This window comes from Streptomyces sp. NPDC048197 (assembly GCF_043202395.1).
Lineage (GTDB): Bacteria > Actinomycetota > Actinomycetes > Streptomycetales > Streptomycetaceae > Streptomyces > Streptomyces siderophoricus.
In genome coordinates, this window is the sequence record NZ_JBIDAJ010000021.1 from 1 (window position 1) to 55,792 (window position 55,792).

Annotated in this window: 51 protein-coding genes (1 of these 51 cut by a window edge); 25 read left to right on the top strand and 26 right to left on the bottom strand. The window is 69.4% G+C overall.

Annotation, left to right across the window (positions count from 1 at the left end):
- Nucleotides 1-91 precede the first annotated feature (91 nt).
- The 3 genes from ACGF4C_RS25200 to ACGF4C_RS25210 form a co-directional block, all read right to left on the bottom strand.
- Nucleotides 92-2,170, bottom strand: a complete 2,079-nt coding sequence (locus ACGF4C_RS25200; RefSeq protein ID WP_393569080.1) for a hypothetical protein — start codon at nt 2,168-2,170, stop codon at nt 92-94.
- Nucleotides 2,167-2,931, bottom strand: a complete 765-nt coding sequence (locus ACGF4C_RS25205) for a hypothetical protein (protein ID WP_393569081.1) — start codon at nt 2,929-2,931, stop codon at nt 2,167-2,169. Before ACGF4C_RS25205 ends, ACGF4C_RS25200 begins: the two co-directional genes overlap by 4 nt.
- Nucleotides 2,932-3,231: 300 nt before the next feature.
- Nucleotides 3,232-3,498 (bottom strand): DUF3761 domain-containing protein, encoded by a 267-nt coding sequence (locus tag ACGF4C_RS25210; RefSeq protein WP_234442022.1) that lies wholly within the window; start codon nt 3,496-3,498, stop codon nt 3,232-3,234.
- Nucleotides 3,499-3,559: 61 nt separating this feature from the next.
- Here ACGF4C_RS25210 and ACGF4C_RS25215 point away from each other — a divergent pair, with 61 nt between their 5' ends.
- A complete protein-coding gene (locus ACGF4C_RS25215; protein ID WP_393569082.1) occupies nt 3,560-3,715 on the top strand; it encodes a hypothetical protein in 156 nt (51 codons plus the stop codon).
- Here ACGF4C_RS25215 and ACGF4C_RS25220 read toward each other — a convergent pair.
- Nucleotides 3,712-4,023 (bottom strand): alpha/beta fold hydrolase, encoded by a 312-nt coding sequence (locus ACGF4C_RS25220; RefSeq protein WP_393569083.1) that lies wholly within the window; start codon nt 4,021-4,023, stop codon nt 3,712-3,714. The two genes, ACGF4C_RS25215 and ACGF4C_RS25220, sit on opposite strands and share 4 nt — an antisense overlap.
- A gap of 48 nt (nt 4,024-4,071) precedes the next feature.
- Here ACGF4C_RS25220 and ACGF4C_RS25225 point away from each other — a divergent pair, with 48 nt between their 5' ends.
- Nucleotides 4,072-4,509: an ArsR family transcriptional regulator gene (locus ACGF4C_RS25225; protein ID WP_393569084.1), complete on the top strand. Its 438-nt coding sequence runs from the start codon at nt 4,072-4,074 to the stop codon at nt 4,507-4,509.
- Between the two features lie 66 nt (nt 4,510-4,575).
- On the opposite strand, the gene ACGF4C_RS25230 is transcribed toward ACGF4C_RS25225, so the two are convergent.
- From ACGF4C_RS25230 to ACGF4C_RS25240, 3 genes are all read right to left on the bottom strand, one after another.
- Nucleotides 4,576-4,974, bottom strand: a complete 399-nt coding sequence (locus ACGF4C_RS25230; protein ID WP_393569085.1) for a nuclear transport factor 2 family protein — start codon at nt 4,972-4,974, stop codon at nt 4,576-4,578.
- A 206-nt stretch (nt 4,975-5,180) separates the two neighbouring features.
- Nucleotides 5,181-6,104 (bottom strand): RNA polymerase sigma-70 factor, encoded by a 924-nt coding sequence (locus ACGF4C_RS25235; RefSeq protein ID WP_393569193.1) that lies wholly within the window; start codon nt 6,102-6,104, stop codon nt 5,181-5,183.
- An 89-nt stretch (nt 6,105-6,193) separates the two neighbouring features.
- Nucleotides 6,194-7,438, bottom strand: a complete 1,245-nt coding sequence (locus tag ACGF4C_RS25240; protein WP_393569086.1) for an NAD(P)/FAD-dependent oxidoreductase — start codon at nt 7,436-7,438, stop codon at nt 6,194-6,196.
- Nucleotides 7,439-7,660: 222 nt separating this feature from the next.
- Between ACGF4C_RS25240 and ACGF4C_RS25245 the strand changes: the two genes are divergently transcribed.
- The 4 genes from ACGF4C_RS25245 (at nt 7,661) to ACGF4C_RS25260 (ending at nt 12,110) form a co-directional block, all read left to right on the top strand.
- Nucleotides 7,661-8,521, top strand: coding sequence for a DUF6333 family protein (locus ACGF4C_RS25245; RefSeq protein ID WP_393569087.1), 861 nt, complete (start codon nt 7,661-7,663; stop codon nt 8,519-8,521).
- Between the two features lie 147 nt (nt 8,522-8,668).
- Nucleotides 8,669-9,367 (top strand): hypothetical protein, encoded by a 699-nt coding sequence (locus ACGF4C_RS25250; RefSeq protein WP_393569088.1) that lies wholly within the window; start codon nt 8,669-8,671, stop codon nt 9,365-9,367.
- A gap of 357 nt (nt 9,368-9,724) precedes the next feature.
- Nucleotides 9,725-11,209 (top strand): alpha/beta hydrolase, encoded by a 1,485-nt coding sequence (locus ACGF4C_RS25255; protein ID WP_393569089.1) that lies wholly within the window; start codon nt 9,725-9,727, stop codon nt 11,207-11,209.
- Between the two features lie 58 nt (nt 11,210-11,267).
- A complete protein-coding gene (locus tag ACGF4C_RS25260; RefSeq protein ID WP_393569090.1) occupies nt 11,268-12,110 on the top strand; it encodes a PaaX family transcriptional regulator C-terminal domain-containing protein in 843 nt (280 codons plus the stop codon).
- Here the strand turns inward: ACGF4C_RS25260 and ACGF4C_RS25265 are convergent.
- From ACGF4C_RS25265 to ACGF4C_RS25280, 4 genes are read right to left on the bottom strand one after another with little or no spacing between them, the layout of a single operon-like run.
- The gene (locus ACGF4C_RS25265) at nt 12,101-12,556 is read right to left on the bottom strand and encodes a MaoC family dehydratase (RefSeq protein WP_393569091.1); all 456 of its coding nucleotides are present in this window, start codon (nt 12,554-12,556) and stop codon (nt 12,101-12,103) included. The two genes, ACGF4C_RS25260 and ACGF4C_RS25265, sit on opposite strands and share 10 nt — an antisense overlap.
- A gap of 27 nt (nt 12,557-12,583) precedes the next feature.
- Nucleotides 12,584-14,089, bottom strand: a complete 1,506-nt coding sequence (locus tag ACGF4C_RS25270) for a long-chain fatty acid--CoA ligase (protein ID WP_393569092.1) — start codon at nt 14,087-14,089, stop codon at nt 12,584-12,586.
- Nucleotides 14,090-14,099: 10 nt separating this feature from the next.
- Nucleotides 14,100-14,975: an amidohydrolase family protein gene (locus ACGF4C_RS25275; RefSeq protein ID WP_393569194.1), complete on the bottom strand. Its 876-nt coding sequence runs from the start codon at nt 14,973-14,975 to the stop codon at nt 14,100-14,102.
- A gap of 11 nt (nt 14,976-14,986) precedes the next feature.
- Complete coding sequence (locus ACGF4C_RS25280) at nt 14,987-15,904, bottom strand: SDR family oxidoreductase (protein WP_393569093.1); 918 nt, start codon at nt 15,902-15,904, stop codon at nt 14,987-14,989.
- Nucleotides 15,905-16,134: 230 nt separating this feature from the next.
- On the opposite strand from ACGF4C_RS25280, the gene ACGF4C_RS25285 reads away from it, so the two are divergent.
- Nucleotides 16,135-16,560: a MarR family winged helix-turn-helix transcriptional regulator gene (locus ACGF4C_RS25285; protein WP_393569195.1), complete on the top strand. Its 426-nt coding sequence runs from the start codon at nt 16,135-16,137 to the stop codon at nt 16,558-16,560.
- 401 nt (nt 16,561-16,961) lie between these two features.
- Here the strand turns inward: ACGF4C_RS25285 and ACGF4C_RS25290 are convergent, their stop codons facing one another.
- Complete coding sequence (locus ACGF4C_RS25290) at nt 16,962-18,227, bottom strand: hypothetical protein (protein WP_393569094.1); 1,266 nt, start codon at nt 18,225-18,227, stop codon at nt 16,962-16,964.
- Between the two features lie 762 nt (nt 18,228-18,989).
- Here ACGF4C_RS25290 and ACGF4C_RS25295 point away from each other — a divergent pair.
- Both ACGF4C_RS25295 and ACGF4C_RS25300 read left to right on the top strand, forming a co-directional pair.
- Nucleotides 18,990-21,935: a hypothetical protein gene (locus ACGF4C_RS25295; protein WP_393569095.1), complete on the top strand. Its 2,946-nt coding sequence runs from the start codon at nt 18,990-18,992 to the stop codon at nt 21,933-21,935.
- 21 nt (nt 21,936-21,956) lie between these two features.
- Complete coding sequence (locus tag ACGF4C_RS25300; RefSeq protein WP_393569096.1) at nt 21,957-26,792, top strand: peptidoglycan-binding domain-containing protein; 4,836 nt, start codon at nt 21,957-21,959, stop codon at nt 26,790-26,792.
- A 236-nt stretch (nt 26,793-27,028) separates the two neighbouring features.
- On the opposite strand, the gene ACGF4C_RS25305 is transcribed toward ACGF4C_RS25300, so the two are convergent.
- A complete protein-coding gene (locus ACGF4C_RS25305) occupies nt 27,029-27,613 on the bottom strand; it encodes a DinB family protein (protein ID WP_393569097.1) in 585 nt (194 codons plus the stop codon).
- 308 nt (nt 27,614-27,921) lie between these two features.
- Between ACGF4C_RS25305 and ACGF4C_RS25310 the strand changes: the two genes are divergently transcribed.
- The 3 genes from ACGF4C_RS25310 (at nt 27,922) to fabV (ending at nt 30,347) form a co-directional block, all read left to right on the top strand.
- On the top strand, nt 27,922-28,344 hold the full coding sequence (locus tag ACGF4C_RS25310) for a nuclear transport factor 2 family protein (protein WP_393569098.1): 423 nt from the start codon (nt 27,922-27,924) through the stop codon (nt 28,342-28,344).
- Nucleotides 28,345-28,421: 77 nt separating this feature from the next.
- Nucleotides 28,422-28,868 carry a hypothetical protein gene (locus ACGF4C_RS25315; protein WP_393569099.1) on the top strand — a complete coding sequence of 149 codons (447 nt, stop codon included), beginning with the start codon at nt 28,422-28,424 and terminating at the stop codon, nt 28,866-28,868.
- Nucleotides 28,869-29,129: 261 nt separating this feature from the next.
- Complete coding sequence (fabV, locus tag ACGF4C_RS25320; RefSeq protein WP_393569100.1) at nt 29,130-30,347, top strand: enoyl-[acyl-carrier-protein] reductase FabV; 1,218 nt, start codon at nt 29,130-29,132, stop codon at nt 30,345-30,347.
- Nucleotides 30,348-30,381: 34 nt separating this feature from the next.
- On the opposite strand, the gene ACGF4C_RS25325 is transcribed toward fabV, so the two are convergent.
- On the bottom strand, nt 30,382-31,479 hold the full coding sequence (locus ACGF4C_RS25325) for a glutamate--cysteine ligase (RefSeq protein WP_393569101.1): 1,098 nt from the start codon (nt 31,477-31,479) through the stop codon (nt 30,382-30,384).
- Nucleotides 31,480-32,016: 537 nt separating this feature from the next.
- Between ACGF4C_RS25325 and ACGF4C_RS25330 the strand changes: the two genes are divergently transcribed.
- Nucleotides 32,017-32,838: a PIG-L deacetylase family protein gene (locus ACGF4C_RS25330; RefSeq protein WP_393569196.1), complete on the top strand. Its 822-nt coding sequence runs from the start codon at nt 32,017-32,019 to the stop codon at nt 32,836-32,838.
- Between the two features lie 173 nt (nt 32,839-33,011).
- Nucleotides 33,012-33,368, top strand: a complete 357-nt coding sequence (locus ACGF4C_RS25335) for a hypothetical protein (RefSeq protein ID WP_393569102.1) — start codon at nt 33,012-33,014, stop codon at nt 33,366-33,368.
- A gap of 125 nt (nt 33,369-33,493) precedes the next feature.
- Here ACGF4C_RS25335 and ACGF4C_RS25340 read toward each other — a convergent pair whose 3' ends face one another.
- On the bottom strand, nt 33,494-33,928 hold the full coding sequence (locus ACGF4C_RS25340) for a hypothetical protein (RefSeq protein ID WP_393569103.1): 435 nt from the start codon (nt 33,926-33,928) through the stop codon (nt 33,494-33,496).
- A gap of 557 nt (nt 33,929-34,485) precedes the next feature.
- Entirely contained in the window at nt 34,486-35,454 is a 969-nt protein-coding gene (locus ACGF4C_RS25345; protein WP_393569197.1) for a GlxA family transcriptional regulator, read from the bottom strand.
- A gap of 298 nt (nt 35,455-35,752) precedes the next feature.
- Between ACGF4C_RS25345 and ACGF4C_RS25350 the strand changes: the two genes are divergently transcribed.
- Complete coding sequence (locus ACGF4C_RS25350) at nt 35,753-36,343, top strand: cysteine hydrolase family protein (RefSeq protein ID WP_393569104.1); 591 nt, start codon at nt 35,753-35,755, stop codon at nt 36,341-36,343.
- A 100-nt stretch (nt 36,344-36,443) separates the two neighbouring features.
- Here the strand turns inward: ACGF4C_RS25350 and ACGF4C_RS25355 are convergent, their stop codons facing one another.
- Entirely contained in the window at nt 36,444-37,073 is a 630-nt protein-coding gene (locus ACGF4C_RS25355) for a GNAT family N-acetyltransferase (protein WP_393569105.1), read from the bottom strand.
- Between the two features lie 181 nt (nt 37,074-37,254).
- Between ACGF4C_RS25355 and ACGF4C_RS25360 the strand changes: the two genes are divergently transcribed.
- A complete protein-coding gene (locus tag ACGF4C_RS25360; RefSeq protein ID WP_393569106.1) occupies nt 37,255-37,866 on the top strand; it encodes a TetR/AcrR family transcriptional regulator in 612 nt (203 codons plus the stop codon).
- A gap of 33 nt (nt 37,867-37,899) precedes the next feature.
- Here ACGF4C_RS25360 and ACGF4C_RS25365 read toward each other — a convergent pair whose 3' ends face one another.
- Nucleotides 37,900-38,427, bottom strand: a complete 528-nt coding sequence (locus ACGF4C_RS25365; protein WP_393569198.1) for a TetR/AcrR family transcriptional regulator — start codon at nt 38,425-38,427, stop codon at nt 37,900-37,902.
- Between the two features lie 167 nt (nt 38,428-38,594).
- Between ACGF4C_RS25365 and ACGF4C_RS25370 the strand changes: the two genes are divergently transcribed.
- Nucleotides 38,595-39,416: an SDR family oxidoreductase gene (locus ACGF4C_RS25370; protein ID WP_393569107.1), complete on the top strand. Its 822-nt coding sequence runs from the start codon at nt 38,595-38,597 to the stop codon at nt 39,414-39,416.
- A gap of 115 nt (nt 39,417-39,531) precedes the next feature.
- Here the strand turns inward: ACGF4C_RS25370 and ACGF4C_RS25375 are convergent, their stop codons facing one another.
- Nucleotides 39,532-39,933 (bottom strand): VOC family protein, encoded by a 402-nt coding sequence (locus tag ACGF4C_RS25375; protein ID WP_393569108.1) that lies wholly within the window; start codon nt 39,931-39,933, stop codon nt 39,532-39,534.
- Between the two features lie 211 nt (nt 39,934-40,144).
- Here ACGF4C_RS25375 and ACGF4C_RS25380 point away from each other — a divergent pair, with 211 nt between their 5' ends.
- Nucleotides 40,145-40,855, top strand: coding sequence for a hypothetical protein (locus tag ACGF4C_RS25380; RefSeq protein ID WP_393569109.1), 711 nt, complete (start codon nt 40,145-40,147; stop codon nt 40,853-40,855).
- Nucleotides 40,856-41,019: 164 nt separating this feature from the next.
- Here ACGF4C_RS25380 and ACGF4C_RS25385 read toward each other — a convergent pair whose 3' ends face one another.
- Nucleotides 41,020-41,682, bottom strand: a complete 663-nt coding sequence (locus ACGF4C_RS25385) for an AAA family ATPase (protein ID WP_393569110.1) — start codon at nt 41,680-41,682, stop codon at nt 41,020-41,022.
- Between the two features lie 247 nt (nt 41,683-41,929).
- Between ACGF4C_RS25385 and ACGF4C_RS25390 the strand changes: the two genes are divergently transcribed.
- On the top strand, nt 41,930-42,232 hold the full coding sequence (locus ACGF4C_RS25390) for a hypothetical protein (RefSeq protein ID WP_393569111.1): 303 nt from the start codon (nt 41,930-41,932) through the stop codon (nt 42,230-42,232).
- Between the two features lie 163 nt (nt 42,233-42,395).
- On the opposite strand, the gene ACGF4C_RS25395 is transcribed toward ACGF4C_RS25390, so the two are convergent.
- From ACGF4C_RS25395 to ACGF4C_RS25405, 3 genes are all read right to left on the bottom strand, one after another.
- Complete coding sequence (locus tag ACGF4C_RS25395; RefSeq protein ID WP_393569112.1) at nt 42,396-43,229, bottom strand: barstar family protein; 834 nt, start codon at nt 43,227-43,229, stop codon at nt 42,396-42,398.
- Nucleotides 43,230-43,330: 101 nt separating this feature from the next.
- Entirely contained in the window at nt 43,331-44,452 is a 1,122-nt protein-coding gene (locus ACGF4C_RS25400) for a hypothetical protein (RefSeq protein ID WP_393569113.1), read from the bottom strand.
- 350 nt (nt 44,453-44,802) lie between these two features.
- Nucleotides 44,803-45,273: a DUF5959 family protein gene (locus ACGF4C_RS25405; protein ID WP_393569114.1), complete on the bottom strand. Its 471-nt coding sequence runs from the start codon at nt 45,271-45,273 to the stop codon at nt 44,803-44,805.
- Nucleotides 45,274-45,545: 272 nt separating this feature from the next.
- Between ACGF4C_RS25405 and ACGF4C_RS25410 the strand changes: the two genes are divergently transcribed.
- On the top strand, nt 45,546-46,637 hold the full coding sequence (locus ACGF4C_RS25410; RefSeq protein WP_393569199.1) for an alcohol dehydrogenase catalytic domain-containing protein: 1,092 nt from the start codon (nt 45,546-45,548) through the stop codon (nt 46,635-46,637).
- A 77-nt stretch (nt 46,638-46,714) separates the two neighbouring features.
- Here the strand turns inward: ACGF4C_RS25410 and ACGF4C_RS25415 are convergent, their stop codons facing one another.
- Entirely contained in the window at nt 46,715-47,584 is an 870-nt protein-coding gene (locus ACGF4C_RS25415) for an MBL fold metallo-hydrolase (RefSeq protein ID WP_393569115.1), read from the bottom strand.
- A 799-nt stretch (nt 47,585-48,383) separates the two neighbouring features.
- Here ACGF4C_RS25415 and ACGF4C_RS25420 point away from each other — a divergent pair.
- Nucleotides 48,384-49,145: a hypothetical protein gene (locus tag ACGF4C_RS25420; RefSeq protein WP_393569116.1), complete on the top strand. Its 762-nt coding sequence runs from the start codon at nt 48,384-48,386 to the stop codon at nt 49,143-49,145.
- A 74-nt stretch (nt 49,146-49,219) separates the two neighbouring features.
- On the opposite strand, the gene ACGF4C_RS25425 is transcribed toward ACGF4C_RS25420, so the two are convergent.
- Nucleotides 49,220-50,029: an alpha/beta fold hydrolase gene (locus ACGF4C_RS25425; protein WP_393569117.1), complete on the bottom strand. Its 810-nt coding sequence runs from the start codon at nt 50,027-50,029 to the stop codon at nt 49,220-49,222.
- Nucleotides 50,030-50,506: 477 nt separating this feature from the next.
- Between ACGF4C_RS25425 and ACGF4C_RS25430 the strand changes: the two genes are divergently transcribed.
- The 4 genes from ACGF4C_RS25430 (at nt 50,507) to ACGF4C_RS25445 (ending at nt 54,706) form a co-directional block, all read left to right on the top strand.
- Nucleotides 50,507-50,764 (top strand): hypothetical protein, encoded by a 258-nt coding sequence (locus tag ACGF4C_RS25430; protein ID WP_393569118.1) that lies wholly within the window; start codon nt 50,507-50,509, stop codon nt 50,762-50,764.
- A 413-nt stretch (nt 50,765-51,177) separates the two neighbouring features.
- Nucleotides 51,178-52,710: a phytoene desaturase family protein gene (crtI, locus tag ACGF4C_RS25435; protein WP_393569119.1), complete on the top strand. Its 1,533-nt coding sequence runs from the start codon at nt 51,178-51,180 to the stop codon at nt 52,708-52,710.
- Nucleotides 52,707-53,696, top strand: a complete 990-nt coding sequence (locus tag ACGF4C_RS25440; RefSeq protein WP_393569120.1) for a phytoene/squalene synthase family protein — start codon at nt 52,707-52,709, stop codon at nt 53,694-53,696. The genes crtI and ACGF4C_RS25440 overlap by 4 nt, the downstream gene beginning before the upstream one ends.
- On the top strand, nt 53,693-54,706 hold the full coding sequence (locus tag ACGF4C_RS25445; RefSeq protein ID WP_393569121.1) for a DUF5914 domain-containing protein: 1,014 nt from the start codon (nt 53,693-53,695) through the stop codon (nt 54,704-54,706). Before ACGF4C_RS25440 ends, ACGF4C_RS25445 begins: the two co-directional genes overlap by 4 nt.
- 48 nt (nt 54,707-54,754) lie before the next feature.
- On the opposite strand, the gene ACGF4C_RS25450 is transcribed toward ACGF4C_RS25445, so the two are convergent.
- Nucleotides 54,755-55,792 carry the 3' portion of an FAD-dependent oxidoreductase gene (locus ACGF4C_RS25450; protein ID WP_393569122.1) on the bottom strand. Its footprint extends 531 nt past the window's final position, so only the last 1,038 of its 1,569 coding nucleotides appear in the window; its start codon lies off the right edge, out of view; it ends in the stop codon at nt 54,755-54,757.

Genomic DNA, 55,792 nt, shown 5'->3' on the forward strand with positions numbered 1-55,792 from the left:
GCAGCCTGCATCTGGCACAACTGGGCCACTGGCGCCAAGATCAAACGATCCCTGATCGCCTTCGACCACTGAGAACATCGGACTCATTCATCTAGTCGTCGTTCCCGTCTTCCCTGTCTTCCTCGTCGTCCTGGTCGTCCCCGTCGTCATCCTCATCGCCGTAGGAGTCCTCACGTTCGGCGAGGTGGTCGTAGAGCTCGTCGACGAGTGGGGAGTCGTAGGCCCACCAAGGGGTACGGGCGGACTCGTCGGAGCCGCCGGTGACCAGGGAGGGATCGACGGCGTCCATCCACGGATACGCCTCTTCCTCGTCGAGTTCCTCGGCCTCGCCCTCGTCGATCCGACGGATCATGGGGACGGGCACGGTCGACTGCTGGTGCCGCACCATCCAGGTGTTGCGGAAGAAGTCGAACTGAAGGCGGTAGCAGTCGTCCGACTCGCTGAAGAGGATCGGCGGGACGAGGAAGTGCGCCGCGCCTACCGTGGCCGCGACGTCGATGTAGTTGTCCGGCGTCCCACCGGAATTCCAGCAGGCCGCGAAGTTCACGGGCGTCAGCGGCTCTTTGCCGAGGATGTGTATCTGATTGCCCCGGATCACGAACTTTTCCGGATCGAGGACCACGTCTTCCCCGAGCATCAGGATCGGCGCCGGCATGATGTGCGCCTTGGCAAAGGTCTGAGCGCGCTCGTAGAGATCGACGATCTCATCGAAGCGCGTGGCGTCGAACCTGCCGAAGTCGTGGAAGGGGCAGCACACGTTGTCCGTTTCTTCCCCGTCCGGGAAGAAGGCCGACTTGTCGAACGACGAGACGGCCGAGTGTGACGGTATCTGCGACTGTGCCGGATTCGGAGAGTCCGACGAAGCCGCTGACTCTGTTGACTTCGCCAACTTCGCCGACTCGGCGCGCTGGGCCTTGAGGAAGGCGGGAATCCATCTCCCGTCCGCGCCTTCGTCCTTGATCACGGCCGTGTCGCACAGCTCGCGGAACGCCGTGTCGCCGATCTTGCAATTGAAGTAGTCGAGCAGCGTGATCGCGGCGCATTCGGCCAGCGAGAGGGTGTCGCTCTTCGGGAACCAGAAGTCGTAGCCGTTCGCGAGGAAATGCACGCCGCGGAACTGTTTGTGGACGAAGGGCTCACCGGTCTCACCGGGGGTGAGGCCGTTCCAATGCGCTGCGGCGACCTGGTTGTAGTAAGCGTCGGCATGGCGGGCGAGCTCCGGAGCGAAGACGCTCTCGCCGGTCCAATAGCAGGCCTTGCTGAACTGGGCGCCGATCTCGGGATCGTGCGTGACGTCCGGCTCGCTGAAGACGAGTTCGGTACGCAGGAAGACTTTGCGGCCGTCACGGTAGGGCGCGCCCTCGTGTTCGTACCGCTGATCGAAGACCACGCAGGTCAGGGGCTCGATCTCGGAGACCGCCGGTCCACCGACGAGGTCCAGGGCGGGGTCGGCGGAGCCGCCGGTGAGATAGAGCAGCACCGTGTGGCGGGAGACGTGCCCGCGGGCGGCGTCGTAGTAGGGCGTATCACGGTGGTGGTGGAAGTTGCTGTCACCGGGCTCGAAGCGATTGCAGCGGAACACCGGATTCACATGCGAGAAGCCGTCGAGCACCGCCTCCGGCATCGCGGCCGACACTGCCTTGGTGAGCGCCTCGGCGAGCAGCGCCGAGTGGAAGATGAAGCGTTCGCCGCCGCGCGAGGAGGCATTGAGCGGCGGGACGTAGAGGTTGAGCGAGTCGAGCCGTTCCAGGCCGGCGCGGGCGGCATCCGGCAGCCGCAACGACAGCGCGTACGCCTCCGGCCCCAGCTCGACGGGCTCGGCGAGCTCCAGGTCAAGGGGGATGTCCGCAAACAGGTGGTCCAGCGGAACGATGTTCTCGAACGTACGGAACGACAACTCGCGGGGATCGACGAAGACGGCGGCCAGGTGTGGCGCGCCCTCGCTGGGCCGGGCGAACAGCTCGCGCAGGTCGGTGTCGATGCGCTCGGCGTCGACGAAGCGCACCGACTTGTGGCGCGCGGTGGGGTGCCAGGAGATCGACAGCCCCTCGAGCGTCGCGGTGGGCTCGGTGTCGGTCGCGTCGACCTCGGAGCGGTAGCGGGCGACCTCTTCGTCGGTGGCCTCACCGGTCGACAGGGCGAAGAAACGGTCGCGGAGCTCGGTGCTCACACGCTCCTCCAGTAGCTGCGCAGGGTGGTCGGGAGCTGAGGGGCGGAGGCGAGCTTCCGCACGCCCGCCTCGGAGACGTCGTCGCGGTACAGCAGCAGACGCTGGAGCGAGCCGATGAACGGTGCCGCCAGGAGGGCGTCAACGCCGTCCTCGCCGATGTGGTTGTACCGGAGGTCAAGCTCGGTGAGGTTCGGGAAACTGCTCAGCGAGCGCACGCCCTCCGCGGTGACCGCGTTGCACTGGAGGTGCAGGCGACGGACCGCCGCGAAGTGCGGCGATGCGGTGAGGGCCGCCAGACCGGAATCGCCGATGGCGCAGTACCGCAGGTCCAACGTCTCGATCCGGCCGCTCCCGGTCGCGGCTGCGAGGGCCTCGGCACCGGGGTCACCGATGCGGAAGTACGACAGGTCGAGTGCGACGAGCCGGCCGAGGTCGAGGCCGGCGAGACCGCCCGCCTCGATGGGCGGCGGCATGAGTGGCCCGTGCTCGTCCCAATGCTCCTCTTCCTGCCCCCACTCCTCGCCCTCCGGGTCATCACCTGCCTTGATCCGCAATGCGGTCACGAAGCGGGCGCGCAGGGCCGCTGCTATCAACTCCGGGGCCTCATCGGACCATTCGACGGCGACCTTCGTGGCGAACCCGTGCCGACGCGCCTCGACGGTCACTTCCGACGGCAGCTCCGCGTCCCAGCTGTCCTGGTGTTCCTCGGACAACTTCCGTATGTCGGACGTCAGTTGCTCGTTCTCGGCCTTGCCCGCCATGCATGCGCGTTGTTCCCACTCGATCAACTTCCCCCGGCAATCGCCCAGTTCGTGTAGCACGTCGGCGTAAGCACGCCATGCGGCGACATCGTCGGGATGCTCTCGCAGTCTCTCTTCCAGAGCCGTGGCTTCCATGTGGATCACCCTAGAGCCGGCCACTGACAATCGAGTTCGCGCGGTCGGCCCACGGCTCTGGGCCGTTCCAACACGTCGCCGCCCCCGTCCGCGTGGCAGACGGGGGCGGCGCATCACCACGTGACTGTGGCTACGTAACTGTGGAGCCACGTACCTGTGGCTACCTCACTTCCACCAGTACTTCACACCGCGGTGGTGCGAGCAGGTGCCGCTGGAGTGGCGCGAGTAGGAATGGCTGTTGTCCTTGCAGCGCGCGGTCTCGTAGCGGTCCACCGGCTTCTTGCCGGCCTTCCACCCGCAGACGCCGGTGGTGTGGTGCACGCACCTGTGCGCGGTGTTCGTCCGCGGCAGCGTCGTCGACGCTTCCGCCGTGCCGGCGACCCCGAGGGCCAGGACAACGGCAACCGCAGCGGCGGCTATACGACTCTTCAAGAATTCCCCCCACAGGAATGGAGCCAAATGGCGTTCTTTTTCGGCCGTATCGTACATAGGCGTGGAAGTCCGCCACCCGCGATACGAAAAAAATCATGGCCGGATCGTCGGCTTCGACTTCGACGTCGACTCCGAGTTCGTCTCCGAGTTCGATTTCGAGGGGATACGGCAGTGCCGGCGGGGCGGCGCGGAGTTGTCAGGTTTCGACGACCGCTAGCGGGCGGGCCGGTCCGGTTCCCGATCGAGAAGGTGGCCGACCTCGTCGGCGACGATCCCTGGCTGCTCGGCCTGGATGAAGTGACCCGAGTCGACTTCCTCGAACCGGCCGTCCGGCAGCGCGTCAACCCAACGTCGCTGGTGTTCGGCGATGACGGTCTGCTGTTGTTGGCGGCCCTTCGCGGCACGGGAGGCGGAGAGCAGGACCGTCGGACATGCGGGGAGGCCGGGTGGCGCGGCGCGGAACTGGGGAATGGCGGTGGCTACGGCCTTGAACTCCTTCCTGGTCTGCGCGGGCCCGTGGTTCACGCCCTGTCAGGCGGATGCGAGCTCGCCACGGGTGAGCTGTGCGCCCGGATGCCCGAGGTGTCGAAGGTGACCGTCTACCGGCACGTTTCCTTGCCGGCGGAGGCGGGCTTCCTCGAAGTCGCCGGGGAACACCGGGTGCGCGGCGCGGTCGAGCGCCGGTACCGGTTGCGCCAGGACCGCCCCTCGATGGACAGTGACGCCGCCGAGGCCATGTCCTTGGACGATCACCGTCGCGGCTTCGCCGCCGCCCTGGTCGTCCTCATCGCCGAGTTCAACGCCCATCTCGACCGCGAGGGCGCGAACCCGACCGCCGACTCGGTCTCCTACCGGCAGGGCACGCTCTGGCTCACTCCGGACGAACTCAGCGCTCTCCTGGGAAAATTGACCGAGGCCCTGCTGCCCTGCCTCGGCAACGACCCCACCCCGGGCCGCGCGCCCTACCTCCTCAGCCCGGTCCTCTTCCCTGTGGAACCGCCGGCTTCCTGACGGTGGCCGCGGCGGAACGCACCCTCTCAGGCGGGATCAAGGCCGGGTCAGATTGCGGTGAACAGGTCAGGCCGGTGCGGTGAAGAAGGTGCTCATGCCGTCGATGTCCGAGAGGTAGCTGTCGATGGCGGTGATACGTCCGGACCGGATGGTGAGCACGGTCGCAAGGTGTTCGTCGAGCTCGCGGCCGTCGGGGGCGGTCGCGGTGTTGCGGAGCGAGAGTGCCGCACCGTGTGCGCCGATGAGCACGTGCAGCAACTCGGTACGCACTCCCTGATCCGCGATCTGCCGGGCCCGCTCCACGGCCAGGTCCGCGCCGTGAAGGGTGCCGGAGATGGTGCCGGTCCCCGGCATGGACCAGGTGATGTCGTCGGCGAGCAGATCACGCAATGCCGGCCAGTCGCGCTCCTTGAAAGCGACGAGGAACCGTTCGGCGATCGTGGGATCGGCGGTGTTCGTGGACATGGTTCGGCATCTCCTGTTTCTTCACCGAGGGCTACCGGAGGCAGGTCGAAGCAACGGCAGACTCGCTGGGGGTTGAGCAATGTCGCGTCGTCGAGCCTAGGTCGCCGCGCCCGGTGGCACGGGACGGCAGAGTGGTGCTCTTGACAACCGGCAAATGCGTGCAATCGATGGACTGTGTGAGGGGCGGTGGCCGGCGGGCTCCTGACTTACCGGGTGGTGACGTCGTGCGTGGTGCCGTCCGTGATGGCCTGGAGTTTGTCCGGGTTGGCGACATTGTGGAGGGCGGTGATACGGCCTTCGGCGTCGAAATCGAAGGTGACCGTGGCGATCACGCGGTCCGGTCCGCTGAACACCAGACCCGGGCCGCCGTTGATCTCGACCAATTCGGCGTGCATATCGGCAGGCTCGATGCCCTGGTAAGCAACGGTGCCGATAGCGGCGAACCAGGAGGCCACCGTTTGCGCGCCCACCACCGGGCGCAGGGCCTGGCGGACCTTGCCGCCGCCGTCGGTCCACAGCGTGACGTCCGGAGACAGCAACTCCATCAGGGTGTTGATGTCCCCGCCCGTCGCGGCCGCGAAGAACTTCTCGGTGACCTCCCGCTGCCGGGACCGGTCCGCGGCGAAGCGCGGCCGCCGGGCCTGTACGTGCTCGCGTGCACGATGGGCGGTCTGCCGCACCGCCGCCTCGGACCGCTCCACCGCCTCCGCGATCTCGGCATGACTGAAGCCGAAGACCTCCTTCAGTACGAACACCGCGCGCTCCAAGGGGCTCAGCGTCTCCAGCACCACCAGCATCGCCATCGACACCGACTCGGCGTCCGTGACGGAATCGGCGGTGTCGCCGACAGTGAGGATGGGTTCCGGAAGCCACGGCCCCACATACGTCTCCCGTTTGTGCCGGGTGGAGCGCAGCCGTTCCAGTGCCAGATTCGACACGATCCGCGTGAGATACGCCTTGGGGTCGGCCACCTGCGAGCGGTCGGCCGCCGACCATTTGATCCAGGCGTCCTGCACCGCGTCCTCGGCGTCCGCCGCCGTGCCGAGGAGGCGGTAGGCCACCGAGAACAGCAGGTTGCGATGCTGGTGGTACACCTGCTGGTCCAGGCCCGAGCCCAGGTTCAGGTCCAGTTCCGAGCCCAGGCCTTGGGCCGGCCGCCGGCGCACCTCTTGGTCCTGGTCCCGGTTCGGTGCAGGGCGCGGGGACGGGGGCGGGTAGGTCACCGTGCCTCCCGTATGCGGGTGAAGCGGCCGCCGCGCGGCCAGAACGCGCCCGAGGCGGGCATCTTCTTCATGCGGCCGTAGGTCGGCCAGGGGGAAGCACTCACCGTCTCCTTATACCGGGCCGCCAGACGTCCGGTCAGATAGAGCCGTCGGGGGCTGTCATCGGGGTGCGTGAACTGCACGACCGCCTCGTGCCGGCCCAGGCTCACCGGCGTGTGGTAATAGCCGAAGCGAAACGGCTTCGGCTGCTTGCCCTTCAGCGCGCGGGCAATGGACACCGCCGCGTGCACGCCCGTCGGCATGCCGCCCTGGCAGGTGCCGTGCATGACCCCGTACCCCTGGCGGATCGCCGCCGCGTCGCCGACGGCGTAGACATCCGGGTGCGACACCGACCGCAGCGCGACGTCGGTGACGATACGGCCGTGCGCGTCGACCGTCAGGCCGGCGGCGGCCGCCAGCGGCGGCACCCGGGTCCCGCTGGTCCACAGGACCGCGTCGGCGCGGATGCGCTCCCCACCCGCCAGCTCGACCGCGTCCGGCGAGACCTCCACCACCTCGACCCCGCTCCGCACCCGGACGCCGAGGCGGTCGAGTACGGCCCGCAGATACGCCCCGGCCTTCGGGTTCATGGCCGCCCCGGGTTCCTGCCGGCCCAGCAGCACGACGTTCAGCTCCGGGTGCCGCTCGGCGATCTCCGCGGCCGCCTCGACGCCGGTCGGTCCGCTGCCGGCGACCACCACCGTGCCGCTGCCGTTGGGCCGCGCCAGCCGGTCGGCCAGGACCTCGGCGTCCTGGGCGCTGCTGAGGGTGTACGCGTGCTCCTCGACGCCCGGCACCGCCGCGGTGTCGGCAACGCTCCCCAACCCGTACACCAGCGTGTCATAGGGCAGCACCTGTTCGTCATCGACCCGTACGGTCCGGGTGTCCGCGTCCACCGCCGTCACCCAGCCGCGCACGAAGCGCACGCCGGTACCCTCCAGCAGCTCCTGGATGCTCAGCTCGGCGAGCTGCTGCCCGGTCGCCGTCATGTGCAGCCGCAGCCGTTCGGTGAACCGCTCTTGCGCATTCACCAGTGTCACCTGCATGTCCTCGCGCCCCGCGACCCGAGCCCCGAGCTGGATGGCGGCAGCCATGCCTGCGTAACCCGCTCCCAGGATGAGGACGCGGTGAACGGCGGCCTGATGGGTGGCCGACTGATGGTTGACCGCCTGATGGCTGGCTGCTTCGTGCTGTGTGCTCATCTTTCGCCTTCGTTCACTTGCCTTCGTCTGCCTGCTGACGACCACCAGATGCAAGCTCCCCGTCCATTCGTGACACGGGGTCGGTGTGATGCGCGGCACAGCCGCAAGGCCGCGGGCGGCGAGGGGCGGGGGTGGGGGAGGGGGGTGGAGCGGGGAGTGGGGCAGAGGCGGTGGCTCAGGCGTGCGAAGTGCGTTGTCAGTGCCGGGAGTTAGTCTCCGATCATGATGAGTGAGGCGAGCCATATGCAGGATGAACGGCCAGGAGGAGGCCCTGAGATGGGGAGCAGGAACGGGACCGAGAACGGGACCGAGAACGGGACCGAGAACGGGACCGAGAACGCGCCCGAGAACGGGACCGAGAACGCGTCCCAGGAGGTGAGGCCGAAGCTGGGCAGCCATGCCGTGCTGTCCCTGCGATTCCCACCGTTCCCGGTGCCGGGTGAGGCCGACGAGTCGGTCACGGCGCCGCATGACCCGGTGCGTGCCCGCCAGGTCGTTGAGGAGTTGGGCACCGTGGAGGAGGTTCTGGAGCAGCTGCCGGACCGCCTCATCGCAGACCTTCCCGATCCCAGGGTGCGCGCCGACCTCGAACTGGTCGCGGTCGGATGCTGGGGCAACGCCGTCCACATCACCGATCCGGCCCTCGGCGGTGACTTCCTTACGTATGCCATGACGGAGGAGGTCCGCGGGCAGCGTGCCCGGCACCCGGAGGCCCGGATCGTAGGGTCGATCGAAATGGACTACGGAAACAGCTTCCTCGAAGACGTGGTGGACCTGCCCGGCGGCGTGGAGGCGTACGCCGCGGGGTGGGACTGCGACGACGAATGGGATTTCGCCGGCGACCCGGAAGCGGTGTTGCGCGCGATAGGCGTCGACCGCGAGGCGGCAGCGGAAGCGGGCTTCGACCTCGACGAGGATCCTTGCGACCGTGTCTGGTCCGATCTCGGGATCCTCGCCCTTTGGGGACTCCCCGGCGGCCTCGGCGTCGGCCCCGGTGCCGGAGGCCGGCGGGTTTCCGTGTTCCGCGTTCGTCGCACGTCGTCGGCCGCATCCGAGATGGAGGAGGCGTGGTTCGGGCGTTGACCCGGATGATCCTGGACCAAAGGGAGTTGAACGGACGGCCCATGCCCCAACGGACGCTGGCTGTAGAGACGATTTCGGCCGACGCGGTGCTTCCGTAGGTTCGTTGCGACCACCACATGCATCACTTCCGCAACGGGAGGAACCCTTATGCCCACCCGCACCGCGAGCCGCCGCCTTGCCACTGCGGCCATAGCCGTCGGCGCCTCCGCAGCGATCCTCGCTCCCACTGCGCATGCCGCTGACGCCTCCGAGGTCGCGGCGAAGAAGCCCGCCAAGCTCACCGTGGCGTCCTACCAGGCGTACCTGAAGAAGCAGAAGACGCCGGAGGCGAAGAAGGCCCTCAAGGGGTTCGGCGCACTGACCAAGGGTCAGCAGGCGACCTTCGTCCAGCACCTCCAGAACCGCAAGATCTACGAGGCTCTCCTCGGTCAGGTGGAGGGCCGGATCGGGCAGCCGCGCACTGTCATCGACCCGCACAACCGCGAGGTGCGTTTCGTCACCAAGGCCTCCACCTCCGTGGGCAAGGACAAGCGCCGCACCACTACCGTCCGTTTCACCGTGACGGAGGAGATCTTCAAGATCCCGGTCACCGCCGAGACCATCAGCATTGCCTACCCGACCGCTGGCAACGGCCCGAAGCGAGCCACCGCCACCGCCAAGGTTTCCAATGTCAACGCGGCCATAGCGATTACCCACAACCGCGTCAGCGTCAAGGGCTACGGCGCCCAGACCTACTGGTCCGCCGAGCCGCAGGTGGCGTCCTTCGGCAAGGCCGCCTACAAGAAGGAGCACGTCCTCGGTTCCAAGGTCACCTACCGGGCCAGCCTGACGAACAACGAGGACTGACGAGGGTGACGAGGACTGACAAGGTCTGACGAGGCTGACGAGGTCTGAATCGGCGGCCGAACTCTCGGACCCCGGGAACGGTCACTTCCCGGGGGCGGCCACTTCCCGGGGGCGGCCACTTCCCTGGGAACGGTCACTGTGCGGCCTCCGGGAACGGCCACGGTGAGGCCCGGGACGCCGTGTCCTGGGCCTCACTCAGGGGAGGGTGATGACGTCACTGACGTAACGTTAGGCAGCTCATTGACGGCTGTAATGTAATTGCCTACCGTCGATGCTCCGTAGCCAGCCGCCCACGGAGTCCTCATGACATCGCCAGGCCCGGGACATCGCGCTCACCCCACCCCCTACCCCCGAACCGTGACCGCAGTGCTCGGCTGCTGTACCGCGCTGGCGGTGACCGCCGGCTGCGGGACCCCCGACGGGGCGGAGACCGGGAGGGCCGGGACCCCCAAGGCTTCCGGTAGCGCCGCCCCCACGGGCCACGCTGCCCAGCCCAAGCGCTACACAGGTGAGCTCGCGGACGGGGCCAAGTGGATCGCTGATGTGCCACCGGACTTCAACGGCACGTTGATGCTGTTCTCACACGGTTACGGGCCCCTCCAGGCGCGGAACGCTCCCGACTCGAAGACCCGCGACGCGTTCCTCAAGCGGGGCTATGCGCTGGTCGGTTCCTCGTATTCGGGCAGCTCGCGCTGGGCGCTGAATGTGGCCGTGAAGGATCAGTTCGACACCCTCAGCGCGGTGCGGAAGAAGGTCCCCGCGGTGCGCCAGCCGAAACGCACCCTTGCCTGGGGGGAGTCGATGGGCGGGCTGATCAACTCGCTGGTCGCGCAGCTCGGCCGGGGCCGTGTCGACGGCGCACTCTCCGCCTGCGGCATCGTGGCGGGGGGTCTCGACTTCAACGAGTACCAGACGGACGGCGACTACGCGATCAACCAGCTCCTCGTCTCCGGCGGCTCCGACGACTCCGGAAGTTCCGGCGGCTCCGGAAGTTCAGACGACTCCGGACGTTCCGGCAAACAGATCAAGGTCAGCGGCTTTTCCTCCGACGAGGAAGCCGCCGCCTCCGGGAAGGCCCTCGCGGACGCCGTCCAGGGCGCCCAGTCGACAGCCCAGGGACGCGCGCGTACGGCACTGGTCGCGGCTCTGCGCAACCAGCCCAACTGGTCCAGCGGCCGGCAGCCGCCCAAGGCCCATGACTATGAGGCACGGGAGAAGCAGCAGGCCGAGGGGCTTGTGAAGATGTCCCTCCCCTTCACGCTCGGCGCGCGCTATCAGGTGGAGAAGGCCGAGGGCGGACCCGTCTACTCCAACGCGGCCGTGAACTATGCCCAGTTGCTTCGGTACAGCCGCGATCTCCCCCAGGTCCGGGCCCTCTACAAGAAGGCGGACCTGGACCTGGACACGGACCTCGCCAAGCTCACGCGCAACGCCCACACCGAGGCGGACCCGGCCGCCGTACGGACCATGGAGCGCACCGCCGTGCCCTCCGGCCACCTCGCCGTGCCGAACCTCACCCTGCACACCACGGACGACCCTCTGAACCCGGTACCCCAGGAGAGCGAGTACGCCCGAAGGGTGCGCAGTGCGGGCGACGGCAGCCTGCTGCGCCAGGCGTATGTGCACGCCACCGGCCACTGCACCTTCAAGCCCGCCAACTGGCTCGCCGTCCTCAACGCCCTTGAGCACCGCCTCAATACCGGCAGCTGGGACGCGGCCACCGAGCCGCGGAAGCTCAACGGGGCCGCGGCGGAGGCGGGGGAAGGTAGCTACCCCTCGTTCGTCCGCTACACCGCTCCGGAGCTGGTCGGTGTCCGGGGCCGCAACGTGCGGGCACAGTGATCCGCGATGTGAAGGGGGACGGGAAGGCGGTAGGCGGGTGAGGGCTACGGTGGACCGCGTGAACACGGAAGAGTCGCTGCGGCCGCAGTCCCTCATGCTGACGTTCTTGGGCGACCAGGTGCTGGGGCGGGACGTCTGCGTGTACTCCGGCAGCGTCATCGACGTCTTCGCCCGCGCCGGGATCGGTGAGCAGGCGACACGTTCGACGCTGACCCGCATGGTGAACCGCGGCCTGCTGCGCCGCCAGCGCGAGGGCCGCCGGATGTACTTCGGGCTGACCGAGCACTCGGCGGCGGTCCTGCGCGACGGCGAGCACCGCATCTGGCAGGCCGGGGCGGTCAACCGCCACTGGGACGGCACCTGGACCCTGCTCGGTTTCTCGCTGCCCGAGTCCTGGCAGCGCCAGCGCCACGACCTGCGCGCGAAGCTCACCTGGAGCGGCTTCGGACCGCTGTTCAGCGGACTGTGGATCGCACCTGGCGAGGTGGACGTGTCCTTGCTGGTGGCCGAGCTCGGCCTGACCGCCCATGTGAAGATCTTCCGGGCGCACGCCGACATCGGCATGGACATCGGCGCGATGATCGAGGAGACCTGGGGACTGGCCGCACTGACCGAACTGGCCGCCGGTTACCGGGAGTTCGCCCGACGCTGGCAGCCGTGGGAGACGCAGCTGCCGGAGGCCCCGCTCGCTGCGCTCGCCCTCCGGCTGCGGCTGCAGGCCGAGTGGCTGCAGGTCATTCGCCGGGATCCGCGTCTGCCGGTCCGGCACCTGCCGGACGACTGGCCGGCCGAGCCGGCCGAGAAGACGTTCCGGGCGGTGTACGACCGGCTCACGCCACTCGCCCAGGACGCCTCGGAACGCCTTCTCGACCTCGTACCTGTACGCCCCGATCAGGCGTAGAAACGGGACAGGCTCTGCAGTACCGCCGCCGGCTTGGTGCCGCCCTCGATCTCGATCGTGCCGTCGACGGTGATCTGCACGCCGCCGGCCACGTCCTCGACCTCTGCCAGCCTCCCGGCCAGCCGGATGCGGGAGCCGGCCTTCACCGGCGCGGGAAAACGCACCTTGTTGAGGCCGTAGTTGACCTTCGTCGTGACGCCTTGGACGTCCAGCAACTCGGTGAACAGTGGGATGAAGAGGGAGAGGGTGAGGTAGCCGTGGGCGATCGGGGCGCCGAAGGGGCCCGCGGCGGCCTTCTCCCTGTCCACGTGGATCCACTGGTGATCGCCGGTGGCGTCGGCGAAGGTGTGGATCCGTTCCTGGGTGACCGCGATCCACTCGCTGGTGCCGAGGTCGCTGCCGGCGAGCTTCTTCAGTTCGTCGATGCCGTGGACGGTGATGCTCATAAGTGGCCCGTTCCTTGGGGGAATTGGTCAGTTTCCGTAGCGCGTGCGCACCCGGGACTTGAGGAGCTTCCCGGAGGCGGTGCGCGGGAGTTCGTCGGCGATCACCACCGACTTGGGGAGCTTGTACTTGGCGAGTCGCCCGGCCAGCGAGGCCAGCACCTCGTCCGGGTCCAGCGAGCCCGAGCCGCTCCCGGCGGGTACGACTACCGCGCGGGGCACCTCGCCCCACTTGTCGTCCGGGACGCCGATCACGGCGCACTCGGCGATGCCGGGATGGGCGAGCAGCAGGTCCTCGATTTCGGCGGGGTAGATGTTCTCCCCACCGGAGATGATCATGTCCTTGATGCGGTCGACGATGTACACGTACCCGTCCTCGTCGACCCGGGCCGCGTCCCCGCTGCGGAACCAGCCGTCGGCGAAAGAGGCGGCCGTCTCCTCGGGCAGCCCCCAGTAGCCGGGCATGACGTGCGGCCCGCGGACGACGACCTCACCGGTCTCGCCGACGTCGACCGGCGTGAGGTCCGGGCGGACCACCCGTACGTCGCTGAAGAAGTGCGGCACACCGGCCGAACCCGCCTTGTCGGCCGCGCGCTCGGCGTCCAGGAACAGCGTCCCGGGCGCCGCCTCGGTCATGCCGTAGCCCTGGAGGAAGGTCAGCCCCCGCTCCTGATAGCGGGCGATCAGCGGTGTCGGCACCGGGGAGCCGCCGCAGTTGAGGATCCGCAAGCTGGACAGGTCCGCGTCCGCCCAACGCGGATGCCGCGCCACCTGGTCGAACATGGCCGGCACCCCGAACATGAAGGTGATCCGGTGCCGTTCGATCACGTCGAGGGTGGCCGCGGGGTCGAAGGCCTCGACGAGCACGCAGGTGCCGCCCTTCAGCAGTACCGGAAGGGTGAGCATGTTCAGGCCGGCGGTGTGGAACAACGGGGCTGCGACCAGGGCCCGTTCGTCGGCGGTCAGATCGGTGTCGACCAGGACGTTGAGCGCGTTCCAGGTCAGGTTGCCGTGGGTGAGCATCGCACCCTTGGGGCGGCCGGTCGTCCCCGAGGTGTACATGATGAGGCTGTTGTCGTCGGCCCCGACCGGCTCGTCGATCGGCACCGTGGGGGCCGCGGCAATCAACTCCTCGTATTCTGCGCCGACTTCGATGGGCGTCCGCACGTCCAAGTCCTGCCGCAGCTCGCCGACGAGATCGGCGTGGGCGGGGCCGAAGATGAGGGCCTTGGCGCCGGAGTCGGCGAGCTGGTAGGCGAGTTCGGGCCCGGCGAGACGGGTGTTGAGCGGGACGAAGACCGCGCCGAGGATGCCCGCCGCGAACAGTGTCTCCAGGTAGGAGGGGTGGTTGGGGCCGAGGTAGGCGATCCGGTCGGCCCGCCGGATGCCGCGCTCGCGCAGTGCGTGCGCGAGGCGGGTGGTGCGCTCGTGCAGTCCGGCGTACGTGGTCGTGGTCTCGCCGTGGATCAAGGCGGTGCGGTGCGGGGTCTTGCGGGCTCGGCGTGCGGGCCACGACCCCAGTCCCTCGTTGCGCATCGACGGCCCCTTACGGCGTGGTCAGCCCGAGCAGGCGGGCGGCGTTCTCCTTCAGGATCTTCGGCCTCACCTCGTCCTTGACCGGCAGCTTCGCGAAGTCGGCGAGCCAGCGATCGGGCGTCAGGACGGGGAAGTCGGAACCGAAGAGGACCTTGTCCTTCAGCAGCGTGTTCGCGTACTGCACGAGCTGCGGCGGGAAGTACTTCGGCGACCAGCCGGACAGGTCGATGTGCACGCCCGGCTTGTGGGTGGCGACGGCGAGGGCCTCGTCCTGCCAGGGGAAGGACGGGTGCGCCAGGATGATCTTGAGATGCGGGAAGTCGGCGGCGACGTCGTCGACGTGCAGCGGGTTGGAGTACTTGAGGCGGATCCCGCCTCCACCGGGCACGCTCGCGCCGATGCCGGTCTGGCCGGTGTGGAAGAGCGCGATCGTGCCCGTCTCCTCGATGACCTCGTACAACTCATAGGCGAGGGCTCGGTCGTTGGGGAAGAAGCCCTGGATGCTGGGGTGGAACTTGAAGCCCTTCACCCCGTACTCCTCGACCAGGCGGCGGGCCTGCCGCACGCCCGCCCGGCCGCGGAAGGGGTCGATGGAGGCGAAGGGGATGAGCACGTCCGCGTTGGCGGCGGCCGCCTCGGCGACCTCTTCGTTGGGGACCGGAGGTGTGCCGGTCGCGGACTGGGCGTCCACCGTGAAGATCACGGCGGCCATCTTCCGCTCGCGGTAGTACGCGGCCGTCTCCTCCAAGGTCGGCTTCCGCCTGCCCTCGACCTTGAAGTAGGCGGCGGAGGCGTCGTGCAACTCGTCGTCCAGTGAGGAGCGGCCCTGGGAGGAGACCTCGGCGTGGGTGTGGACGTCGATCGCGACGAGCTCTTCGGGATTCATCCGGGCGGTCATCACGCCTCCGGGAACGCGGGCGCCGGGATGCCGACCGACTGCAACTCGGCGCCGACGGAGGTGGGGAAGGCGGCGGCCAGGGCGTCCGGGGTCCAGCCGCCCTCGGCGTAGGCCGCCCTGATCTCCTGCGGATGCGACCAGAGTGCGACCTTGTCGCCGCCGATGCCGATGGCCTGACCGGTGATGCCGCGGGCCGCCGCCGAGGCGAGGAAGGGGACGAGGGACGCGCAGTCCTCGGGCGTGCCGAAGCCCTCGCCCTTCCGCAGGAAGTCCGGCAGCCGCTCGCCGTTCTTCATGGCCTGGATGTACGGGGCGAAGGCCGGGATGCTCTCGGTCATGGCGGTGGCGGCCACCGGCACGATCGCGTTCACGGTGATGTGGGCCCTGGCCAGCTCCATCGACCAGGTACGGGCCATGGCGGCGATACCGGCCTTGGCGGCGGCGTAGTTCGTCTGCCCGAAGTTGCCGCGCTGGCCGGCCGGGGAGCCGACCAGGATCAGTGTGCCGCCCTCGCCCTGCTCGCGCATGCGGACGGCGGCGGCCCGGGCGCAGGTGAAGGTGCCCTTGAGGTGGGTGGTGAGCACCGCGTCGAAGTCCTCGTCGGTCATCTTCCACAGGACCTTGTCGCGCAGGATGCCCGCATTGGTGACCAGGACGTCCAGCCGCCCGAATTCGTGCACGGCGCGCGCCACCAGGCGGTCCGCGGCCTCGGCCGTGCCGACCGGCACCACCTCGGCGACGGCCGTGCCGCCCGCATCGGTGAGCGACTTCACGGCCGCTTCCGCCACGTCCTCGTCCACGTCGTTGACGACGACCAAGGCGCCGTGCGCGGCCAGCGCATGGGCGTAGGCGAGTCCGAGGCCCCGGCCGCTGCCGGTGACGACGGCGACCTTGCCGGTGAGATCGATGGTGGGCACGTACGAATCCCTTCGTAGGGGCGCCTGCACGGCGCGCGGGGTGCGACGTCGAGATCGAAGGTAAGAACAATGATTGTTGCCGTCAATAGTTGTTGCCGACCGGCGCGATGCGCCACACTGTGACCAGCACCCACAACTCCGCCCTTGCCGGGGCCCTGACCAGGGAGTCCGTCATCGCCCGCCAGCCGCGTTCCCATACCCCCGTCCCGATCGACGCGCACGAGCCATGGATGCGCGGACTGCACGCGGACACGGGCTACCTCCTGTACCGGCTGGGGCTGCGTTCCGGGCAGCTCTTCAACGCCTTCCTCCAGGAGTCGGGCGTGCGCCTGCGGCACTACGCGCTGCTGCGCTTCCTCGCCACCTCGGAGGGCGCTCTGCAGCGCGAGCTGAGTGCCCGGCTCGGCTACGACCCCAGCGCGATCGTCGGCCTCGTCGACGATCTGGAGAAGCTGGGCTTCGTGGAGCGCCGGCCCGCCCCCGACGACCGGCGCAGCCGGATCGTCGTGCTGACGGAGGAGGGCCGCGCGTTCCTCCGCGACACCGACGCCTCGGGTCTGCGCGTGACGAACGAGCTGCTGGATCCGCTCACACCGGCCGAGCGGAAGACGCTGCATGCGCTGCTGCTGCGCATCGCCGAGGCGGGGCTGGAGTAACGCGGCACGCTTGCCGCGCGCGTGACACCTCGCTGTGGCCGGCCCGGTGCGCAGGGTGCCCCGCGGCCGGTACCGCACCCCCGCGGCGGTACCGGCCCGACCAGCAGTGGTCGTGCGGGGCAGGCTCCGATCCTGCCCGAGCCGGGCGGCGGGCGTCGTTGCCCCCGGACGCCCACCTGTGGGCGCGGAACGCACTGTCGGTCCCCGGCGTTCCTGCACACTGTCGGCTGTCTCGAAGCAGCGTCATCCATACCTGGGGGGGATCCGAACGGCGACGGGGACGTCGCCCAGCGAGTACCGGGTGGCGATGCGGGGTGCTCCCGGGGCCGGTGCGGCGGCAGGGGCTCGATGAGTGCCGCATGAGTGCCGCGTTCAGCGCGGGCGCCGCGTGAGCGCCGCGTTCAGAGCTGGGGCCGGGCGGCACCGAACCGGGTGTCCTCGCCCAGCGCGGTCTCCTGCGCGAACGCCGCGTACGAACTCGGGTTCACCAGAGCGTCGGAGGTCGGGATGGTGCTGTAGCGGGGCATGGTGACGCCGCCGATCACCGCCTGGCCCTGTGGCACACCGGCGACCACCTCGCCCGACCACTCCGGCACGTCGATGCCGGCGTCGAAGCGGAAGTGGCTCGCCTCGTGGATCAGCGCCGCTGCCCGGCCGTTGGGCCCGTGGAAGGTCGAGAACTCGTCCCCGATCTCGGTCAGTACGCCGGGCGTGGTCGTTGCCGCGAACCCCAGGTCCGCGGTCCACTTCAACCGGTCCGGAAGCTCGTTGAGCCGCTCGCGGATCTGCCGGAGCCGGTCGCGGACCGTGTTGACCACGGTCGCGTCCGGGGACCCGGTCATGAAGTGATGCGCGAACGCCGTCAGGGTGGCGGGACCGAGCGGCGTGGCGGCCGCCGCCGTTTCGGCCGCGTCGATCCAGGCCAGACCGAGTTCGATGGCGTCCCCGGCATCGAGCAGCGGGAAGAGGCCGTTCCACTGCCCGACGACATCGGCCGGATCGGTCACGGTGTTGTCGACGACCTCCCCGTTGAAGTCGTAACGGCAGTAGACCGGCGCATTCACCACGACGCCACCGCTGGAGGTCCGTCGGCCGTCCCTGTTCACCATGGTGGTCACGGTCCGGAAGAGGTACGCCTTGGTGCTGAACCCCCGCAGGCCGGTGATCTCGCCGTCCAGGTCGTGGGTGAAGTCGCCGCTGGTGTGCCAGTTCGGGCCGATGGGCTTCGGGTAGCCGGCCGAGGCCGCATTGGCCGGCCAGTCGAAACGCATGTAGTCCGGGCCGTGGAAGAAGTACGCGAAGCCGCTCTTCACCCCGCCGCCGGGGAAGACGGCGTCGAGCGTGGTCCAGTCGGACGGCAGGAACCAGTTGTCCGCCGTCGAAGCGGGGTCGCCGTCCGGCTGCAGTCCGACCAGCTTGATCCGCTGGTAGTTGCCGCCCTGGAAGACGTACTCGAAATCACTGAAGGCTTGTTGGCCGAGCAACGCGCCGTCCAGGTCGCGGTCGAACGGCGCGGGGAAAAGCGGCTGCACCGGCGCACCCGCGGTGACCACGTGGTTCGCCGCCCAGTCGTAACCCACCGACCAGCCGCCGGCGAAGACGATGCTCAGGCTCGGATTGGCGTCCGGCGTGGGCAGCGCGCCGGCGATGCGAACGGTGGAGGACATAGCGATCCGCCTGGGGGAGGGGAGGGGGGTGTGGTGGGCCGGGACGTCGGCCATGAAACGGGCGGCACGGCGGCTCCTCCCTTCCACGCTAGCCCTCCGGCTACCGGCCCGCACCCGCGCACCGACTGCGGTCGCCGACGACGGTCGCAGACAACTCGACGGGGTGTCACCGGGGGCCTGGTCGCCGGGGAGGAGTGATATCGGCTCGGCGGCTGTCGCTCACCCCGGTGGCGCCGGTACGCCACCGGAGTAAGCATGGAAGAGAGGTGAAGGTGCCTGTGCACCTCGCCCCTCGCACGGTCTCTGCACACCTTCATGAGCTCGGGTGAGGCGTTCCTCATGTCGTTCCCTTCCCGCCGTCCTGTCTCCCTGTGGCTCGGGGCGGAGCTGCGAAACCATCCCGATGACGACCAGTCCGACGGCCACGGCGACGACCACGGCGGCGAGCGCGGCGACCGTGCCGGCGGCGGAGGGTTCGGCGGCGGGGGAGGCGGCTTCGGGGGAGGCGGAGGGTTCGGGGGCGGCGGTTTCGGCGGTGGCTTCGGGGGCGGTGGCTTCGGTGGGGGCGGTGGGGGGCCTGGCGGGGGTGGCGGCTTCGGTGGTGGGCCTGGCGGTGGGGGTGGCTTTGGCGGGGGTGGTGGAGGTCCTGGTGGCGGTTTCGGCGGGGGCACGGGCTCCGGCACCGGGCGGCCTCCTACACATGAGCCTCCACCACACGAGCCTCCACCCCACGAGGACGACGTCGCGGAGGGACCGTTCCGGGTGGTGCGGCCCGCAGACATGCTGGTCGTCGACATCGCACTCGTGGGTCTGCACTTCGACGGCGGTCGCCAGCGCCTCGTGCGCAACTCGGACGCGCCGAACGCGTTCGTCCTGGTCGGACTGCCTCCGCAGCATGTGGCCGAAGAGGTGCCCGATGACCTGAACAAGGTCACTGCTCCCATGAAGGCGGTCACCGCCGGCTCCACCCGGCTGGCCTTCTCGGTGCCGGCGGACATCAAGGAGCTGGAGCTGTCCCTGGACGGCTTGCTCGACTGGGAGCGCCTGGTGCCGCTCAGGGTGCCGGACGGCCAAAAGAGCCCGGACACGCCGGGGACGACCGTCTTCCAGGGCGTCCCCAGAAGCGTCATCGAGTTCCCCATCCGGCTGTTGATCAGCTACGACGAGCCCGTGGACTGGTTGGGCGCGACCCAACCCCAACAAGCCGACGGCCGCACCGCGTTGTGGCACGCCCGGCTGCACGCTGCACCGGACGGCGCCGGGCCCGGTGCACCGGACGGCAGCGGCGTGAAGTTGCGGGCCTTCGCAATGGTCACGAACGGGGGGACGCTGCCACCGGGTGCGCCGTACGTAGACGTTGTCCTGCAGGACCTCGTCACCCAAACCAGCCGCATCCCGTTGCCCGGAATAGGTGGGCCGCTCGAAGTCCACAGTGATCCCTTGCGCGCGGAGCAGTTCCTCCTCACGCCCATGGGCACTTCGGCCCATCTGCACGGCGCCTGGGAGCCGCTGTCGAAGCCCGCCCTCGACCGCTACAAGGAGGTCGGTCGGCGGGCTCCGAATCTGGTGGCGTACGACCACATCACAGGCCTGGGACGTGACCAGTACGTCCGCATCGTCCACCACGGCCGCCTTTCCACGGGCCATGAGGCCCTGCACATGCAGGAGTACAAGCGGCTCTTCATCGCGCGCCCGGACGACGGAATCGTCGCCTACCTGCAGCGGGAGGACCGGATCATCGTCAAGCAGCCGGAGATGACGTACGGAGCGGCCACCGGCTTCCAGCACGAGGGACGCGAGATGCCGTTCCGGGTGCTGCGCATCACCGACCGCGTCACTCCGCTGATCATTCCGCCCGACGTCCCTGCCAACCCCCCACTGCCCCCCGAAGAGGACAAACCGGATATCAAGGCTTTTTGGGTGCGCCTCAAAGCATCAGGCGAGGACCACGAATTCACCCTGATCGGCACGGATACCGAGGGCCGCAAGGTCAGCTTCACCATGCCGCTGATATTCGTGCCCGACGGACTGCTGGATGAGGACAAGCAGTTGAAGGCCCTGCACGACCCGGCGAAGGAAACCAAGAAAAAGATGGACCAGCGCCAGAACCGGGATCTGCACGGCCAGGTGATGGCCATGGCGCAGCCCCCCGACGGCGCTGCCGGCAGCACCAGCCACGCGGTCGGCTCCCTGACCTTCCGGCTCGGCCCGGAAGGTGCGCCCGTGGTGGGCCAGCCCTGTGTGGCGGCCGCGGAGGTCCGGGTCCCCGCCGTGGAGCAGTTCACCCCGAACGCCGGCAATCTCAAGGTCGAGTTCAACGCCACGTATTTGAGCCAGACCATGGCCGGGCATCCGGCAGGGGCGTACCTGAACCTGACGGACCCGCTCAAGCTCGCCTTCGGGGCGGAGCAGGCGGGCGGACTCTCCAGTCCCAACGCCGCGGTGAAGGTGATCACCAGCCAGGCGGGTGTCATCCCCGACGTCTTCCAAACGGACGCCACCGGTGCGGTCGCCGATGCGGCGGATATCAAATCCATCAGGGACGCCTTCGGCGGGGCGCAGTTGCTCGGCATCGACCTCGGCCAGTACCTGAAGAAGCTGGTCAAGGACCAACTCGGCACACTGCGACAGCTGAGCGACAAACAGATCGAGAACATCCTCTCGAAGGAGACAGGGCTGCTGCCCGCACCCGTGCTGCGCATGCGCGACCTGGCCGATGGACAGGGCAAGGAACTGCGCTACGTGTGGAAGCCGCCGCTGGAGCCGCCGACCGGGGGTGCCCTGCCCCTGATCGACGTGTCCAAGGCTTCGCTGATCCTGGATGCCCGGACCGTCCGTTCGAAGGACGCCGTCGCCCAATCCACGGTGCAGGGCAACCTGAGCAACTTCGCGCTGGACTTCCTGGGTATGGCTCGTGTGGAGTTCAAGGAGCTGAAGTTCAAGACCGGTCCGGGGCAGAAGCCCGACGTGGCGGCCTCCGGTGTGGAGCTGAAGTTCCGCGGTGCCCTGGAGTTCGTCAACACCCTCCGCAGTGCCCTGCCCGCTGAGGCCTTCGGCCCCGGCGCGTTCATCGACGTCCAGCCCACCGGCATCCGTGCCGGCTACAAGCTCGCCCTTCCCGCCATGCCGCTCGGCGTCTTCAACCTGGCCAACCTCGCCCTGTCGGCCGAGCTGGCGATCCCCTTCGACGGCAAGCCGGTCTCGTTCCGTTTCTCGGTCTCCGAGCAGAAGCACCCCTTCACCCTCACGGTCTCCCTGTTCGGTGGTGGCGGCTACTTCTCCCTGCTGGTCGACGCCAGCGGCGTGCAGGAGGCGGAGGGCGCCATCGAGTTCGGCGGCGCCGCGGCGCTGGACCTCGGGGTCGCGAGCGGCGGGGTCTCCATCATGGCGGGTATCCGCTTCATGCTCGCCAAGAACGAAGTGAAGTTGTCCGGCTATCTGCGGTGCAACGGCTTCCTGACGGTGTTGGGCATCGTCACGGTGTCCGTCGAGTTCTATCTGGAGCTCACGTACGAGAAGAAGGGCAAGCAGTCGATCGTCCGTGGCCGGGGCACCCTCACGGTCAGCGTACGGATCGCCTTCTTCAGCAAATCCGTCTCGCTCGAACTGGAGCGGACCTTCGCCGGCGCGCCGGTCGACCCGACCTTCGCGCAGTGCTTCTCGAAGGAGCAGGACTGGCCGGAATACTGCGCGGCGTTCGCCGCGTGAGCGAGCCGCGTGGAGACCACCATGGACTTCGAACAGCAGATCAACTGGACCGTTCTGCCCGCCGGGCTGACGGCCGACGGTACGCAGGTCAAGGTGTCGGTGTTCATCGCGCCGCGACTGCTGGGGCCCGCCCCGCCCGTCCCACCCGACCCGACGAAGCGCGCCACGCTGGGGCCCTTCCCCGATTTCCTGCGCTGGCCGGAGAAGATCGCGAACGCCACTTTTGACTTTGCCACCGGCGCGGGCACCCGCGAGCCCTCCACCTCCACCGAGGCGGACACGGAGCCCCACACGACGCCCGCCCCCTCGACGACCTTCGTCACCGGGCTGAAGCCGCAAGGTCCCGCCCCCAATGCGGACTTGTGGACGAGCCTCTTCGGCAAGGGCACGCCGCTCGATCCCTACACCTTCGAAAGCCATACGGACAAGATCTGCGAGACCTACTCCACCAAGCAGGTCAGCACCTTCACCAAGGACAAGTACGTCGAAGCGGCCATGAAGTCACCCGAGGTGCCACCTCCTACCCAAGGCCTGGTGATGCCATCGAGCGACAGCCCTACGGACGGCGGATCAACCAACGGCGGTTCAGCCAACGGCGGTTCCACGGAAGGCGGTTCAACGAATGGTGGCTCTCCGAGCGACGGCTCAGGGGGCTCCGCGGGCACCGGCGACGTGGGCCCCAGGGACGAGCCCACAGCGGTCGGCGACACCACCGCGGACGACGAACCACCGATGCCTTCGGAGCTCCAGAGCCTGCACAACTTCCACACGATCCCCATGCCCGAGAGGACGTCCACCCTCGCCGGCGAAGAACCGCCGCCACCACCGCGACCCGAGAAGCACGATCCCGACTTCCACCAGATGCTCACCTGGCTCGGCGACCATCCCACACTGCTGCGGCAACTCGGACTCGTCCTGGACTTCCGCCTGCCGGCCGGCCTGCTCCCCGTCTCGTCAGGCCAGCTGTTCCTGAAGGTCATCCCCCACTGGAAGCCCGAAATGGGAGAGGCAGCGTCGCACAACGTGTCGCCCCGGACGCGGTATGTCTTCCTGCCGGACCGCCGCGCCTTCACTCCCCGGGCCGTGGAACCCACCGACGGCCCGCTGACGCCGCCCTCCCGCGGCCTGGTGGAACTGCAGGGGAACTTCACTCTCGAACCGGCCGACATCGACGCCGCCGCGGGCAAGATGGTCGGGCCCGCCAAGGACGCCACCGGACTCGCCACGGTGCGGACCCATGGGATCGCGCTGGTCAGGGACCAGCGCATGGAAAGCCTCCGGCAGGAGTTCGCCCGGGCGGCCGAGCATGACTTGGCGTTCAGCGAGGTGGTCAAGCAGCAGAAGGCGCGAGGTGCGCCACCCGACCCGCAGAATCCGGGAGCCGCCCCGCACGCCGCGGGTGACGAAGTGCCCGCCCCCGAACTGTTCGCCGAAAACCTGGTGCGCGGCCACCGGCTGGACGTCTGGGACGAGACCCGACGGCAGTGGTTCTCGCTGCACGAGCGCGAGGTGGAATACCGGAAGCCGCACGGCGGACCGCTCCTGCTCAGGGCCTCCGACGAGGGCTTCTTCCAGGCCCACCTGCTCAGACCACCCCCCGAGGCGATGCACCCCGACCACCTCTACGTGCCCGAGCAACTGGTCACCTGGGACGGCTGGTCACTGTCCGCGCCCCGGCCGGGCCTGGTACTGGACACCGATGCGGGCTCGGTCGACGAGGACCGGCACCCCAACCAGCCGGTACCGCTCAACAACGAGGCACAGACGAAACTGCCGTTGGAATTCACGCCGAAGGTGCGGCCCGGCACGCTGCCCAGGCTGCGGATCGGCCACGAGTACCGGGTACGCATGCGCACCGTCGACCTGGCGGGCAACGGGCTCGACAAGGGGGAGGCCGACGCCCTGGTCGACCTGACGGACAACGGAGCGGGCGTGGCGGCCGCCGACGGCCTGAAGGACCGGGAGGCCCTGCTGCTCCCCAAGGACGCGGAGCTACTGACCTTCCAGAGGTTCGAACCCGTTCTGGCGCCCGCCGTGGTGGGCAGATTCGGGTTCGGGGAAGGCGCTTCGGAGTTCCGTATGGTGATCCGGAGCAGCCCGGGGTCCGGCCCGCCGCCGGCCACTCCGGGGACGCCACAGATCATCGTCCACCTGCATCATGTCCAGCCCGGCATGAGCAACGACGAGGTACGTATCGTCCAGCAGGCCCTCATCGACCAGGGCTTCACCATCGAGGCCGGCCCGACCGGATTCTTCGGCAAGCAGACCACGGCCGCCTATTCCCGCTGGCAAGAGGCCCACGGCTTCACGGGAACCGCCGCCGACGGCAAGCCCGGCTGCTCCACTCTCACCGACCTCGGCCTCAAGAGCGGCTTCGCCGTCGACTGCGACGACGGCGGCACCGGCCCCGGAACGGGAACCGGCACCGCGGTCGGCACCGGAGACGGTATGACGGCGGAGCAGTACGCCGCGGACTTCAACCGGTCGCCGCTGGTCACCTCGGGAGGCCATGCTCCGTACCGGGGTACCGACGAACGCCATGTGGTGGCGCCGAAGGCGTCGCTGCGCTGCATCGAGTGGCACGGACTGCTGGACGAGGCCATCGGATCCACCGACCCGAACGTACAGAACGCCGTCTACGACCTGGCCGTACGGGAGAGCGGCTCGCTGAGCGACCCGTCCCAGCCGGACGTCGTAGTGGAGCCGGTCAAGTCGCCGGCGGCGGACCCCGAGAACCCGGCGAACACCGTTCTGCACACGGGCGAGCAGGTCGAACTGCCCTACCTGCCCGATCCGTTGTCCACGGGCGCCGTCTTCCTGGACCTGCCGGGCATGACCGAAGGGCAACCCTTCGCGGTGGCCTGGGACGGCGATGTCTGGCACCGCCCGCGCTCCCTCAGGCTGCGGCTGGCCGAGGGCAATGCGCGGCCGCGCTTCGACGAGGCGTCCCGGGTGCTGACCGTCTTCCTGCCCAAGGGCGTCGTGGCGACCGTCCGGGTGTGCTCCATGATCGACTTCGACGAGCGGATCATGGGCGTGGCCGGCTGGTGCCGGGGGCAGCAGGACTCGGCACCGAGGCTCGCGATGGAGGGGGAGGGAGAAGTGGCGGCGAGGAGGGCGGCGGCAGCGCGGCGCACCGACGACGTACTGGCACTGGCCGCCGCCAGCCGGCACTGGATGTTCACCCCCTGGCAGGAACTGACACTCGTCCATGCGGTGCAACAGCCCCTGAAATCACCGGTGTTGACACTCGTCCACCCTGATCCGTCGCGGCGTCCGCTCGGAGCGACCGCCGAGCACCTGACCGGGGCCATCGCGCTGGACGAGGCCAGTACGGACCGGGTCGACCTGATCGCCGAATGGACCGAGGTGCGGGACGCCGGCAGCGAAGGCCGCGAGACCAGCGAGATGACCGTCCCGGTCTTCGACCTGCTGACGGCCTGGGCGGCGAGCAACAAGGGCGCCCCGGGCGTCGAGCCCGCCATCCTCCAGGACGGCGTCCTGACCTTCAATACCGAGGCGGCGGAGAAGAAGGCGAAGGAGGACGCCGCTGCTGCGGTGGGGAACCCGGAAAAGCACCCTGACCCGCCCAAGCCCGCCAAGCACGAGTTCGGCGACACCAAACACCGGATGGTGCGCTACCACCCGGTGGCCGCCAGCAAGTTCGCCGACTACTTCCCGGCGGAGTTCGCCGAGCCGGGCAAGAACAGGCTGACCGTGGCGGGGCAGCCCGAGGAGTACTCCGTACCGAGCAGCGCGCGTCCCACGGCGCCCCGACTGCAGTACTGCGTACCCACCCTCACCATGGAGGAGATCAAGGGACCGCCCGGCGTCATCGTCCACCGCCGGCACGGTCGCGGGATCCGGGTCTACCTGGACCGTCCCTGGTACTCCTCCGGCGACGGCGAACTGCTCGGCGTGGTTCTCGGCGACCCGCCCGGAGGCGACCCCACGTCCGTACGGGACGCCTGGGTCACCCTGATGGGCCGCGACCCCATCCACCGTTCCGCGCCGGTCGTGGCCCCGACCCCGGAGATGTTCACCAACGCGGTGGCGCAGACCCCGAAGCCGATCACGCTCGACCTTCCTTCGACCCTCCTCCACGTACGGGTCGTCGGCTTCACCCCGCAGTTCGAGAAGGTCGTTCCCAAGGACGGCGATGACCTGGACAAGATCGGCCGCTGGTTCTGTGACCTGGACCTGGACACCGGGGACGCCTGTCTGCCCTTCGTGCGGCTCGCCCTGGTCCGCTATCAGCCGGATTCCGTCCCCGGAGCCGAGATCTCCAAGGTCGTCCTCGCCGACCTGGTGCGCACCCTGCCCGACCGCGAGTTGCGGGTCACGCTCGGCGACCCGCTGTCGGTCAGCGTCAGCGGCCCTTCCTGGGACCCCACGGACCCCACCGGTCCCCGGCCGCCACGGATCACCGCCACGCTGCAACGCCGGAACAGCCTGGTCGATGACGACGACCTGGGCTGGGTGAACCTCGACGACACCACCACCCAACTCACCTCGGTCGACGCGGAGTCCTCCCGCACGCCCTTCTACACGGGCCAGATCCCGATACCGCCCGGACGGCGCGGGCCGCTGCGTCTGATGGTCCTCGAAACCGAGGGCATCCCGCCCGACGCCCCCAACCAGCTCACGACGCCGGGGCCGGTGATCTACTGCGACACCGTCGAACTCCCGCGGAGGCCGGGCGGTCCGGGTGGTCCGGGCGGCGACCACGATCACGACCACGGCGACGGTCACGACCACGGTGGGCCGGGTGACCACGACCACGACCACGGTGGGCCGGGTGACCACGACCACGATCACGATCACGGTGGCGGATTCGGCGGGTTCCGCCACGACTGACCAGGGGTTCCTCAGAGGGTGTCGCACGTGGCCGCGCCATGCGCACGACGAGCCCGCGCTCGCGCAACCAGGCCAGATGTTCGCGGAGCGGTCCCACCACCTTGCGGACGAGCAGCGAACGACGGCAGCAACGGGGCGGCCAGCTCCCAGAGTTCATCGAGAACCAGACGCTTCGATAGATCAGCGTCCCCGGCCGGCAGCATGCCGCACGAACATCAAGTCACGTGAGACAACCTCTACGCCTTGATCGGTGCGGCCGACCTGGCGGCCTGCTCGATCTTCGCGCAGTGGGCTGCACGGGCTTCCTCGTCGATCTGCTTCTCGTGTTCGGCGCGCAACCCGGTCCGGCCGTCGAGGCCCTCGCGCAGGATATCGGCGTGCCCGGCATGCCGGATGGACTCGCCGAGGACGTGGACCATGACGGCGAACAGGTTGGTGTCGGCATGAGGCTTGGGCCACCACGGCACGTGGCCGGGGGCGTCGAGGGGAAGTCCGTTGATCGTCGCGTCCGAGTGTTCCCACGTGCGCCGGTAGAACCCGATGACTTGATCGCGGGTCTCGTCCTCGGCCGCCCACAGATCGCTGCCGTCGGAGTCCTGCCACCGGGGCAGCGGTTCCGGAGAAGGGCGGTCGAAGACCTCGCCGAAGTACCTGGCCTCGACGGTGGCCACGTGTTTGACCAGGCCGAGGAGGTTGGTCCCGGTCGCTGTCAAAGGTCGGCGGGCGTCGTATTCGGACAAGCCGTCGAGTTTCCAGAGCAGCGCCTTGCGGTCCCGCCGCAGTCGCTCGTGCAGGTTGTCTTTCGCGAATCCATCGATCATGCGGCATGAGCCTGCCATGGGCTCCTCGTGGTCTCAAGATCCCGTAGGTGGTCCGCAACCGACTGGCAGAGCCGAGGCCTGGCCATGGCCGCCACCCTGACCCGCTACCAGAAGCTCGCCCAACCTGCCACGTGAGACCACCTCTTACCTGCAAGGTAATCGACTCTCCTCGCCACCTTGCGCAGGCTGATCACTACATGACTGGTCACGAGGTCACGACATGACTGGCGCCCGCATGACTGGTGCCTGAATGACTGGTGACTGACATGACTGATCACTGCATCACTGGGGAGAGGAACCCACCGAACATGACGACGACGACCACCACCACCGAGCACACCCGGGCTGTCGTGGAGGAGTACCTTCGCCGCGCCGCCGGCGGCGACCCCGAGCACATCGCCGCCGTCTACGCGGAGAAGGTCGACTGGATGGTGGCCGAGAACCCGCAGGTCCCCTGGATCCGCCCCCGTTCCACCCGTGCGGACGTCGCCGGCCACTGGATCGAACTGGCCGCGCACACGGTCCCGGGCGAGGGTGCCTTCTCCATCGACGCGATCGTGGTGGAGGGCACGGACGCCGTGCTGACCGGCCACCTCTCGGGGACGGTCCGGGCCACCGGGAAGACCTTCGAAGGGCCCTTCGCGCTGCGGCTGTCCGTGGAGGACGGCCTGATCACCCGGCACCACGTCTACGAGAACAGCCTCTCGGTCGCCGAGGCCTGCACCCCCTGAGGGGCCTCCCGCACGGTGGGTCTGACCAGCGGCGAAACCGGGTTGGTGGATCCGAGGCCGACGGTGATACTCCCCGCATGAGCAGAATTGCTGAAGTGATCGTGCTGGCGCAGAGCGCGGACGAGGTCATGGAGCCGCTGACGCGGTACGACGACTCCCGTACCTGGAAGGGCGTCTTCCACGCGATGGCCCCGGGCTACGGATTCGGCTGGGGCGCGGAGTTCGTGCGGATGCACAGCAGATCCGGATTGCTGAGACATCTGGAATCCCTGCCGTGGCCCAGGCCGGAGACGGTGCAGGTCCTGATACACGACGAGGAGGACGACTGCTTCGGGCTGTGGATGATCCACGACGGGAAGCTGGTCGAGGTTCCCCTCCCGCGTACCCGGCGGGGCTACTGGAGCGGGCCGTACGACGACGCATACGCACCTGACCCCGGAATCCTCTACCGGACGGACACTCGCCCCATCGAGTGGCCGGAGGAGAGCGAGGACGGCGACCGGTCCCGGCCGTCGGCCTGGTGAGGCAGCGAGGCGCGGGGCCCGGGCCGGGGCCCGCGCCACCTCTGTTTTTCCACTACTTCACGAGGGCTGCCCGACGCGGCCCGCCCGCGTGAGGTAGTGGAAAGGCTCCAATCCAAGATCATGAACCCTGTGCCTGCCGATGCAACGGTCCGTTCCGGTGCGGGTGGAGACTTGCCAAAGGCGCGCCGACCGGGCTCGGCGCCGCCACCACCTGCACGTCCGAATTGCTTCACGTCCGAATGACCTAAGGACTGACTGATCGTGACCGAACGCGTCATCGCCCCACGTCATCGCGGCTTCCTCTTCCTCGACTCCCACCCGGCAGGCTGCCGGCGCCTGGTCGAGGACATGTGGCAGGCCGCCGTGCCCGGTCCCGCCGCGACGCCGACGGGGGACGGTCCGGTGGCGCTGGTCATCGGGTCGTCCGCCGGATACGGGCTCGCCGCCACCATCGCCGGCCTCCGGCGGGTCGGGATCCGCGGCATCGGGGTCTGCTTCGAGAAGGGCCCGAGCGAACGGCGTACCGCGACGGCCGGCTGGTACCGCACCGCCGCGACCGCTGAACTCGCCACCCAGGCGGGGCGCGACATGGTCTTCCTGAACGGCGACGCCTTCGCCGACGAGATGAAGGACCAGGTCGCGGACCTCCTCAAGCAGCGGTTCGACGGCCGCCTGGACCACCTGATCTACTCCGTCGCCGCGCCCCGCCGCACCGACCCCGACACCGGGGCCCTCTACGCCTCCGTACTCAAGCCGATCGGCCATGCCCACCGCACCAAGACGCTGGTCTTCGACGACCAGGGGGCGGGCGAGATCAAGGAGGTCGAGACCCAGCCGGCCGCGGGCGACGACATCGAGCAGACCGTCGCGGTGATGGGCGGTGCTGACTGGGAGCGGTGGATCGACCACCTCGCCGACCGCGGACTGCTCGCGGACGGGTTCAGCACCGCGGCCCTGTCCTACATCGGGTCACCGTTGACGGCCGCCATCTACCGCCACGGCACCATCGGTACCGCCAAGGCCCACCTGGAGGCCACCGCCCGCGCCCTGACCGAGCGCCTGGAAAAGCTCGTCGGCGGCCGTGCGGTGACCTCCGTCAACGGCGCCGCCGTCACCCAGTCCTCCACCGCCATCCCCGGCATCGCCCTCTACGTCGGACTGCTCCGCGGCGTCCTCGGTGAGGGAGTGGTACCGCCGCTCGCCCAGCTGACCGACCTGTGGGACCAGCTCACCGGCGCCCGCCCCCTCGGCCTGGACGACGACGGCCGCGTACGCCTCGACACCTGGGAACTGGCCCCCGACGTCCAGACCGCCGTCGCCGAACGCTGGCAGGCCGCCACCACCGACACCATCGCCCAACTCGCCGACCTCGACTGGTTCCACGCCGAGGTCCAGCGCCTCTACGGCTTCGCCGTTCCCGGCGTCGACTACACCGCACCCGTCGCCACCGACGTCCCCTGGCCCCGCCACGCGTCCTGAACCCCCTCACCGGCCGGTGGGCCGGAGACCCGTTTCACCGCCAGGTCGGTGTGGGTGTCGGTGTCGTGGCGGCGATCAGGTGGTCGACGACGTCGGGCAGGCTGTGGCGGCGCTGATAGGCGACGCGTTGACGGTCGGCGCCATTGCCCACGGCCCGCAGCCGTGACCACCCGGAGCGCACCAACCCGAGATCACCGTATGCGCGCAGTGCGGGCCGGATCCACCTCAGGAGCCGGTCCACCCGGGCCGCCGCCGGGACCAGGCGGCTGGTGGGCAGATCGACGCTTTGCCCGGCCAGGCCGTCGCGCGCGGCCCGCCAGCAGGCCGCGCGCAGCAGCTCCGGCTGCGGACGCGGTGCCGGTTCTGCTGCGTCGATGGCCGTCAGCGAGGTCGCGACCATGGCCCTGATGATGGCCGAGAACAGTACGGTCTCGTCAGCGGTGGCGGCCGCGTCGGCCACCCGGATCTCCAGGGTCGGCACATGACTGGAGGGCCGGATGTCCCAGTACAGGCCGCCACGGTCCATGACCGCTCCCGCCTCGATGGCGCGCCCGACGAGGTCGTGGAAATGGGCCGGAGATTCGAAGTACGGCGGCGGACCGGAGACCGGCCAGCGCGCCAACGTCATCACACGCCAACTGGCATAGCCGGTGTCCCTGCCGTTCCAGTACGGCGAGTTGGCCGTCAGGGCGATGAGAGCCGGGATCCAGGGCCGCAGATGATTGCTGACCTGGAGCGCCCGGCCCAGGTCCGCGATTCCCACATGAATGTGGCAGGCGCAGGCGGTCTGCTCGTCGTCCAGGGCTCGGAAGGTCGCGACGCTCTGCGCGTACCTGGTCCCGTCCGAGATGGGTGGCGGAACCGACTGCCCGAGAACGGGCGAACCGCTGGAGACCACGCGCAAGCCTTGACGCCCGGCGGCATCGGCGACAACGGCCCGAATCGACCGGATCTGCTCCCCGAGCTCACGTACCACGGTGTGCGGTTCGGTGCGAGCCTCGACCTGATAACACGTCAGTTCCGTGCCGACCCGGTCCCCGAGCCCGGAGGAGGACGCCTGCGCCACCACCTTCTGGCCCTGGGGGCTCACTTCCCGGGTCACCGGATCTACCAGTAGATACTCCTCCTCCACCCCCAGGGTCAGTGGGGCTTCGATTGTCGCCGGAGCAGAAGGCCGGCCGCGGCCGACGGGGACGGGAAGATGGCGATTCGCGTTCGCAGGGCGGTCAGCTTCGCTCTCCACGCGACCATAGTGCACGAGGGGCGAGGCAACTCGGCCTGAGTGGGCGGTAGTTAGCCATCTTACGAACATCAAGTTCCCTGATGTGGTTGGTACTTGTCCGACTCCTCGACGTCGAGTGCCGTCAGGCGCAGAGCGTTCGCGACGTGGGTGACCTGTTCGGTGGGTGGCTGCGGGAGGCGGGCCAGCAAGGTGGCCCAGGTCGCCGCCGTCCGCGCGGTCGCCGCCGAACGCCGCGCACACGACCGCGCCACCGGCACCCGTCGCCGTTCGCGCTCTTGTGCCTGAGGCAGGGCGGGGGTGACGGGTCAGGCGGGGATGATGGGGCCAGGCCGGGATGACAAGCCGGTCGGGGACGATGGATCCGGCGGCCCATGATTCGACACTCCCGCACCGGAAGGTGGTCCAGCGATGTCGATGTCGATGCCGATGTCCGTACCGAGCCTGCTCGGGGTCTTTGCCCATCCTGACGACGAATCGTTGTCGGCGGGCGGAGTGCTCGCCGGGCATGCGGCGGCGGGAGCGCGCACCGGAGTCGTCACGGCGACCTGGGCCGCGGGCACCGGGCGTGCCGCGGAGTTGGCCGAGGCGCTGCGCATCCTCGGTGCCGGTGAGCCGCGGATGCTCGGCTTCGCCGATGCGCGCGTACCGCAGTCTGCGCCGGACAGCGTGCCCTTCATCGAGGCGCCGCTCGACGAAGCCGTGCGGCGGTTGGTGGCGCACATCCGGGACTTCCGCCCGGAGGTGGTGGTCACACATGACGCCTACGGTGGGCTGCCCGGTCACCCGGACCATGTACACACCCACCGGGTGACCGTCCTCGCGGTCCAGGCGGCCGGGCTCGACCAGCTCTACCCGGACGCCGGCGCATCCTGGCAGCCGAGCGCGCTCTACCTGGCCACCCACCCGCGTTCCGTGGTGCCGGCGCTGACGGAGGTGGTCGGGGTGCGCAAGGCGGTGTACAGCGTTCCGGACGAACAGATCACCGCGGCCGTCGACGTCGGCCCGTGGCTGGAGCAGAAGGTCGCTGCCGTCCTGGCCCATCGCAGCGAGGTGGAGCGGGGTGCCCTGCCGGGTGTGATCGCCGGGCTCCCGGCGGACGGCAGGGAGCGGTTGTTGTCCACCGAGTGGTACATCCGCCACAGTCCTGCACCTGCACCTGCACCTGCGGTGGCAGCTCAGGGAGTGGGCGGCCCGGGCCCGGCACAGTGGACGTTCTTGGCGGGCCGGTACGGAGCCGTCGACGAGTAGGGGCGCGTGTCAGTAGCGCTTCGCCTCGCGCAAGCATGTGCTGCGCCTTACGTAGCGAAAAAGCAGGTGAAGGGACCAACTGTCACTGGCTACCGTTGGCCACCGTGCAATTCCCGGTCCGGTGAAGACATCGGAGAAGACAACAGAGATGACAACAGAGAAGGATTGAGGCGATGAGGACGCGCACCCTGAGATTCGGCTTGTACGCGGATGAGCAGGGGCTGGCCTGGGTCAGGGGAATCATCGGCGAAGCTGTCGGTTCCCGGAGCGCCCGGATCCTCGGTGAGGCCGTCCACCACACGCTTCCGGGGAGCGATATCACGGCCGCCGACATGTACGACCTGCTGGCGGACCAGTGGGCCTGGGAACACCCCGGTCAGAACAGCGGAACGCGTGAACTGGCCGAGCTGCGCGTCCAGTTGGCGTGCTCCCTGCGGACCTGGCGTGCGATCCGCAAGACGGTACTCCAGACCATGTGCCCGGAAGGTATGGCACCGCACGCCTGCCGTGTTCCCTGGTTCGCCGCCTGAGTTATCTCACGGGGTCCGAGGCGTGGGCCAGCCTCGGTGCCTCAGGGAGACGCCGACCAATAACACTCTCTCGGAATTGTGGCAGTAATCCGCGGGTCTGACAGCCCGCTGTGCCCCGAGTGCGCTCAGCCTGCCGGGATTTCCTCCACCCAGGCGACCGGCTCGGCTGCCTCGGGACGGTCGATATCGCCGAAGCGGACTTCCACCCGGTGTTCCGAACGCGGCATGGTGAACAGCACAGCACGCCAGTCGGACGGCACCTCTGGGCCGTTGTGGGGAATGCTCTGGACGGCCGCGGTGGCCGGCACATACAGGAAGTAAGTGCCTTCCCCAGTACGTGCGGCGGCCGAGGTCAGGCGGAACAGCGCACGCCCGTCCCAGGTGTCGGAGAAGTTGCGTTCGACGTTGCACAGCAGGAACGAGCCCGCCGTCGACGGTGCGCAGGTGAGGGGCTGACGAGCCGGGTCGGCGGCCACCGCGGGTTCGACGGCCGCTGACACGGTCAGCAGGGCGGTAAACCCAGCCACCAACAGGGACGCGCTGCGGCGAAATGCACTCATGGACCTCTCCTCCTCGGGACGCGAACATAAGCATGCGGATATAGGCATGCCGCCGTAAGCCTGCATACATAGGCCTGCATACGTGGGCCTGCATGCGTAGGCCTGCATGCGTAGGCCTGCAGGGATAGCATGCGGGGCTCAGCCTAGGCGAGCTCCTTTAAGCGGCGGCTAATTCGGGCCAGCGTTCCCTCGTGTGCCGGCGCGAGAATGGCTGACGTGTTATCACGATCCTGCCGATCCGTTGATGTCCCGTTAAATTCTCCGGCATAGAGTCGCCTTGCGTGCGTAGGGCGCGCAAGGGACTGGTGGGTCCCTAAGGCCGTTCTGGGTGGGGCCCGTGCTCCCGCCCAGAACGGTTCCGGCCGCGCGGAACCAAGCGGCATGGCCGGCCTGGGCCGGGCGCCCATTCCTCAGCCCGTGTGAAGGGCCACACCCCACAAACACTCCCCGGCAATTCGGCCTCATCAACGAGGGCGGCGCCTCCGCGGTGCCCGCGCCGCCCCGCAAGACATGCCTCCACGAATCACCAGCGCCGCGCTTCGCGCCTGCGAGGTCCGCTATCCGGTATGCCGGAACCGATTGCGGTACTCCGTCGGTGTCGTGTTGAGCTTGCGGCGGAATGCGCGGATGAGGGTGTCGGTCGTATGGAAGCCGCAGGCGGATGCGATGCGTTCGAGGGTGTCATCCGTGGACTCGAGTCGGTTTCGGGCCACTTCGACGCGGGCCGATTCGAGGTAGGACGCCGGCGTCATGCCGAGTTCGGTCTTGAAGATCCGGGTCAGCTGGCGTTCGCTCACGTGGGCGTGGTCGGCGAGATCGGCGACGGTGAGGGGTTCGGCGAGGTTCTGCGTGATGTGGTGGCGGAGATCGTCCATGCGCCGCGTGGTGGAGACGGGTTCGGTCGGGACGCTGAACTGGCTCTGACCGCTCGGGCGCTTCAGGTACATCACGAGCTGCCGGGCGACGCGAAGGGCGATGGCCTCGCCGAAATCCTCGGCGACAAGGGCGAGTGAGAGATCAAGGCAGGCGGTGATGCCCGCGCCGGTCCACACGTTCTGATCGCGGATGAAAATCGGGTCGGCGTCGACCTCGATCGAGGGGTGGTCGGCGGCGAGCTGCTGCGCGGTCGACCAGTGGGTCGTGGCGCGCCTTCCGTCCAGCAGCCCGGCGGCTGCGAGGATATGCGCTCCCACGCAAACGGAGGCGATGCGCCGCGTCCGACCGGCGAGCTTCTGCACCCATCGGACCACCGTGGGGTCGGTGAGGGCCTGAACGCGGCGCTGGTCGTCGACCTCGACCGAGCCCGGGACCATCAGGGTGTCGATGCTCCTCGCCGCGGCTTCCCCGAAGGTGATGTCCGGAAGGACGCGCACCCCGGCCGAGGTGGTAACCGGGTCCATGGTTTCGGCGGCCAGCACGACGTGGTAGCCCGCCGCGTCGCCCGTCTCCCGTTGCAGCAGGGCGAAGACCTCCGCGGGACCGGTGACGTCCAGCAGGTCAACGCCGTCGAAGAGAAGGACGACGATGAGCCGTTTGACGCTGCTGCTGCCGGTGGTGCTGCTGCCGGCTCTGCTGCTGTTGCTCGAACTGCTCAAGGGGTCTCCGCCGGGTCGGCAACGGGGATGCGAGGCGATGCCAGGCCAGACGCTGCCAGGCGAGGCGATGCGATGCGAGTTGAGGCAAGGCGATACGGGGATGAGGTAAGTGGGTGTCTGTATCTGCAAGTTACATGACATTGCCGCCATGTGGGGCGGCTCCGTAGCGTGGGCTGTGCCATCGCGCGGCGGCCCGAACCTTCGACACCCACCCCGAGAAAGTGCAGCAATGTCTACGACAACTCTGCGGGAACTCAGCGGCTTCGATCAGACGCCGGCATCGCTGGCCGCCGCGACACTGATCCTGATCGACTACCAAAACACCTACACCCGTGGTGTGTTGGAGCTGACAGGTTGGCAGGAAGCTCTCGACGCCGGTGCCACCCTGGTGGCCCGAGCCCGTAACGCGGGGGCGAAGATCATCCACGTCATCAACGACGCCGGTGAGGGAACTCCGTACGACATCCGTGCAGAGATCGGCCAGATCCACTCACGCGTGGCGCCAGTCGAGGGCGAGCCCGTCGTCGTCAAGCCCACGCCCAACGCGTTCCACGACACCGACCTGGGTGACCATGTCGATGCCGCCGGGAACAAGGACGTCATCATCGCCGGGTTCATGACCCACATGTGCGTGGTCTTCACCGCCGCCGGCGCGTTCCTGCGCGGCAACCGGCCCACCGTCGTCGCCGACGCCTGCGCGACGCGGCCCCTGCAAACGACGGTGGCCGACGTATCCGCCGCACAGCTCCACCACGGCGCACTCGCGACGATCGCCGACCTGTACGGCGTCGTCGTCCCGTCCGCCTCGTCGCTGAGCTGAGGACGGAGGGCGCGGGCCGGCGGCGGGTCGGCGGCCCGTACCCCCGGGACGCCCGCCGCCCTCAAGGGTGGCGGGCCTCCTCGCCTACGTACACATACGGTCAGCAGCGGCAGCGGCAGGTGCAGGTGCCAGTGCCGGTGTCGGTGCCGGCGCAGGTGCAGGTGTTCGGTGAGGGCGAGTGTGAGGGCGAGGGGTGGATCTTCAGGCGCCAGATGACATCGATGCCCGTCTCGTGCGGGGTCTCCGGCCCGTCCGGCAGTAGGACCCGCCCGATTTCGGTGAAGCCCAGGCGCCGGGCGACGGCCCCGCTGGCGGGGTTGGCCTCGTCGTGATGGATCTCGATGCGGTCGATGCCGGGCAGTCGACGTCCCGCCGCGACCAGCACACCAGCCGCCATGGTGGCCAATCCCTTCCCCGTCCAACCAGGGTGGAGCCAATAACCGATCTCCAGCCCGCCCGGCCCGATCCGGCGCATCAGACTGCAGCTGCCGACCTCCACACCGCCCGAGGTGATCGCGTAGCAGTACGTCCGCCCCGTCGCCCACTCCTCCTCGCACCGGGCCAGGAACTCTTCGCCCTGCTTCCGGTTGTGACTGGCCGCGAAGGGCATCCAGGGCAGCAAGTGGTCGCGTGACTCGTTGACCAACCGGTCCAGGATCTCGATGTCGTGCGTGCGCCAACGGCGCAGCTCGACCTGGTCCGAGCGGAGGATGGCAGAGGGCCGGTTCATGGTCCGAGATCCTGACCGAGTCACGTCACATCGACAACGCAATTACCAGTGGTCGAGGAGCTGGCGACTGCACAGCAAAGTGGGCCGGGCAAGACGGGCGGGCGAGGCGGGCGCGCCGCTCATGTGCTGGTGAGGGAGGATGGTCACGACGTACCGACCCGACGAGCAGGGGGGATACCGCGTGGAGACCAAGGGGCGCACGGAGGAGACCCGTGAGCGCATCCTGTCCGCCGCGTGCCAGGCCATCGCCGAGATCGGCTTCGAGAAGATCAGGATGCGGATGGTGGCGGAACGCGCCGGGGTGTCCACGGCGCTGCTGCACTACCACTTCGACACCCGCGAGAAGCTCTTCACCGAGGCGATGACCCATTCCTTCGCCCACTCCGCCGTCGATCTGGAGCACGACGCGGAGACCGTCCCCGCCGCGGTCATCCTCGCCCGCATCGTCCGCAGCCTGCTGCCGACCGACCCGGAACTGCAGCAGGACTGGCGGCTGTGGCAGGAACTGTGGGTGCGGGCACTACGCGACGAGCCGACCCGCACCTTCGCCGTCGACCTGTACGCCCAGCTCCACCAATGGGTCGCGGGAGCAGCGCAACGGGGCATCGACTCCGGCGAGTTCACCCCGACCGACGTGGACGAGCTCAGCACACTCGTACTCGCCCTGAGCGACGGCTACGGCATCCGTCTGATGATGGCCGACCCCACCGTCTCCCTGAACGCCGCCCTGACCGCTATCTGGCGCCAGGTCGCCGCCGCCCTCGGCCTGCCACCGGAATTCCCCCTCACCTGAGCCACCGCGCCCAGCGCCAGAGGGCCCCACCGTTCAGAGGGTGTCCAGCCACGCGATCAAGCGGTCGCCTTCCTTGACCATGATCTTGGGGTCCCGCAGTGCGTTGGCCAGCAGGGACATGCCTTGGTACGCGCCCACCAGGGCCAGCGCGAGTCCGTCGGGATCGGGCAGGTCCAGCTCCCGGAACTGGCTCGCCACCCAGTCCAGCAGCAGCCGGATGACCTTGCCCGCCTCCTTGTCCAGCCCGCCCTCTGCGCGCTTGTCCAGCTCGGTGGCGAGCGTCCCGGTGGGGCAGCCGTAGCGGGCCGCGAGGTCACGCTGCCCGACCCAGCCCCGTACGAGGGACTTGAGCCGCTCACGCGGATCGGGCAGCCGGTCCAGCTCGCCGGTGAGGGACTCCAGCTGACGGGTGTGTTCGGTGAGCGCCGCGGCGACCAGTTCGTCCTTGGTCTTGAAGTAGTAGTAGACGTTGCCCACTTGGACATCGGCGGCGCGCGCGATGTCGGCGATGGTGGTGCGTTCGGCGCCCTGCTGGTGCACCACCTGGGCGGCAGCGGCCATCAGACGCTGCCGTTTGGCACCGGCGTTCTTCACTCTCGCACTCTGTGAGTTGGTCACCCGACTAACTATAGGCCGGGAGATGTGCTACGTTCCCATCAGTGAGTCAGTCAACTAACTAACTCATGCTCCTTGCTTACTCGCTTACTTACTCACCTATGGGGGTCGTCGTGATCGTCGTTACGGGCGCTACGGGCAATGTGGGACGGACGCTGGTACGGATGCTGGCCGAGGCGGGGGAACGGGTCACGGCTGTGGCCCGTCGCATCACCGAGGCTGACGTTCCTCAGGGTGTGCGCGTGGTCGCCGCAGACCTGGGGGACGTCGAGAGCTTGCGGCCTGCGCTCGACGGGGCGGAGGCGGTGTTTCTCCTGGTGGCCGGGGAGGATCCGCAGGGGATCGTGGCGGTGGCCAAGTCTGCGGGGGTCCGCAGGCTCGTTCTGCTGTCCAGCCAGGGGGCGGGGACCCGGCCGGAGGTCTACGCGCATGCGGGCAGGTTCGAGGCGGCGGTGCGCGGATCGGGGCTGGAATGGACCGTTCTGCGCTCCGGCGGTATGGCGTCGAACGCCCTCGCCTGGGCGGAGCCGGTCCGGCTCCACCGCACCGCCGCCGCTCCGTTCGGTGATGTCGGCCTGCCCTTCATCGACCCGGACGACGTCGCCGCGGTCGGTGCCGCCGCTCTGCGTGAGCAGGGGCATGACGGCGCGACGTACACCCTCACCGGACCGGCGCCGGTCACCCCGCGCGAACGCGCGGCGGCGCTCGCCGAGGTGCTGGGGGAACCGGTCCGCTTCGTGGAACAGACCCGCGAGGAGGCCCATGCGCAGATGGCACAGTTCATGCCGCTGCCGGTCGTCGAGGGAACGCTGGCGATTCTGGGTGAGCCGACCTCGGAGGAACGGCGGGTCAGTCCCGACGTCGAGCGGACGCTCGGGCGGCCCCCGCACGGCTTCCACGAGTGGGCCGCGCGGAACGCCGCCGCCTTCCGGTAGATCGGTCCACGCCGGCTACGTCGTTCCCTGCTGTGCGTCGTGGCGTCCCCGTCCCGGACCGGAACGCCACGACGCGGCCACCGGCCCACCGTGCGCCACATGGCGCGGGGCGTCATCAGCTGCCGGAAGCTGCGCGGCCGCTCTGGTCCAGTGCCTGCATCTGCACGTAGTGCGGGTTGTGCATCACGCCGAGGATGTTGCCGAACGGGTCGAGCACCGCGCCGGCCCGGAAGTCGCCGTAGTCGCGCAACGGCTCATGTTCCTTCGCACCGAGCTTCAGCAGTCGCGCCATCTCCGCGTCGACATCGTCCACATGCCAGTACGCGACCACGCCGGCAGGCGCGGACGGAGTACGCGAGATACCGAACTCCTGCAGGTGGTCACCGAGCCGGAACTCAATGTATTCCTCGCGTACGAAGTACGGCTCCACGCCGAGTACTTCGGTGTACCAGGCACGGGCGGCGTCCAGACTGTCGGCGTGATAGCGGATGGTGGCAAGGCCACGGAATGTCGTCATGCAGCTCAGTCTGACGCAGATCTAGGACGATTACTGTCCTAGATTGGAACGGTCCGGAATCCTGATCCTGATCCTGGTCCCAGGTCCTGATTGGCTTGGCTGCGCTGCTCTCCTCCGTTCCCTGCAGGAGGGGATGAGCACACCCGCTGTCGGAACGCGTGAGCAGCACCAAGCAGCGGGGAGGGCCCACGGCAGCCCTTAAGGTGAGCGCATGGTCGAACGTGATGTGAGGGGCGTGCAGGCAGCGCTGCCTGCCTATGCGATTGAGGTGGGAACCGAGCCGCTGGACCGGCCGATGCGGAACTCCGTGGGTGGCTGGGCCTTCCTCGCCGACGGCCAGGAGTGGCCCGAGTGTTTTTGCGGGGAGCGGATGGCCCTGTTTTTCCAGTTCGACATCCCCTTCCAGGTAGAGCATTTCGGCGGAGACCATCTGCTGGTTTTCCACTGCCGGGCACACAATGACGCGTCCGAACCCGAGTTGTCCGACGGCCGGCTCGTACCCCGGTACTGGGACGCTCCGCAGCCGCCGTACCCGCGTCCGTTCTGGCGCGTGCTGCTGCAGAGGCATGCTGTACTGCCGGCCGCGGAGGCCGAACCGTCCGTGCGTGCTCTCCCGTTGATGCTCCAGTCGTTCACAGACACCCCCGAAGCGGAGGGACGTGGAGCCGGGTTCTTCAAGGTGGGTGGTACACCCTCCTGGGCCCAGGGCCCCGAGTACTACACGTGCGCGTGCGGAGCGGACTTGGTGTATGTCTGCCAGGTGCCGGAAGGGATGGAATTCGCCGTCCATCCCGGGCTACCGGAGCAGCCCTACAGCGTGGGAGCCGACACCTACAACCTCTTCCTCGCGAACGAGGTGTATCTGCTGGCCTGCCCGGCCCACTGCGACCCGGCGGCGGTCTGGCCGGTGAACCAGAACTGAAGCCCCGGGCGGACGATTGCCTTGGTGCCTTGGTGCCTTGGTGCCTTGGTGCCTTGGTGCCGTGGGCGTTGGTGCCCTGATGTTCTTGGCTGCCCTTGATGGCCTTGCTGCCCTTGCTGGCCTTGGCTGGTCCTGACCAGACGGGGCGCGCTTTCCGCCGACGGTCAGGTGGGATTCCGCAGTGTCTGTCGGAGCCTCTCGAAAGCGGTGGGCCGCAGTCGCCCTGGAACGAAGTCACGGATGCGACGGGCGCATTCCTCGGGGGAGAGGAGGCCACTGTCCACGTCGAGGTCGTGCAGTTCGTGGGAGTGCACCTGGTCGTACTGCATGGCGGCCAGTCCCAGCTGTCGGTCGCCGCGGTCGCGCTCGCGGCGCTCCAACTCGGGCAGCGGACAGCGCACCGCGATCAGGATGGTGTCTTCGGGCACCAGCACATCGAGGAGGTCCAGCAGCCGCCAGCGGCGGCTGAGCGGATAGTCGACGACGAGGTTGTTGCCGCCGGCAGCCATGCCGGCGACCGCCCGGTGAAAGCCCTTACAGGTGCGGTCGATCTCGGCCTGGAGGTCCTCGTCGGATATCTGGCCCTTGCAGCGCATCGCGTGAAAGGCGTCAACGGGCATGTGGAACCACGTGCCGTCGAGCATGTCCAGAAGTGCCTGGGCGATGCTTGACTTGCCTGAGCTGGACGTACCGTTGAGCAGGATGACTGTGCCGCCGGCCGGGGTGTCGGGAATGCGTGCCTGGGCCGGGTCGACCGTTGCTGCAGTTGCTGCAGTTGCTGCCTCCCGAGCGGCGGTTGCCACGTTGTCATTGGTGTGGTCTGCCATGTCGTCGTCCTTCGTGCGGAGTTGACCTCAGCTGGTTCGCGCCTGTACGTGCCGTGGAGCGTGCGGTGTGTCTGAGTGTGATCATGGCAGATGTGCCTCATGCCACCGACGCGCCCAACCATTCCCATCACTGGCCCACTCGGGCGGTGTCTCTCGGGCACGTGTTCCCAGGCGAATCGCCAACGCGCCGTGGCTGGATTCGGTGGGCGCTCTGGCATATCTGCGGCCGACCCGGGATCGTTATGACATGAACGATGAATGCCCCGATACGGACGAACTGCGGGACGCGGTCCGCGAACTGGCCGAGGCGTTGGAGACGATGCTCAATCTCCTCAAGGCCGATGCGGTACCCAGGACTCCCGAGGCGCAGCGTCTGATCAGGCAGGCCCTCCCGACACTCGAATCCGACGACCTGCTGACGAATCCGCCCCCTGCCGGTGAGCTTCTTGCCCAGGCCATTGCCCTCAACAAGATGACCACCGCTGCGCGGGAGCAGATCCTTGACGACGAGGTCGCTGCCTCTCCCGTGCCGGATCACCCTCCGTTGTAACGGAGGCGGGGCTGTAACGGACGTGGTGTGTGCCCGTCCCCGTCGGGCCGTCTTCGGGAGGCGCTGCGGCGTAACACCACCATTCGTGAACGACGAGCGCCACGCCCCCGGTTGCCACCGGGGCCCTGTCCTCGCTGCAGCCTGTCCTCCCTCGGGCCTGTCCTCAATTCAGGATGACCTCGACGCCACGCTCTTCGAAGATCTCCAGGAGAAGTGCGAACAGGGTGGCGCCGTCCTCGGTAGCGCCCTCCGCCGTGTCCTCCGCGGTGACCTCCTGAACCGTGGGATGGTCCACCAGGCGGGTCCGGGCGACGGTGGAGTGCTGCCATTCCAGGGTGAACGGAGGAGTGGCGCCCCAACGGCCTCTGAGGCAGTCGTCCACCGCGTCGAGATTCCACCCGAAATATCCGCCCGGGCCGTTGATCGCCTCACCGAGCGCGCAATAGAAACTGTCCACGTCCACGATGTGCCGGCCGTCCATCGTGAATACCGTCCCCGCCGGCGCATCCGGATTCCCGCGGCGTTGGTAGCGGTGCGACCACAGAGCAACTGACAGCCATGCGCGTCGACCAGCAGCATCCAGTTCCTGCCACAGGCCGGTACGGGTCAGCCGACCTGCACGGATCAACTCCCAGACCCAGCCCGAACCGGGCATGGCCTGGTCGCACCACATGCGCATCGTGACATCGACCAGATCCGCACCCATAGGTGAAGGCCGGACGGAGATCACGGTGACGTCGTTCACGAAGTAGGACCCCATGCTGACGCCTTCGGCATCGAGCACATCCAGATACGCGTTTCCCGCCACCGCGCGGCGCCCGCCGACATGATCCAGGCAGGCCAATAGCCCACCCTGTGGCGCACTCCCCACGAATTCCACCTGGCGCCAGCCCTCTTCCTCCAAGGGAGAAAAGAACCCCCTGGCGTCCTGCGCAGAGCCCCAGAAGTCGTTCTCGTCTTCGTCACTGGTAAGGGCGTAATTCTTCCCGTGGGTCAACTGGCCCGCATTTCCTACTGAGTTCCTCACGATTGACCGATCCTACAAGCCCGTCGAGACACGACCGGCGAGCTGACCCATTGCCGTAGAGCGGGGCAGCCCTACGCGCCGTCGGTGCGCCCGGCGTTTGCGGAGGTGTGGTGTTCGTTCGCGCAGGAGTGGCGTTCGTCGAGGTGCTTGTGCTGCCCGGAGCCGGTCATGGTGGGGGAAGGTGAGGACGGGGTGACCAGCGCGCCGAGGGCAAGGGGGGCGTCACGCCGGGCAATGGCGATGAGAACGGTGTGGTCACCGTCCCGGCATTCGATGACGGCTGCGTCGTACTTGAAGGCCTGCTTCCAGAACTGCGGGTCATCCGGCTGAAGCGCTCGGACGTGCTGCACGACCAGCGTCTCCGGAAGCGTTCTGCGGGCGACGCGCCCATCGGGATCCGGTGTGGTTGCCGGCCGGCCGTCTCCCACCACCAGGTGGTCGAAGCCGTCCACGCTGTAGGGAACGTCTCCGAGCACGGCCGCGCGCAGGCACCGCTTGTCCGTCGGCGGCACCGGAACGGTGCTGCTGACGGTCGCGACAGCGCGGTTCGTACGTCGCTGCTGACCCCAGGCGCACAACGCGCCCAGGCCCGCGGCCGGCAGCACAGCGGCCGCCGTGATCAGGACGGCGTCCGGTACGTCGCGGCCGGCCATGCTCGCAAAAATGCCGATGCAACTCACGACGATCCCGGTCACCGTAGCCACGGTGAGCTGCCAGAGCCTGGGGTGCATTGTGGAGGTGTAACGGCAGCGGTGCCACCAGATGAGCCACCACACCATCAGCGCGAAGGGCAGCAGAAAGAGGCCGGCGCCCAGCGGGAAGCGCCAGTTGCCCTCCGGAGACTCCCAGGTCTCCTGAGCGGCGGTACGGAATCGCACGGTGCGGATCTCACCCCGCCAGTACGTCAGCTTCACCTCGTCGCCGGCCCGCACGGAGTCGTACACCGGTTCCGACCCGGCCATCCGTACTCGCCGCACAGGCCGCACAGGCCGCACACTCCGGTCGGTGTCTGTGCCTCGTTCGGTAACGAGCAGCCAGTGGTGGACGGTCTTGCCGCTGGGCTCGTCCTGCTTGCCCTTGACGATCGCCGGAACCGTCGTCGTGCACGCATCCGACCGGGAGCCGGCCGGGCAGGGCGGCGCCGCGGCATACGCGTCCCTCGTCGCCAACTCGCCCGGCACGGTGGCGAACATCCCTGCAGACAACAGGAGGAGCACCAGACCGAACCCGACAGGCAGCAGGAACCGCCACCCGCGCCGGGCCCCTGACTTCCCTGGCTCCCGTAACTCCCGTGGCTCCTGGGATATCCGGTTTCCCATCCCACCGCCCCCTTCGTACCGCCCCCACGCGCCCTCAACGGTCGCCTCGCCCACATTGTGCGCCTGCTGCCTTGCCCCGGACGTTCCGGGGGCGCCAGTCGACTGCCCGGCTGCTTGCCCTTTGGCTGTCCGGCGCCAAATTGCGCTTGTGCAGGGAGGGAGTCATGCACGGAGTAATGGAGGAAGTACTCGCCGGAATGCAGATCATCATCCTCCCGAGACGCTCACTTCCTACGGTTAGGGCTCCACTCGTAGGACATGGGAGCCGTCTCGATGACCTCGCTCGGCCAGACCTGCCGCACTCGGTCCAGTCGGGCTCGGTGGTCCTGGATCCAGTCATCTTGCGGCCGGATCCAGAAGAACGTGGAGAGCCGGTCGGGGTCGTGGAGGGTCACCCCGACGGACTCGTCCTCGTTGAGCTGAAAGCCGAGCTCAAGTCCTCGCCCGCCGCCCAGTCCCGCGTTGCCACGTGGTACCAGCCGTTGGAGCTGCTCTTCCCAAGTGGAGAGATCCTGCTGCAAGAGGCAGATCTCAAGACGTGCGTCGAGGAAGCTGGTGGACACCAGGACGTCGGCGCACAAGGTGTCGTGGCCAGTCAGGACGCCGGGCTGGGAACGTCCAGTGACACGAACGATGCACTGGTCGCCGTCGGCGTCTGCCAGGTGAATCAGGTCAACCGGTTCCGGCTCTCCCATTGTGCGCCTCCACAGGGTCTTGGCTGGTGCGAGTAGCGTGCATCCTCTCCCACGGGGCACGCACGAGCGGATGCGCCCCCCCCAACGATCCGTTCGCTGCACTGCACCTTCCCCGGCCTGCCCTGCATTGAGCCCCGGCCCGCAGGAAGGTGGTGCGCCCGGTAATGGGATGAAGCCTGGTCTGGATGCGGTCCGGAAGCGCTTTCACGATGGCGTGGTGCCACGTCGGGTGGCTTCTTCGAGGGCGAGAGGAAAGCGAGGCCGTCAAAGAAATGCGAGCCGCAGTTCTGAAGCAGTTCGGGTCGTCGTTGGTGATCGAAACCGTGCCTGACCCTGTGATGGGGACCGGCGAGGTTGTGGTGGATGTCGTGGCGGCCGGTGTGTTGCCCTACGCCGCGGAGGTGTTCCGCGGGGACCGCAAGTATCTGCTCACGCTGCCGGTGATACCCGGAACCGGGGCGGTGGGCCGGGTGCGCGCCGTGGGGCCGGACTCGACGCGGCTGCGCGTAGGTGACTGGGTGCTGTGTGATTCGACCATTCGCGCGCGGGACGATGCGTTGACCCCAGACATCACACTCCAGGGCCTGAGTGCCCGCGGGGAGGGCGGCCTGCGCTTGCAGGAACACTACGGGCACGGCTCGTTCGCCGAGCAACTGCTGGTCCCGACCGAGAACGTCTTTCCCCTCGGTGCGATCGATGCGGCGGACACGGGCCGGTGGTGTGCACTCCCGGTCCTTCTCGTGCCGTACGGCGGACTGCTCGCCGCCGGGCTGCAGGCCGGCCAGACCGTACTGGTCAGCGGTGCCACCGGCAATTTTGGGAGCGCCGCCGTCGCGGTCGCGCTGGCCATGGGTGCGGGCAGCGTCGTCGCGCCGGGGCGGAACGAGCAGATGCTCAATGAGCTGGAGCGCCGCTTCGGGCCCGGGATCAGGACGGTGCGGTTGTCGGGTGATGAGGAGGCGGACCGCGACCGGATGCGTGCGGCGGCGCCCGGTCCGATCGACGTCGTACTGGATCTGCTGCCGCCTTCGGCCCCGACGACCGCGGTACGGGCGGCGATGATGACGGTCCGCGAGCACGGGACGGTGGTGCTCATGGGAGGCGTCGGCATGCTGGGAGGCGACGACCTCGCACTGCCATACCCGTGGCTCATGAGGAACAACATCACCCTCCGCGGCCAGTGGCTGTGCCCCCGCCACGCCAACCCCCAACTCATCCAGCTGGCAAGGTCCGGACAACTGGACCTGCGGCAGTTCGACGTCACCGCCTTCGACCTTGCCGACGCCAACACGGCCTTGCAACACGCCGCTGCCGCGGGGGGACGCTTCAGCCTGACGGTCATTCGACCGGGCAGGGGAGGGTGAGTGCGGTCGGATCCCCTTACGGAGGTGATCCCTGGCCGGCTCGTTTTGCCCCCGCGGTCCGCCGGCCGGGCGTTGTCCTACCAGCGGACGGCGGTGAAGTCGATCGGCTGGGGGTGGAGTAGGCGGGTGCGTTCTGTGAGTGCTCGCAGGCGCTGGGACATTTCGTCGGCGGGGAGGTGGTGGCGGTCGCCGTGGCCGGGGAGGACCCATTCGCATCGCAGCTGTGGGGCCGTCCTGGCAAGGGAGTTGGCCAATTCCTCGATGGAGTACCAGGTCACGCTCTCGGCCACCTCCAGATCGCCGGTGGTGCGGGACCAGTAGAAGCTGTCTCCGCTGAAGCAGTAGCGGTCGTCGGCGAGGTAGAGAACGCTGCCTTGGGTGTGGCCGGGCAGGGGGTGGGCGGTGACCCCCTCGCCGATTTCGACGGGTTCGAGGCCGCGGATCACCTGGTCGGCGTCCGGTGCTGCGTCGAGGTCGCCTTCGTGGATCCACAGCCGGGCGTCGAAGTGGTCCGCGTAGCGGCGGCCGTGGGCGACGTGGTCGCGGTGGGTGAGCAGTACGTCGGTGACGGGGCCCAACGCGGTGTAGCGGGCCGCGAGTTCACGGCTCCAGCGGGGGGTGTCGATCATCATGACCGAGCCGGAAGGCCGTAGGAGGAGGTAGGAGTTTGCGCCGGCGGTGTGCTGGGAGTTGTGGCCGCAGATGAGGACGCCGTCGTCCAGGGCCATCGGGAAGGGGTCGAGGGACTGGTCGGGTCGCCCGGCCCTCGGGCGGATCGAGCGGGTGGGGCAGGCGAAGACGGCGGCGTGTAAGCGTCGGGTCTCTGCCTCGTCGCGGGGCTGGCGGATGATCTGCGACGTGCCGTCGGCTTCGGTGATCAGGTCGGGTGCGAACTGTCGGGCGACGTCGCAGTTGGTGCAGCGGTCGTCGACGTACCAGCCGTCCATGCCAGGGCTCCTTCCGGGGAACGGGCCCGAACCGGGCCGCCATTTCAGGATGACCGTGTGCGGCCGATATCGGTAGGTCCCGCCGATCTTGTACTTCCGGGTCCGAGCCGCTCTCACGACTCGGTCAGGGTGGGGTGATTTGGTGGCGTTTGTGTTGTTCACGGCGTTTGCTGGTTACGCTGATCTTTGGCGGCATTCCCGGCCGGCCTTCGAGCGGTGGCTGCGGAGGGTGGGGGAGCTGCGGTGGGTGGGGTGGGGCGGATCATGTCGGTCGGGCACCCATGTCAGTGAATTTCCGGGGTTTGGCGGGGTTTGCGGGAACCCGGTCCTGCTGGGGTGCCTCCTCTTCCTCAGAGGCGCATAGCTGATGCGTCCGCGTTCGATGTGGGGGCGAGATATGACACGTGCAGCGCAACGGGCCGTGGGAGCGCGGCGGGCGGCAGTGGGTACGACGGTGGCGGCTGCGGCCGGACTGGTTCTGGTGGTGGGGGTAGCGGCTCCCGGGCAGGCCGCGCCCGTTCAGGTGGCTGGCGGAGCACAGTCCGGGTCCGTGGCGAGCTGCGGCGCTGCGGTGACTGCGTCCAAGAGCGCTCCTGCAGGCGGGGCGACGTCCGCAGGCGGGGCGACGTCCGCAGCCGGGGCGACGTCCGCAGTGCGGAGTGCGGCCGCAGAACGGATGGCGTCCGCGGGGCCGGTGGAAGCGGCTGGCCCGGTTGCCGGCGTCACCGGTAGAGCGGGGGAGAAGATCTCGTACAGTCTCGCCTCGGAGGCGCCGGTCGGGTTGTGGACGTCTTCCGGGGTGACCCTGCGTACGCCGGTCTCCAAGGGCACCGTGCGCCTGGACGTCACCACGCACGGCTTCAGCGCCGCCTCCCTCATGATCCAGCGTTACGTTCCCAAGCCCCACCGCTGGGTCGATCTGGACCAACGGCCGGTCGGTAGCGACCATCCGGAGAAGGGGACGTTCACCTTCCCCGTTTCGGTGGCGGCGAGCGCCGGCCGCCCCGCCACGGTGGCCCTGCGCGTACAGGACATCGACCGGCCCGGCCGCCTGGCCGTGGCCGCCTCGGTCAACGACGGGCACGGCCACACCTACCGCGCGCCGGCCAGGAGCGCCGTTGTCGACCGGCCGACGACCACGATCACGGGCTGGCCGCGCGGCGCCGCGCTGGCCCGGGGCGGTGCGGCGCAGGAGTTCACCCTCGCGGTCAAGAACACCACCAAGCGGGCCTACCCGGCACTGAACGCCGGCTACTTCGCCTACGGCCAGGGCAGCGGGCGTGCCGTGGAGCCGAAGGACCTGGTGCTCCAGCAGTACGTGCCCGGTCACGGCTGGCAGCGCGTCTCGCTGCTGCCCGGTGGCTGCGACCCCGGTATGGGCGCCCAGCTCATCCCGACCGCCAAGACGCCGCTGGCGCCGGGCGCCACCGCCGTCTACCGCCTGCGCCTGGCGGTCGCGGACTCCGCTCCCGTGGTCAAGGTTGACGCGGGTGTGTCGGTGGGCACCGGTGACACGTCGTTCTTCTACCGGACGCTGCCGTTCGAGATTCGCGCCAAGTAGCGTCCGGGCCACCGGGCCACGGGCCCGCGGGGCCACGGGGCCACGGGGCCACCGGGGCACGTAACTTCCGTGCGTCAGCTCGGCCCGGTGGTCGTCGGCAACGTGCCGGCGGCCCGCCGGGCGAGGGCGGTTCGGATCAGGGCGTTGACGAGGGCGGGCTGCTCCTGATGCGGCATGTGGCCCGCCTGCTCGATCGCGTGGAACTCGCCGTACGGGGCCAGCGCGGCCAGGTCCCGGGACACTTCCAGCGGGATCTCGGTATCGAGTCCGCCGTGTACGAAGACCGCCGGGACCCTCAGTCGGCCGATGGCCGCGCGCGGGTCTTGGAGGTTGCTCTCCGCGAACAACTCGTCGATGAACGCGCCGGATCGCAGGATCTGCTGCACGGTCTGCTCCGCCAGGGCCGGGTCGGCCGTCGGGGCGAACCAGTGCGGGACCCACTCGGCCAGGGCGGCGGGGCGATCGGTGGCCAGTGCCGCGCACAGCGAGCGAAGCGCGCCCGCCATGCCCTGGCTGGGCCAGTAGCCGGGGCCGTTGACCGACACCACGCCGGCCACCCGCTCGGGTGCCGCCAGTGCTGCCTCCAGGGCGAAGGTGGCGCCGATCGAGCTTCCCACCAACAGGGGCTGATTCAGGCCCAGTTGGTCCATCAGGGCCAGGATGTCGGTGACGTTGGTGGCGGTGGTGTTCCCGGTGACCGGGTGGTCGCTTCGGCCGCAGCCGCGCCAGTCCACGGTCACCACCCGGTGGTCGGCGGCCAGATCGGCGACCTGGGCGTCCCACACCCGTCCGCTGGTTCCCCAGCCGTGGAGGAAAAGCACCGGTATGCCGGATCCGCTGTCCCTGTAGAACAGCCGGACTCCCTTCACTGTGGCGTACGGCATCGTCGCGCTCCTTTTCGTCTCTCGTCTCGTCTTATCTGGGCTCGGCTCGGCTCGGTACGACTTGGCTCGGCTTGGCGCGTTGCCTGTCGTCTCGTCGAGTCGCGTCTCATCGCGTCGTGTGTGGTGTCGTGTCGTCGCGGCGCGTGTCGGCTGGGTGCGTCATGTCGTGTCTGGTCCGCATCAGCCGCCCGTGGGCCGCGGCGATGAGCAGGACCAGTTCACCGTGGGAGGCGGGCGCGACCAAGGGGCACTTGGCTTCTGCACTCATCAAGCAACGTGATGAATCGTGATGAATCCGGGAGCCACGCCGGTCCGGCCCACTGCCTGTACCGCGGGAGCTCCGTGACGTGAGCGTGGCGGCTCGTCGTGCGTGGGGCCGTTGTCCGCATTGCTGGTGTCTGTCACTGCGGTAGCAGTCGGATAACTTCTGCGTTCAGCGGTGTACCGGGGCAGGAGGCCCAGGTAGGTTCAGCCCCCATGACAGAGGACGTCGCGGACATCGACCGGCAGCAGCTGATGGTGGAGGCGCTCCAGGAATTCGCGGCGCGCAGTGACGAGCAGCTGGACTGGACCCTGGGTCTGGTCCGGCACCGGCTCGGGGCCGCCCGCCGATTGGGGGTTCCGGTGCCCGAGGACCTGGCCAGCAGGGTGGCGCGGCTGTGCGAGAAGCGGAACTGGCCGCTCGATGAGCAGGAGCAGCGGGAGCAGCAGGAGCAGCAAGAGAAGCGGGCCTGAGCCCGACGGTCGCTGGCCTTCGCCCCGAGTGAGGTGCAAAAGAGCGCTGCCACCCTGGTGACCGGACAGCGCTGCCGCCACCCCCGCCGGACGACGCCGCTGCCGTGCCGACCGGCGGTTTTGCTGGTGTGTCCGGGGGCGGTTACGGCGATTTCGGCATGGGGCGTGGTCAAGTGAAGGCTGGCCCCGGCCACGCCCCCGTGGCGCGTCCAGGGGCGCAGGCGGGGCTGTGACGTGCCGGAACGCGGTGCGCCTGCCCCTTGGCCGGCGAGAGCGAGACCGTGAGGAGGTGCGATGCGCCGTAGTGGCGGGACCGCACCCTGCGCCCCACCCTGTGCTGCGCGGGCTGACAGCGGTGATGGTGACGATGACGAGCCCGATGACGGTGATGGTGAGGGTGGAGGCGGGGTTCGGTGAGGACGCTGCCAGGGCCCACCGATCATGTGGTGGTGGTCGGGGCCGGGCTTTCCGGATTGTCCGCCGCGTTGCATCTGCTCGGTGCGGGCCGCCGGGTGACCGTCGTCGAGCGGGCCGGGCTGCCGGGCGGGCGGGCCGGGCGGGTCGAGCGTGGCGGCTATCGGATCGACACCGGACCCACCGTGCTGACCATGCCGGGCCTGATCGAGGAGGCCTTCGCCGCCGTCGGTGAGCGGCTTTCGGACCGGCTGGTGCTGCAGCAGCTGCACCCGGCGTACCGCGCCCGGTTCGCCGACGGCAGCGAGCTGGACGTGCACACCGACCCCCAGGCCATGGAGGCCGAGGTGGAGCGGTTCGCCGGCCCCGGCGCGGCGGACGGCTACCGGCGGCTGCGGCGCTGGCTGGAGCAGGTGTACCAGGCCCAGCACCGCCGCTTCATCGACAGCAACTTCGACTCGCCGCTGCAACTGCTGCACCCGGACCTGGCGCGGCTGGCCGCGCTCGGCGGGTTCGGCCGGCTCGACGACCGTATCGGCCGGTTCGTGACCGATCCGCGGCTGCGCAGGGTCTTCTCGTTCCAGGCGCTGTACGCGGGGGTGCCGCCCGCCCGGGCCCTGGCCGCGTACGCCGTCATCGCCTACATGGACACGGTCGCCGGGGTGTACTTCCCGCGCGGCGGTATGCATGCGCTGCCGCGGGCGATGGCCGACGCCGCCGCTGCTGCCGGTGCCGCATTCCGCTACGGCACGCCGGTCACCCGGCTGGAACGCGCCGGCGGCCGGATCAGCGCGGTGGTCACGGCGGACGAGCGGATCGCCTGCGACGCGGTGGTGCTCACCCCGGACCTCCCGGTCACCTACCGCCTGCTGGGCCGACGGCCCCGGCGTCCGGTCCGGCTGCGCCATGCGCCGTCCGCCGTGGTCCTGCACGCGGGCGGCGCGCGGACCTGGCCGGGCACCGCGCACCACACGCTCTCGTTCGGCGCGGCCTGGGAGCGCACCTTCGACGAACTCACCCGCCGCGGAGACCTGATGAGCGATCCCTCGCTGCTGGTGACCCGCCCCACCGCATCGGACCCGGCACTCGCACCGCCGGGCCGGCATCTGCACTACGTCCTGGCGCCGTGCCCCAACACCGAGACCGGACCGGGCGCGGAGGGCTGGTCGGCGCTCGCTCCCCGGTACCGGGACGGTCTGTTGTCGCTGCTGGAGCGCCGCGGGTTCACCGGGCTCGCCACCGCCGAGGACCTGGGCACGGTGACGCCGGCCGACTGGGCGGCGCAGGGACTGGCCGCCGGTACGCCGTTCTCGGCCGCGCACACCTTCGCGCAGACCGGCCCGTTCCGGCCGCGCAATCTCGTACGGGGTACCGAGAACGCCGTGCTGGCGGGGTGCGGCACGACCCCCGGCGTCGGTGTCCCCACCGTGCTGATCTCCGGCAAGCTGGCCGCCGCGCGGGTGACCGGGCTCCGTCCGCCGCGTTCCCGCGCCGGTGCGCCCCGGACCGGCGAACGGACCGTACCGGCATGACGGAGCGCGAACTGACCGCGGCGGGCATCACCGACCCCCGGCTGCGCGCCGACTACGCCCACTGCCGCCGGCTCAACGCCCGGCACGGCAGAACGTACTTCCTGGCCACCCGGCTGCTGCCGGCCGACCGGCGGCCGGCCGTGCACGCGCTCTACGGATTCGCCCGGCACGCCGATGACCTCGTCGACGATCCGGCAACCGGCAGCAGCACCGCCGACCGTGCGCGGGCGCTCTCTCTGCTGCACCGCACTCTGCAGGACGGGCTGCGCGGCGGACCGAGCCCGGAGCCGGTCGTCCGGGCGGTGGCGCACACCGCCGCCGCGTACGGCATCGACCACGCCCACTTCGCCGACTTCCTGACGTCGATGCGGATGGACCTGGTCGTCACGGACTACCCGACGTACGCGGACCTGCGGTCCTACATGCACGGCTCGGCGGCGGTGATCGGCCTGCAGATACTGCCCGTGCTGGGCACCGTCGTCCCCCGCCAGGAAGCCGCCCCGCACGCCGCCGCGCTCGGCGTCGCCTTCCAGCTGACCAACTTCCTGCGGGACGTCGGGGAGGACCTCGACCGGGGGCGCGTCTATCTGCCCGCCGATCTGCTGGCGGCACACGGGGTCGACCGCGCGCTGCTGCGGTGGAGCCGGGACACCGGCCGCCCGGACCCGCGTATCACCGAGGCGCTGGCGGCCGCGGCCGAGCTCACCCGCGGCGTCTACCGGGAGGCGGCCCCCGGCCTCGCCATGCTCGACCCGGTGTCGCGCCCGTGCATGCGCACCGCCTTCGTGCTCTACGGCGCCATCCTCGACGCGGTGCGCGAGGACGGGTACGCCGTGCTGCACCGGCGTGCGGTGGTCTCCCGCCGGCGCCGCGCGGCCACCGCACTGGGCGGGCTGGCCCGGTCCGTCGCGGCCCGTCTGACCGCCCCGCCGCCCGCCGTGCCGCGGGAACGGATGCCGCAGCCGGCGCAGAAGGAGAGCGCATGAGCCCGCGCGCCCGTCACCGCCCGCAAGTCCCGCTGCGGCTGCGGCGCAGGCCCGAGCGGTGGGAGCGGCAGCGGCCCACCTGGCGGGACGCCCGGCCCGCGGTCATCGACGGGGCGCTGAAAAGGGCGCTCGCCCGGCCGTCGGGCAACTGGTTCGTGCTCTGCGCGGCCCGTGACATCGGGCCCCGGAAACCGTTCGGCCGGACGGTGGCCGGCGTGGAGGTGGTCGCCTGGCGCGATGCCGGCGGGCGTCTGGTGGCCGGGCCGGGGGCCTGTCCGCACCTCGGGGCGCCGCTCGCGGAGGGCGCCGTGCACTGCGGCACGCTCCGCTGCCGCTGGCACGGACTGGCCCTGGACGGTGCCGCGTTCGCCGGCTGGGAACCGTTCCCCACCCACGACGACGGAGTGCTCGCCTGGGTCCGGCTGGACGCGGCCGGCGGCGAACGGCCCCTGCCGCGGCCGGTCCTCCCGCCCCGGCCCGGACCGGCCGGCTCGCTCGTCGCCGTGCACACGGCCGTGGGCGGGTGCGAACCGGAGGACGTGGTGGCCAACCGGCTGGACCCCTGGCACGGGGCGTGGTTCCACCCCTACTCGTTCGTGGACCTCACGGTGGTCGGCGCACCGGCGGAGGCCGGTACGGAGGGCCCGGACGAGTTCCTGGTCGAGGTCTCCTTCAAGGTCGCCGGGCGTGCGGTGGTTCCGGTGACGGCACGTTTCACCGCGCCGGAGCCGCGCACGGTGGTCATGCACCTCGTCGACGGCGAGGGGGCGGGGTCGGTGGTCGAGACCCATGCCACGCCACTGGCACCGGACGACCGCGGCCGGCCGCGCACCGCGGTGGTCGAAGCGGTGCTGGCCCGCTCCGACCGGCCCGGGTTCGCGCTGGCCCGCGCCGCGGCGCCGCTGGTGCGCCCGTTGATGCGGGCGGCCGCCGGCCGGCTGTGGCGGGACGACCTCGCATACGCCGAGCGCCGTTGGCAGCTGCGCCACAGCGGCCGCTGGCCGGGCTGATGGCCGCTGTTCGGGCTGACCGGGCCGAGGCACGAAGGGCGGGGGCGGTCAACGTCCGGCGCGTCCGGCCGCCCACCGCAGCGCGGCCACCCGTCCCTTGTCCGGCACGGTCCACAGCGGGTGACCGCGCACGCCCCAGCGGGCCAACAGGGCGTTGGCCGCCAGGAATCCGGTGGTCGCCGCGCGTTCCATCAGCGCCACCGGCAGCGCCGTACGCACCAGGTCGCCGGCGATCACCACCCGGGGGTCGGGAGTGTGGACGGTGGGCCGGTCGGCGTAGCCGCCCACCGCGAACAGCGGACAGTCGGCCCGCCACTCGTGGCGCTGGTCGACGATCCGTACCCCGCGGGTCTCCGGGTAGACGGTGTGCAACTGCTCGACCAGACGGCGCTGTTCGTGTGCCCGGTCGGCGTCCGGCCGCACCGCATAGGCGTGCAGTTCGAGGACGGAACCGCCGGTGCGGCCGGACCAGCGGGCGGCCTCGCCCTCCCAGCGTTCCAGCACGCTGATGTTGTCCAGCGAACCGAAGCCGCTGGTGCCCAGGAAGCCGGGCCGGTCGGGGGACACCCGCCGCTCCAGCCACAGCCGGGACACCAGGAACGGCGGGGCGGTGCGCAGCCGCCCGATGCGCGCCCGCCAGGCGGCGTCCCCCAGTCCGCCGGATGCCGCCACGACCCGCCGCAGACCGGCGGTGTCGAGCGCGAGCACCACGGCGTCGTACGGATGCGCCCCGTTGCTCGCGGCCACGCGCACCCGGCCGCCCGCCCCCGGCTCGACGCGGTCCACCGGCGTGCTGGTCCGCAGCCGTACGCCGTGCCCTTCCAGGTACCGGGCGAGCGGAGCCCACAGCGCCTGCGGGTACGGCTCCGCGGGCACGTCGAACAGCAGCCCCTCGCTGGACCCGAGGAAGTAGATGTGGAACATCAACGCCATTTCCGCCGCGGACAGTTGGCGAGGATCGGCGAAGAAGCTCCGGGAGAACACCTCGAACGCGAGGTGGCGCGCGGCCTGGGGAAAGCCGATGCGGGTCAGCAGGTCCCAGGCGCTGGTCCCGTCGAGCCGCTGGTAGATCTCCGGCACCCGGAC

What these genes read in the sequence shown, in the direction of transcription:
- ACGF4C_RS25205 (WP_393569081.1), bottom strand. Translation starts at nt 2,931, where the DNA reads ATGGCGGGCAAGGCCGAGAACGAGCAACTGACGTCCGACATACGGAAG.
- ACGF4C_RS25225 (WP_393569084.1), top strand. Translation starts at nt 4,072, where the DNA reads ATGCCCGAGGTGTCGAAGGTGACCGTCTACCGGCACGTTTCCTTGCCG.
- ACGF4C_RS25230 (WP_393569085.1), bottom strand. Translation starts at nt 4,974, where the DNA reads ATGTCCACGAACACCGCCGATCCCACGATCGCCGAACGGTTCCTCGTC.
- ACGF4C_RS25240 (WP_393569086.1), bottom strand. Translation starts at nt 7,438, where the DNA reads ATGAGCACACAGCACGAAGCAGCCAGCCATCAGGCGGTCAACCATCAG.
- ACGF4C_RS25245 (WP_393569087.1), top strand. Translation starts at nt 7,661, where the DNA reads ATGATGAGTGAGGCGAGCCATATGCAGGATGAACGGCCAGGAGGAGGC.
- ACGF4C_RS25250 (WP_393569088.1), top strand. Translation starts at nt 8,669, where the DNA reads ATGCCCACCCGCACCGCGAGCCGCCGCCTTGCCACTGCGGCCATAGCC.
- ACGF4C_RS25265 (WP_393569091.1), bottom strand. Translation starts at nt 12,556, where the DNA reads ATGAGCATCACCGTCCACGGCATCGACGAACTGAAGAAGCTCGCCGGC.
- ACGF4C_RS25270 (WP_393569092.1), bottom strand. Translation starts at nt 14,089, where the DNA reads ATGCGCAACGAGGGACTGGGGTCGTGGCCCGCACGCCGAGCCCGCAAG.
- ACGF4C_RS25275 (WP_393569194.1), bottom strand. Translation starts at nt 14,975, where the DNA reads ATGAATCCCGAAGAGCTCGTCGCGATCGACGTCCACACCCACGCCGAG.
- ACGF4C_RS25285 (WP_393569195.1), top strand. Translation starts at nt 16,135, where the DNA reads ATGCGCGGACTGCACGCGGACACGGGCTACCTCCTGTACCGGCTGGGG.
- ACGF4C_RS25290 (WP_393569094.1), bottom strand. Translation starts at nt 18,227, where the DNA reads ATGTCCTCCACCGTTCGCATCGCCGGCGCGCTGCCCACGCCGGACGCC.
- ACGF4C_RS25300 (WP_393569096.1), top strand. Translation starts at nt 21,957, where the DNA reads ATGGACTTCGAACAGCAGATCAACTGGACCGTTCTGCCCGCCGGGCTG.
- ACGF4C_RS25305 (WP_393569097.1), bottom strand. Translation starts at nt 27,613, where the DNA reads ATGATCGATGGATTCGCGAAAGACAACCTGCACGAGCGACTGCGGCGG.
- ACGF4C_RS25310 (WP_393569098.1), top strand. Translation starts at nt 27,922, where the DNA reads ATGACGACGACGACCACCACCACCGAGCACACCCGGGCTGTCGTGGAG.
- ACGF4C_RS25315 (WP_393569099.1), top strand. Translation starts at nt 28,422, where the DNA reads ATGAGCAGAATTGCTGAAGTGATCGTGCTGGCGCAGAGCGCGGACGAG.
- ACGF4C_RS25330 (WP_393569196.1), top strand. Translation starts at nt 32,017, where the DNA reads ATGTCCGTACCGAGCCTGCTCGGGGTCTTTGCCCATCCTGACGACGAA.
- ACGF4C_RS25335 (WP_393569102.1), top strand. Translation starts at nt 33,012, where the DNA reads ATGAGGACGCGCACCCTGAGATTCGGCTTGTACGCGGATGAGCAGGGG.
- ACGF4C_RS25340 (WP_393569103.1), bottom strand. Translation starts at nt 33,928, where the DNA reads ATGAGTGCATTTCGCCGCAGCGCGTCCCTGTTGGTGGCTGGGTTTACC.
- ACGF4C_RS25350 (WP_393569104.1), top strand. Translation starts at nt 35,753, where the DNA reads ATGTCTACGACAACTCTGCGGGAACTCAGCGGCTTCGATCAGACGCCG.
- ACGF4C_RS25355 (WP_393569105.1), bottom strand. Translation starts at nt 37,073, where the DNA reads ATGAACCGGCCCTCTGCCATCCTCCGCTCGGACCAGGTCGAGCTGCGC.
- ACGF4C_RS25365 (WP_393569198.1), bottom strand. Translation starts at nt 38,427, where the DNA reads ATGGCCGCTGCCGCCCAGGTGGTGCACCAGCAGGGCGCCGAACGCACC.
- ACGF4C_RS25375 (WP_393569108.1), bottom strand. Translation starts at nt 39,933, where the DNA reads ATGACGACATTCCGTGGCCTTGCCACCATCCGCTATCACGCCGACAGT.
- ACGF4C_RS25380 (WP_393569109.1), top strand. Translation starts at nt 40,145, where the DNA reads ATGGTCGAACGTGATGTGAGGGGCGTGCAGGCAGCGCTGCCTGCCTAT.
- ACGF4C_RS25385 (WP_393569110.1), bottom strand. Translation starts at nt 41,682, where the DNA reads ATGGCAGACCACACCAATGACAACGTGGCAACCGCCGCTCGGGAGGCA.
- ACGF4C_RS25390 (WP_393569111.1), top strand. Translation starts at nt 41,930, where the DNA reads ATGAACGATGAATGCCCCGATACGGACGAACTGCGGGACGCGGTCCGC.
- ACGF4C_RS25400 (WP_393569113.1), bottom strand. Translation starts at nt 44,452, where the DNA reads ATGTTCGCCACCGTGCCGGGCGAGTTGGCGACGAGGGACGCGTATGCC.
- ACGF4C_RS25405 (WP_393569114.1), bottom strand. Translation starts at nt 45,273, where the DNA reads ATGGGAGAGCCGGAACCGGTTGACCTGATTCACCTGGCAGACGCCGAC.
- ACGF4C_RS25410 (WP_393569199.1), top strand. Translation starts at nt 45,546, where the DNA reads ATGCGAGCCGCAGTTCTGAAGCAGTTCGGGTCGTCGTTGGTGATCGAA.
- ACGF4C_RS25415 (WP_393569115.1), bottom strand. Translation starts at nt 47,584, where the DNA reads ATGGACGGCTGGTACGTCGACGACCGCTGCACCAACTGCGACGTCGCC.
- ACGF4C_RS25425 (WP_393569117.1), bottom strand. Translation starts at nt 50,029, where the DNA reads ATGCCGTACGCCACAGTGAAGGGAGTCCGGCTGTTCTACAGGGACAGC.
- ACGF4C_RS25430 (WP_393569118.1), top strand. Translation starts at nt 50,507, where the DNA reads ATGACAGAGGACGTCGCGGACATCGACCGGCAGCAGCTGATGGTGGAG.
- ACGF4C_RS25440 (WP_393569120.1), top strand. Translation starts at nt 52,707, where the DNA reads ATGACGGAGCGCGAACTGACCGCGGCGGGCATCACCGACCCCCGGCTG.
- ACGF4C_RS25445 (WP_393569121.1), top strand. Translation starts at nt 53,693, where the DNA reads ATGAGCCCGCGCGCCCGTCACCGCCCGCAAGTCCCGCTGCGGCTGCGG.